Raw genomic sequence first — 44,053 nt, forward strand, 5'->3', positions numbered from 1 at the left:
ACGCCCGACTGGCACGTCTCGACCTACCGCGGCCAGAACGCGAACATGCATACGACGGAAGCGTTGCTGGCCGCCTATGAGGCGACGGGGCATCTCGTCTACCTCGATCGCGCCGAGCGGGTCGCGACGAACATCACCCAGCGCCAGGCTCAGCTGTCGCACGGGCTGGTCTGGGAGCACTTCCACGCCGATTGGTCCGTCGACTGGCATTACAACGAGGAAGACAGCTCGAACATCTTTCGGCCGTGGGGTTTTCAGCCGGGGCATCAGACCGAATGGGCCAAGCTGCTGTTGATTCTCGAGCGGCATCGCCCGCTGCCTTGGCTCGTGCCGCGTGCGGTCGAACTGTTCGATGCCGCGCTGACGCACGCCTGGGACGACGAACACGGCGGCCTGTGCTACGGCTTCGGGCCCGACGGCAAGATCTGCGATCACGACAAGTACTTCTGGGTGCAGGCCGAAACGCTCGCGGCGGCAGCGCTGCTCGGGCACCGTACGGGCAGCGAACGCTTCTGGGACTGGTACGACGAAATCTGGAGCTATAGCTGGACGCACTTCGTCGATCACCGCCACGGCGCGTGGTATCGCATCCTCACGTGCGACAACCGCAAGTACAGCGACGAAAAGAGCCCGGCCGGCAAGACCGACTATCACACGATGGGCGCGTGTTACGAAGTGCTGAACGCACTCGTCGAGACGAACGGCGACGCCTCGGCGCAGGGATTGGGCACGCTGGCTCCCGCCGGTCTCAACGGCCATGGCGGGGCTCAGGGCAACACCTTCAATGGAAACGGAAGCGGCGGCGATTTCGCCAGCCGGGCTTGAACATACGAACTACGCACATGCCAAACGCAATGAGCACCACCACCGCCGGGGCGGGCGAACACACCGCGATGCCCTCTGCCTTTCCGCTGTTCGTCAGCGCAGGCGATATCCTGACCGACCTCGTTCGCATGGACGGCTCACACTGGATATCGCATCCGGGCGGCGCAGGCTGGAACGTCGCGCGCGCGGTAGCGCGCCTGGGCGTGCCGAGCGCTTTCGCCGGTTCGATCGGCGTCGACTGTTTTTCCGACGAACTGTATCGCGCGAGCGAGCGGGCCGGCCTCGATTTGCGCTTCTTGCAGCGCGTCGAGCGGGCGCCGCTGCTCGCGATCGTTCACGAAACACATCCGCCCGCGTACTTTTTCATAGGCGAGGGCAGCGCCGATCTGGCATTCGATCCCGAATCGCTGCCGGAAGGGTGGGCCGGCGCCGCACGCTGGGCGCACTTCGGCGGCATCAGCCTCGCCCGCGCGCCGCTCTCGGCCACTCTGGCGACACTCGCGGCCGATCTGCGGGCGCAAGGCGTCAAAATCAGCTTCGATCCGAATTACCGCAACGTGATGCAGCACGGCTATCGTCCGATGCTGGAGACGATGGCCTCGCTCGCGGATCTGATCAAAGTGTCGGACGAGGATTTGCGGTGCCTGTTCGGCACGGACGAAGATACCGCGCTCGACCAGTTGCGCGCCATGAATCGGGAAGCCACGTTGCTCGTGACGCGCGGCTCGGGTCCCGCCACGTTGATCACGCCGGGGGAAACGATCGCGGCGATGCCCCCGCGGGTGGAGGTGGTCGATACCGTAGGCGCGGGCGATGCGTCGATCGGCGGCCTGCTGTTCAGCCTCATGCAGCGGCCGGAGCGTCCCTGGCGCGATCATCTGACGTTTGCGCTGGCCGCGGGTGCGGCGGCATGCCGGCACGCGGGTGCCCATTCGCCCACGCTCGACGAGGTCGTCGCACTACTGCAATAACGGGCACGCATCCCGACGGCAGGCCCGTGCCGTGCAAGCAAACGGCACGGGACCACAGCTCACCGGTACGCTCGCCAAGCGCGTGCTACGATGAATTCATGCGGCCGGACTTCCGCACAGGAGCGCCGATCATGGAAGACGTCATCTACACGAAAGGGATCTACACGGCTAAGCCAGGCGTGAAAACGCTGGAGGACGGCCGGTTTCAAGGTGTCGTCCAACTGGCGCGCGACGACGCGACCGAGCCAGAGACGACGGTGTACGAAGTCAAAGGTGCCAGTGCCACCGTCTCGGAAGCGCTGGAGGAAGCGAAGGCGCTCGCTCATCAGATTCTCGGCGAAATCGAGTTTTAGCTCGGGGGCGCCCGTCGACGCCCTGTCCATTGGAACAACATTCGCCGAGGCGCGGCGGGATGGAGGTTCAAGATGGCTGAAGAACAATTCACCTACGGCGTTTATTCGATCCACGTGCGCCCCATCGAACTCGAAGGCTCGCGCTGGGATGCCGAGTACGAGATCCGGCAGCAAGACAAACCCGTGCAGCGTTGGCTCACCGTAGGCGGCGACGCGGGCTACGCGAGCGCCGCGCGTGCGATCGAATCGGCGCATCATCAAGCGGTGGCCGACATCGAGCGCGGCGCCGGCGTCCCCAAACCGAGGGCGTTCCCGTAGTCGCACGGCCGGGTCGTGCATGCTACGCTGCGCCCGTTCCTGACGACACGACGCGCTGGCGCGATGGCAACTGAAACGCACACCGGGCCCTACTCGCCCACCGATACGCCCGAAGCACCGGCCTCGCCGCCGAACGGCGCGGCGCGCCCCGTGCCGCGCTCGCCGCATCGGCGGCCCGCGGCGCGGGGCCATGCGTCCAGCCGCAAGGGCGGCCGCATTCTGCGCACGGGCACGGGCACTGTCGTCACCCACGGGATGCCCGACCGCGCACGGCTCGATCTGTACCACCGCGCGCTGACCGTGCGCTGGCCGGTGTTCTTCGGTTCGATGGGCGCTTTCTTTGTGCTATTGAACGCGTTTTTCGCGGCGCTTTATTCGTTGGGCCATGCGCCGATCGCCAATCAATCGCCGGACGGCTTTCTCGGGGCATTCTTTTTCAGCGTGGAAACGCTCGCGACGGTCGGCTATGGCGATATGCATCCGCAGACCGTTTACGCGCACGCGATCGCCACGCTCGAGATCTTCACGGGCATGTCGAGCATCGCATTGGCGACGGGCCTCATCTTCGTGCGCTTTTCGCGCCCCCGTGCGCGGATCATCTTTTCTCGCTACGTTGTCGTGCGCCCGCTCGATGGCGTACCCACGCTCATGCTGCGCGCCGCGAACGCACGGCAAAACTACATTGTCGAAGCGAAGGCGAAGCTACGGCTGATGCGGCACGAGATCAAGCCGGAGGGCTACTCGCTGTGGCGAATCGAGGATCTGAAGCTCGTCCGCGAGCAGCATCCGATCTTCCTGCTCGGCTGGAACCTCATGCACGTGATCGACGAATCGAGCCCGCTCTACGGCGAAACCGCGGAAAGTCTCGCGGCATCCGAGGCATCGCTGATGCTGATGATCGAGGGGGCCGACGAAACGACGACACAGACAATGTCCGGCCGCCACAATTGGGAATTCGACGACATTCGCTGGCAGCATGCATTCGCCGATCTGCTGCATGACGACGAGGACGGCGTCACGCACTTCGATTATGCGAAGTTCCACGAGGTGCGGCCGCTTAGCGAGTCCGAGCGCGGTTAGCTTTCCCCGCGCGCCTTGCGCACGAGATCGGGCAATCCGTCGTGAGGTCCCAGCTCGCGTTTGGGCCAATCGAGCCAGCGATCGGGCCGTGTCGCTTCATGGGCTTCGTTGCGCGGATAGCGGATGCGATTCTCGTCCTTCGGCGTCTCCCCCACCACGATCAGGCGAACTTCGCTTTCGGTATTGTTGATGAAGGTGTGGCAGATGCCGGTGCCGGCTGGAAAGCCGACGGCGTCGCCCGGAGAGAGCCGGTGCAGATGCCCGTCGATCCAGGCGTCGGGCGTGCCTTCGAGCACATAGACGAATTCTTCCTCGGCACTCTCGGCATGGGGATACGAGGTGCGGCGCCCGGGCAGCAGACGCACGTGATGGATACCGATCCGGGTTAAGCCGAGTGTGGCGCCGAGCGGCGCGCCGATCGCCATCAGCTCGGTATCGCCGTTGTAATGCGAGTTGTCCTCGCCTTCGAGCTCAGTCCAGTGGCGGATGAAGGTTGGGCGTTGCATCGTGTCCCTCCTAAACAGACAGCGAAAAATTCTTCTCCGTTTTCGATCCATGCGCGCGTAACCGTTCCGACACGGCACCAACCGAAGTATAGATAGCAAAAATCCTCCCGGGTCGCCGCTGAAAAATAGAGGCTTCGCGGCCGCGCCTTCGATCCTTCGGCCGCCCAACGTCGGCGGATCCCCGCCGATACGACAAAACACCAAGCTTGCCGCGAGCCCGAACCGAGCCGTTCGCCCGCGCTGCCGGCTTTGCCTGGGGAGAGACACACCATGACCGCCCGCCTGCCGATCGATGGCACGCCCGCTCTATCCGAGTACAAACTCACCGACAACCTCTCGGCCAAGCGCGGTCGCATCTTCCTCACCGGCACGCAGGCACTCGTGCGCATCATGCTCGCCCAGCGCGAACTCGATCGCGCCCAAGGCATGAATACCGCCGGCTTCGTCAGCGGCTATCGCGGCTCGCCGCTCGGCATGGTCGATCAGCAAATGTGGAAAGCCAAAAAGCTGCTCGATGCGGCCGATGTGCGCTTTCTGCCCGCCATCAACGAAGAACTCGGCGGCACCGCCGTGCTCGGCACGCAACGCGTCGAAGCCGATCCCGAACGCACCGTCGATGGCGTCTTCGCCATGTGGTACGGGAAAGGGCCCGGCGTCGATCGCGCCGCCGACGCCCTCAAACACGGCAACGCGTACGGCTCCTCCCCGCACGGCGGCGTACTCGTCGTGGCCGGCGACGATCACGGCTGCGTCTCGTCGTCGATGCCCCATCAAAGCGACTTCGCGATGATGGCCTGGCACATGCCGATCGTGAATCCTTCGCATATCGGCGACATGCTCGAGTTCGGCGCCTACGGCTTCGCACTCTCGCGCTTCTCGGGCACATGGGTCGGCTTCAAGGCGATTTCGGAAACGGTCGAATCGGGTTCCACCGTGGACCTCGACGCGCTGACGATGCAATGGCCCGCACCGGCCGATTTCACGCCGCCCGCAGGGGGGCTCCATAACCGCTGGCCCGATCTGCCGAGCCTGACGATCGAAGCGCGGCTCACGGCCAAGCTCGACGCCGTGCGTGTGTTCGCCCGCAAAAACAGCATCGATAAATGGATCGCCGCGAGCCCGCGCGCCGACGTCGGCATCGTCACCTGCGGCAAGGCCCACCTCGATCTGATGGAAGCGCTGCGCCGGCTCGATCTCACGGTCGCCGATCTCGATGCGGCCGGCGTGCGCATCTACAAAGTCGGCCTCTCCTTCCCGCTGGAAATGACCCGCCTCGAGACGTTCGTCGACGGTCTCAAGGAAGTGCTCGTCATCGAAGAGAAGGGGCCCGTGATCGAGCAGCAGATCAAGGATCATCTCTTCAACCGCGCGCCGCAGGAACGGCCCGTCGTCGTCGGCAAGCATGATGCGCAAGGGCAGCCGCTGCTGTCGGCGCTAGGCGAGTTGCGTCCCTCGCGCGTGCTGCCCGTGTTCGCCGATTGGCTCGCACGCCACAAGCCCGCGCTCGACCGGCGCGATCGCGTCGTCGATCTCGTCGCGCCGCAAATCCTTTCGAACGCGGCAGACAGCGTGCGCCGTACGCCCTATTTCTGCTCGGGCTGCCCGCACAATACGTCGACGAAAGTGCCCGAAGGCTCGATCGCCCACGCCGGCATCGGCTGTCACTTCATGGCCTCGTGGATGGACCGCGGCACGACCGGGCTCATTCAAATGGGCGGCGAAGGCGTCGATTGGGCCTCGCACTCGATGTTCACGAAAACACGGCACGTGTTCCAGAACCTCGGCGACGGCACCTACTTCCACTCCGGCATCCTGGCGATCCGCCAAGCCGTCGCCGCGAAAACAAACATCACGTACAAGATTCTGTACAACGATGCCGTGGCCATGACGGGCGGCCAACCGGTAGACGGTAGCATCTCGGTCCCGCAGATCGCCCGGCAAGTCGAAGCCGAAGGCGTCTCGCGCTTTGTCGTCGTCTCCGATGAACCCGAGAAATACGACGGTCATCACGGCCTGTTTCCGGCGGGCACGACGTTCCACCACCGAAGCGAACTCGATGCCGTGCAGCGCGAATTGCGCGAAATCGCGGGCGTGACGGTCCTCATCTACGATCAAACGTGCGCCGCCGAAAAGCGCCGCCGCCGCAAGAAAGGCGAGTTTCCCGATCCGGACAAGCGTCTTTTCATCAACGAAGCCGTGTGCGAAGGCTGCGGCGATTGCGGCGTGCAATCGAACTGCCTCTCGGTCGAACCCGTCGAAACGCCGCTCGGCCGCAAGCGCCGCATCGATCAATCGTCGTGCAACAAAGATTTCTCGTGCGTGAACGGCTTTTGCCCGAGCTTCATCACGGTCGAAGGCGGCAAGCTGAAAAAAGCGGCCGGCGCGGCGTTCGACGAAGCCTCGCTCGCGCGCAGTGTCGATGCCTTGCCGATGCCGCAAACGGGCCTCGATGCGGCACCTTACGACATCCTCGTGACCGGCGTGGGCGGTACGGGCGTGGTGACGGTCGGCGCGTTGATCAGCATGGCCGCGCACCTCGAAGGCAAGAGCGCATCGGTGCTCGATTTCATGGGCTTCGCTCAGAAGGGCGGCTCGGTGCTCTCGTTCGTGCGCTTCGCGGCGCGCGACGAATGGCTCAATCAGGTCCGCATCGATACGCAGCAGGCCGATGTGCTGCTCGCCTGCGACATGGTCGTCGGTGCAAGCGCCGATGCCCTGCAGACGGTGCGTCATGGCCGCACGCGCATCGTCGTCAACACGCATCCGATCCCCAACGCCTCGTTCGTCGGTAATCCGGACGCCTCGCTGCACGCCGATGCCCTCGTCGAGAAGATGCGGCACGCGGCCGGCGCCGAACGCATGTCGAGCTGCGACGCGCAAGCACTCGCGGCCAAGTTCCTCGGCGATACGATCGGCGCGAACATTCTCATGCTCGGCTTCGCCTGGCAGCTCGGCCTCGTGCCCGTCTCGCACGCCGCGCTCATGCGTGCGATCGAGCTGAACAACGTCGCCGTGCCGATGAACAAGCTCGCGTTCGCGGTGGGCCGTCTGGCAGCCGGTTCGCCCGATGCGCTCGAGACGCTGTGGGCCGAACGCCATGCCTCCCGTACGACGCCGGCAACGGGCGAGCAGCCCGAGACGTTTGCCGATCTCGATACGCTGGTGGCCGATCGCGAAGCGCGTCTCGCCTCCTATGGTGGGCCGCGCTATGTCGAGCGCTACCGCGCGCTCGTCGCGGCCGCGCGCGACGCCGAACGCCGAGTGCCCGCAGCGGGCATCGCAAGCGCGGTGGCCACGACGTTCTATCGGCTGCTCGCGGTGAAGGACGAATACGAGGTGGCGCGCCTGCATACCGACGGCGCCTTGCGCGCAGCGTTGGAAGCCCAGTTCGAAGGCACGGCCGGCAAAGACTTCCACGTGAAGTTCAACCTGGCGCCGCCGTCGCTCGCGAAGGCCAAGGCAGGCGAAGTGCCGGGCAAAAAGACCTTCGGTCAGTGGATGTGGCCGATGCTCGGGCTGCTGGCGAAGTGGCGCGGCTTGCGCGGTACGGCACTCGATCCGTTCGGCCGCACCGTCGAGCGCCGGATGGAGCGCGCGCTAGCTGACGATTACGAGACGACGATGCGTCGCGCCTTCGCCGCACTCGATGCCGTCAACGCCGACGATATCGTCACGCTCGCTGCGCTGCACGCCAAAGTGCGCGGCTACGGGCATGTGAAGCTGCGTAATCTGGCGAGCGTCAAACGCGCCGAACGGGAACTGGCCGCGCGCCTCGCCCTGGAAGCGGCGACGAGCGCGGCCGTTCAACAAGCACTCGACGAGATGAAGGGCGCCGGTTCGTTGCGCGGCATTCCCGTCGTGGTGGCGAAGTAATCCTGCGCCTCCTGAAGAAGCGGCAGGGGGCGGGCATGCGCTGGTCACGGTGTGCCCGTCCCGCCGTACACCGCCGTACACGACTTCTACTTCGGCGACACCCAGCGGCCGTCCGAGTCCAGCAGGCGATAGGCCTTGAACTTCTCGCCTTCTGCGATCACCGCCATATAGACAGCATGACTGCGATCGCCTTTCTCATTGAACGCGATGTCGCCCGTCGCTCCCTTGAAGTTCGATAGCTTGTGCAAGGCCGCGACGATGTCGGCCGGCTTCATCGATTTCGCGTCGGCGATCGCCTGCGCCGTCACCGAGACGGCGTCGTACTCGTAGATCGAATACGGTCCCGGTGTCGAGGCCCCGTATGCTTTCTTGTAATCGGCGACGAACCGGCGCGCCTTCGGGCTCGACAAGAACTGAGGCAACGGCGCGGTGGTGCAGATCATCCCTTTGGCGGCCGAGCCGGCCGTTCGCAGCAAGGTAGGATCGGTCGTCCCGTCGCCGCCCATCAGGGTTTTGACAGGCAGCTTCAATTGCCGGACGTCCCTCGCGAGCAAGGCGGCCTCGGGGTAATAGCCCGTGTAGTAGACGACGTCCGGCTTCAGATCGCCGACGTTTTTGGCGACATCGGCATAGTCCATCTGCCCGGGCGTCACGGCGTCGTTGTACACGACATCGATACCTTGCTTCTTCAGCGCATCGACGGTGTTGTCCGCCAGCCCCTTCGAATACGTCGTGTTGTCGTTGATCACAGCCACCGATTTCGCGTGCAACACCTCCTTCATGAACTTCGCCGCGAACGGTCCCTGCTCGTCATCGCGCCCGATCGTGCGAAACGCATCGCCCCAGCCCTTCTCCGTGAGCTCGGGATTCGTCGAGGCATCCATGACGTAGGCGAGACCGGCACCATGAAAGACACGTAGCTCCGGCAGCGCCGCACTCGAACAGTAGCCGCCCGCCACGGCCACGACGCCTTCGTTGACAAGCGTCTGAGCGGCACTGGCCGCGGCATCGGCATCGCACTTGTCGTCCTCGGGCACGAGTTCGATCTTCTTGCCGAGCACGCCGCCTTTCGCGTTGATGTCGTTCGCGGCAAGTTGCGCGCCGTTCAGAATATCCTTGCCGGCCGTCGCGTAGCTGCCCGAAAGCGGCACGGGCACGCCGATCTTGATTGTCTCTTGCGCGTAGGCGGCGTTGGGGACGATCGCCATCGATAAAGCGAGGGTGCCGGGGCCAATGAGCGCAGCTTGCCGCAGACGATCGAATACGCGCAATGCGCGTGATGCGCGAGGACGCCGAACCATCATGTCTCTGCTCCTTGTGCTTGTTATCGGTGGGAGCGCGTCTCGGCCTGTGGGTGCAGCGAGCGTCGAATGGCGGTCGCGGCGCGCGTTCAACGAGTAGCAATGCGCGCGCCGCGAGCGCTCGAACGGGTGATACGCCGGTCGCGCCTATTCAGATGATAGGCGCCGAGGCGAACAGATCAAGCCGGCGCGTCGGGACGACGGCCGCGTGACCTCAAAATTTCAAACGCCATCGTCATCGCCGTCGGGCTGCCAATCAATGTCGCCGCACAGTACGCATAGGCGTTCATCGATTCGCACCGCCATCGACAGCGTGACGCAAGGCAGCGCTTCGTTGATCGACAGGTAAGGCTTCGTCGCATGGATCCGATCGGGTGCGTCGATGGCCGCGTTGAAATACGGGCGGCGCATCCAATTCGCTCCCTGGGCGTCGGCCACCGGCGCGAAGCGTGCCTCCTGGCCCGCGCGATCCGCGCGTAACACGACATTGCGGCCCGCCTGCCGGCCGTGTTCGTCGAGCAGGAAGCACCGCGCCGCATGATCGAGCGCGAGAAAATTCCAGCACACCTCCTCGATCGGCTCGCCTTGCGCCAGGCGCTCGCCTGCGCGGCCGAAGGCCTGCACATACGGGGCGAGCCGGCCGGCACGCATGCGCTCGCGCGCTTCGATGCGCGTGCGGTGCCGTTCGGCCAGCGCCGCGATGCGATCGCCCGCGTAGACGCTGTCGGCCACCGAGGGGTTGGGACGCCCGAAGTAGAAACCTTGAACGAAGTCCACGTCGCAAGAGAAGGCCAGCTGTGCCTCGTGCTCGGTCTCGACGCCCTCCACGAGCACGAGTTTGCCCGCTTCGTGCAGCATCGAGACGAAGCCCGGCAGGATCGCCGCCGCCTGGGTGCGGTGCGCCGCCTGCGACAGCATCATCCGATCGACTTTCACGATATCGGGATCGAGCTGCCAGATCCGCTCGAGATTCGAATCGCCGGCGCCGAAATCGTCGAGCGCGATCAGAAAACCTTGCTCGCGAAAGCGCCCCGCCTCCTCCGCCAGCTTGTCGAAATCTTCCGCACGGACGGCTTGCAGCTCGATCACGATGCGCCGCGGCGAGAGCTCCAGGCGATCCAGATGCGCCCGAAACGCGGCGGCATGGTACGAATCGGCCAGCGCACCGGCGTGGATGTTGAGAAACAGCCACTCGCGCTCGACCCGCAGCGCTTTGAAATTTTCCAGATGCAGGGACTGCGCGAGACGATCGACGTAATGCATCTCGCCGTGGCGCGCGGCATCGCCGAACACATCGAGCGGCGGCACGGGGCGATCGAAGATGTCATGCGCGCGCAGCAGGCCTTCATAGCCCACGGCCCGCATATGCGACAAACTGAAAACCGGCTGAAACACGCTCGTCAGCGTGAAGTCGCGATGGCGCAGCACATGACGCTGCGCGCTCGGCGTCGCATCCGGTTCGAGCGCTGGCGCCCGGGCGGCGTGCTCGCGAACAGGCGTCACCATGTCGGCCTCCCGGCATGGCCAGCGCGAACATCCCGATCATCGCGCCCCGAGCTTCGGCGGCGCGTGCTGTTTTGAAAGCGAAAGGCGAAAAACGTCATCGATGGGCTCCCTCGATTCTTCTTAATGTAGTAAGAGCCGTGATGAAAGCAAGCTTTATGCGCAGCGCCCGCCTCGGGTGTCAAGGCGGGGCGCGCAGGATGCCCCGGCCAAGCGCTGTGCCGCGGGAGGGCAAACGCGCCGCCTGAGTCTGCGGCGGCTGCATGATGTTGCGCGGTGCTCGACCTAGCCCTTCGCACCAATGCGGTGCAAGCCGGCTCGCTCGACGCACGCCACTCGATCAGAGTACGGGACCGCGTGCCGCTTCGCGCCGCAGGAGCGCGTAGAGCAGGATTGCGCCGAACGTGGCGGTGCCGATGCCGCCGAGGGCAAAGCCACCGACCTGCAACGAGAAGTTGCCGGCGCCAATCACGAGGGTGACCGCCGCAACGATGAGATTGCGGTTATCGGAGAAGTCCACCTGATTGACGACCCAAATGCGGGCGCCCGTCACGGCGATCAAGCCGAATACGACGATCGAGACGCCGCCGAGCACCGGCCCGGGGATCGTTTCGATCAGCGCGCCGAACTTGGGCGAGAAACCGAGGATGATCGCGATGATCGCGGCCACGACGAAAACGATCGTCGAATAGATCTTCGTCACGGCCATCACACCGATGTTCTCGGCGTAGGTCGTCACCCCCGTGCCGCCGGCGAAGCCCGAAACGATCGTCGCCAGCCCGTCGCCGACAAAGGCGCGACCGATATAGCGATCGAGGTTTTGCCCCGTCATGGCGCTCACGGCCTTGATGTGGCCGAGGTTTTCCGCGACGAGAATCACCGAGACGGGCGCGAGCAGCAGCATCGCATGCGGATCGAACACGGGTGCCGAGAAGTGCGGCATGCCGAACCAGGCGGCATGGGCCACGATCGAAAAATCGATCGGCTTGCCGAGACCGAGGCCGTTCGTCAAGACGGCATAGATCGCATAAGCGATCACAAGGCCGATCAGAATGAGCAGACGCTGCACCATGCCGCGCGTGAACACGGCGACGATGCCGACGCTGAGCACGGTCACGATCGCCATCCACGAATCGAACGTCGATCCGCTGACGCTTTTGACGGCGATCGGCGCCAGATTGAGACCGATGACGGCGACGATCGAGCCCGTGACGGCCGGGGGCATCAGCGCCTCGATCCACTTGGTGCCGACGGCGCCGACGATCAAACCGATGATGGCGTACACGACGCCGCAGGCAATGATGCCTCCGAGCGCTACCGGTACGTTGGGGTTGGGACCATGCCCGGCATAGGCCGTCACGGCAATGACGAGGCCGATGAACGAGAAGCTCGAGCCGAGGTAGCTTGGGACGCGTCCGCCCACGAGGACGAAGAACAGCAATGTGCCGATGCCGGACATGAAGATGCACAGATTCGGATCGAAGCCCATGAGCAGCGGGGCGAGCACGGTCGAGCCGAACATTGCGACGACGTGCTGCACGCCCATGGCAACTGTCTGCGGCCAGGGCAAACGCTCGTCGGGCGCGACGACGCGCCCCTCGGCGGCGCGCGGCGCGAGACGCCAGCGCGGAAAATAGGATTCGGCCATGCTTATTGGGCTCCTTGTCGCGTACGTGGGGGGCGCCGCCTCGGTCGGGCGGCGCGTTGGAATTACGCGCGAGTTTAAGGATGGCAATAAGTGGTGACAAGCACCCGGGGGCCTAAGCAGCGCACCGGCCGCTTGGCCGTCTTCATCGCATTCACGAAATCGTCGAAGACGGCGCGAAGATTCGCGTGCCGCGTCCGCAGAAACAGGAGCCCGATGCCATGCCCCGTTCGGCACATCGGGCGACAGCAGGTGCCGAGATGGACGACTGCGACGGCCGAGCGCAACGGCCCCGCCTGCTCGGACGGGATCGAGATCAATCCCTATTCCGCACAGGATCGACCGCTTATGCCCACCGCTTCCCCCCGTTCGCAGCGAATGATCCGATAGCTGCCTACCGGATGAACATCGACGAACCGCCTGAAGATATTGATCGGCTCGCACCGCACCCCGCAGGTGAATGCATCGAAGAACGCCCGCCCTTGTTCCGGATACGTATGCAGCGAAACATGCGACTCTGCGAGCAACAGCAAGACCGTCACGCCCGTCGGCTCGAACGCATGGCGAATCGTGCCGAGGACAGTCGTTCCTTCGGCGGTCGCCGCTTCGGTCAGGGCTCGCGCAAGCGCGTCGCCGTCGTTGAGGAGGGCCGCGCTCGTATCGGCGATATCGACGAGGACGTGACGCCCGAAGGCGAGATGAGCGGCCTCAGCCATAGCGCACCGACGAGCGCGCGGCCCCGACGTGCGCGACCGCCACCACCATGACGCCGATGAAGGAAATGCCGACCGCAACCGGTGCCACAAGACTGACCGCACCGGCGAACGCCCCCGACATCGCCTCGCTCGTATTGGCAAGCGTGGAAAAAAGACTGAAATTCTTGCCGACGTTCGCTTCCGTGGATAGGCGTTGGATGTTCGTCGGCAAAACAACGTCGACGAACGCCCCGATCCCGCCCAGCATCAGGCAGCCCACCAGCGTCACCGGCACGCTGACCGCGCAGAGCGGCAATAGCGCCAGCGCGAAGCCGTACCAGCGCCAACAGGTCATCAGGCTCCCTGTGCTGAAATCGCGTGAGAGGCTGCCGCACAGCAGTGCGCCGAGCACCGCACCCAGCGCGAGAAAGCTCATCGCATAACCGATTACGCTGTCCGCGAAGCCTTCGCTTTTGAGCATCGTCGGAATCAGCACCCGCAGCGCAGCGCCGACGAACAGGATACATAGCGCCGAATAGCCAATGCTCACGAATAAATCGCGCCTGACGAACGCCATTTTCAAGTTCGCACCGAAGTCGCGGTACAGCCCGCGCAGTGTCACCGAGTCCTCGATGCTTCCATGCCGCAACGGCTCGCGCGGCGCAGGTGCCGCGATCGCCCTTCGGATACACAGCGCCGATACCAGATACGTCGCGGCGTCGATCGCGAGGACATAGCCGGCGTCGCTCACGAGATAAAGCAACGTGCCGCCGAGCGCCGGGCCGATGAGGCCACCCAGTTCCGCCGCCATTTGCGTCGCGCCATTGGCCGCAGGCAAATGCTCCGCGCGCACGAGGGTGGGGATCGTGCCTTGAAACGCCGGCTGAAAAATCGTGCGAAATGCCGTCATCGACATGCCGACGAGCGCCAGCGCCGCCACCCCCGTCCAACCGCTCGACAGCAACAGACAGAACACAACGGTGATCGCCATACGCGCGAGGTCGGCCCCGATCATCAGCGATCGGCGCGGCCAGCGATCGGACAGCGCGCCGCCCAGCGGCCCGAGCACCACGTAGGGAATGAAGCGAAGGAAATAGATCGCCCCCGAGAGCACTACGTTGGCGTGGGTGACGTGCAGTACGGTGATGATGAAGACAAACTCATGCACGCCATCGCCGATTTGCGATAACACATTGCCCGTCAATAACACGGAAAGACGGCGCTCCTGACGCAACATCGCTAGCATCCCGCCCCCTCAGGCCGCTGCCACGGGCAGGATCGGAAACAACAGCTCGCGCTTCGAGAATCGGCGCCCCGGGTCTTTCAGCTTGTCGATGACCATACCGTTCATCAGCAATTGATCGGCATGCGGCATCAGGTAGTACATGACATTGACGTACCAGTACCAACCGAGCTTGGTCAGCGAAAGCGAGACGTCGTCCTGCACGACGAGGGCCTCTTGCTTCAAGCGTTCGAGCTTGTCCAGCACCTCGGGATGGACGGCCTCCCATCGCACGAGCCGGGTATCGATCCGGCCGTGATAAGGCAAGCGCAACACGATCGGCCGCGCGTAGTCCAGCGCACGGTCGTGCATGCTGATCTCACCGGGAATGCGGCCTTGCGCGATGGCCTCGCGATACACCTTCTTGCTGTGCGTTTGCGTCATCACATGTCCCATCGTCGAGCTGATCGCGTTAACGCCGAAGCCCATCAAATCATGATCGTGATAGCCGTAGACATGCTCGTGGTACGTGAACGAGTAGGCGTCGCTGACGACAGCATCGCTCGGAGCCGTACGGTAGTACCCATGCCCGTTGTGCGGCATGAACCCGGCATGACGCATCGTTTGATCGACGAGGACGTTCATGCCGAACTTGCGCATCGCCGTGGTCGGGACCGCGCCGGTCTGTGCCAGCTTCGCATGCAGGCCGACTTGGGTGACGATGTTGTCGATCGGGTAGATATCGACGTTCGACGTCCCGAGCTCGACGGCCGCCTGCAAATCCGCCATCAACTCCTCTTCGTCCTGCCCGCTCATCCCGTACAAGATATCGAAGGTCTGATACGGGAAGTGCTGCTTCAGTAACGCGGCCGCATCGTGGATCTGGTCCAGCGAAGCCGTCAGATCGAACAGATCGCGCCATTTCTGCGAGAAGGTTTGCAGTCCAAACCGCGGATGCGTTATCCCGATTTCGCGCATCGCGTGCGCGCGCTCGGGTGTCAGGCTTTTCACCTCGACTTCAAACGAGAATTCGCGCAGGCGTGAAAGATCGAACGTCGTGCGGATCGTTTCGCCGATTTGCCGGATTTGCTCGGGATCAAGCAGGCTCGGCGTACCGCCGCCGAAAAAGATCGCCGAAACCGGCACTTGCTTCAAGTCGATGAGATCTGCCTTGAGACGAATTTCCGCCAGCAGGGTCGCGACGTAGTCGTCGATGACGGCGCGGCTCGAATAGCGTCCGCGCGTAAACGGACAGAAGTTGCAGATCGTGTCGCAAAACGGGATGTGAAAGTACAACGCGCGCGATCGAATGTGCGGCGTTGCTTCGTTCCACACTTGCTGCACCGTGGCTTGAGCGCGTTCCTTGCCCTGGCTTGGAAAGAAGAAGTTGTAGATCGGAAACTGACGATCGAATTTGACGAGCGACTTGCCTGGCAGCAGCTGCATGCGGTTCTCCTGGTCGAAGGGGGAATGCCCCCTTCTTTTTTCTATTCCCTGACCTGCGGCTTACCAACCGCCCATCTTGACGGGCATCAGCGGCGTTGCAGGTGCTTCGAAATAGCTCGAGATGTCTTCCATTTGGAACTCCTAAATTAATGAGACGCAGGAAACCTCCTGCGGGATGTCGGCACGAGCGCCAACATTTCGGTGAGGCGGCGGTGTGCCGGCACCTCGAATGCGATGGAACGCCGCCGTACAACGAAAGCGAAAGCGCAACGCATCACTTTCGTTCGGGCGATGTTTATCTTGTTCAGGCTAATTTAACAAAGAGGGACAGCTCGGCGAACCCGTCGAGCCTGATAGCTTGCGAGGGCGCGGAAATAGCGGGTGATAGTGAGGGGTGCTGATGCAGGAGAATTATTGAGATAGCGTGCGTTCGTAGGCCGTGCCCGGAAAGCCCTTTCTTTTTCATGCGCGTAGCGGCCGCCCCACGTGCGGAGCCCGCCCTCCACGCCAAGCCACGGCCGACCGGCAGCCCGCGCGTACGTCCGGCGCACCGGGACGGCATCGTGCGGGCGCCCGCGTTTCCCGTGCGTTTGCCGGGCGTTTACCGGTTGATGTGCTTCTTCTGCCAGGCCTGCATAAATTCGATTTCCTTCCGCTGGCTCGCGATGATGCTCGCAGCCAGGCGCTTGAGCTGCGGATCCTTACCGTACTTCGCTTCGACTTCGGCCATGTCGACCGCGCCTTGATGATGAGGAATCATGTGCGCCACGAAATCCTCATCGGCATGGCCCGTATAGGCTGCGCCTTGCATCGTGTTCATCATGCGTTCGTCGGCCGCCTTGAAGGCCGCCGTCGAATCGCCGGCCGCACCTTGACTGCCCGCCGGCGCCGATTGCGCTTGTGCGCGGCTACTCGGGTTGGTCGTGGAGGCCGCATCCTGGGCGTAGGCGGACGACGCCGCCGTAGCGAGTATCAACGTGGCAGTAAAAAGAACTGAAGAACCGATTTTGCTCGTGCGATGCATGCTGTGCCCCTCCTCGGTGACGGACCATGATCCACGCCCAGCAAATTGGATGCCGATCCGCCGGGCGCCTCAAAGCGAGGGAAGCCAGCCGGCGGCCGCCCCGGCAATCCCGGCGGCGCACACGGCCGCCGCGCACAGGCAAACGCACCACCGATAGCCCCCCCTCAGGCGCTGGGCTTTCGGCAGGGCCACGATTGCCAGCACGATCAACGGGCCGACGACGAACGGCAGCAGCAGCGCGTTGACAACCTGCGCTGCGACGTTCACGGAAACGAGATCGGGCTGGATCCAGACGACGCAGGCACACACCGCGACGGCCGCCGCGTAGACACCGTAAAACCAAGGCGCGCGCGCGGGCGGCGCTTCGAGCGAGCCTCGATGGCCGGACACTTCGCTCAAACCCCACGCGAGCGCGAGCGAGCAGACGATGGCGGCCACGAGCGACGCCCCGAGCACACCCACGCTGAAAATCAGCCGGCCTGCCCCCTCGCCTGCGATGCCGAAGAATGCGAACGCGATTTCGCCGACCGTTTGCAATCCCAACGAGCCGCCTCGCGAAGACAACGTCGCGGCCGCGGCGACGAGTACGGCGCCGGTCAGCGCCTGCGTGAGCACTGCACCGATGGCCGTTTCGACGCGTGCGGAACGATAGTCGGATAACGATTTGCGCTCGTCGGCGATCGCGGCCTGCTGATAGAAGATCATCCACGGATTGAACGTCGCGCCGATCAAGGCGGCCGCGAGATAAACGAATTGGGACTGCCGCCAAGGCAGATCGCCCAATTGTCGCGCCAGTATCGGCCAATCGGGACGCGCATGCCAGGCGATGACAAAGAAGGCCAATTCGAAGAGCCCGATCAGCATGATCACGCGATCGACGCGCTTATGCGATCCGGTCAATACGACGGCGAGCAGCAGCACGGCTGCAAGCAAGAGCGAGGCGACCCGCGGCACACCATACATTTCGCCGATGCCGGCGATGCCCGTGAATTCCGTCACGAGCGAACTCATGACGGCCACCATGAGTGCAGCGGCCGCGATCGCCGCCCATCCCCGGCCGAACCGCTCCCGCACGAGCGCGCCGTACCCGCGGCCGCTCGCGATGCCGAGCCGCACACACAGGGCCTGAATCATATAGAGGGGCACGGCTAGCGCGAGCAGCAGCGGCAAGAGCCGAATGCCCCATTGCGCACCGCTTTGCGCGGCGGCGACGACATTACCCGCATCGCAGTCGGCCAACATGACGAGCAGGCCCGGGCCCCATCCCGCGAGTGCGCGGAAAGCTTTGCCTAGACGGGGGACGAGGGGCAGCGGTTGCGACATGGCGATCCGTTCGCGCTTGCGTGGTCACGAGCAGGTAGGCCGACTGAGGCGCGGCGCTCGCGGGCAAAGCGAGCACTCTATCATTCGAGCGTCGAGCCCGGCTGAGCGGGCGCCGACACGATGGACCTTTGCGCTATCGTCGATCGGCGCGAGAATGGGCGCGCGCGGCACTCCCCTGTCCCTGACAACAAGACGATGGAAAAAAACCGACTGGAAGCATTCAGCGACGGCGTCATGGCCGTCATCATCACGATCATGGTGCTTGAACTGAAGGTGCCCCACGGCGAAAGTCTGGGTGCCCTGCTGCAGCTATGGCCGATCGCGATGAGCTACATCCTCAGCTTCATCTATGTCGGCATCTATTGGAACAATCATCACCACATGCTGCAGGCCACACGGCGCGTGAACGGCGCGATTCTCTGGTGGAATCTGCATCTGCTGTTTTGGTTGTCGCTGCTGCCGTTCAGCACAGGGTGGATGGGCGAGAATCACTTCGCGCGTTGGCCGACGGTGCTCTATGGCATCAATTTGCTCGCCTGCGCGCTCGCATGGACAGTCCTGGAGACGGGGCTCGTGCGTCATCACGGCCCCGACAGCCTCCTCGCGCGGGCGATCGGCAAGGGGATGAAGAGCAAGACCTCGCCGATCTTATATCTGCTCGGCATCGCCGCCGCGTGGGCGGACTATCCGAGCATCGGTCTGGCTTTTTTCGCGGGGACGGCGTTGCTCTGGCTGATCCCCGACCGCCGTGTCGAACGCCTCGTCGAGGCGCGCGACACCAACGAACAGGACTGAACACCGGCCGCCGGCTGAAGAGGCTCGCTTACCGGTCGTCCCCGATACCCGGCAGCGCGCTCGTGCCTTCGGCCCGCACGGCATGCAGCCACTCGGGCTTCAGATCGAGCAGACGCAGGATCGTCGGCGCCACCTGCTTCGTCTGAACCGGAGCCGCGATCGTGCGCGCATGCTCCATCCCGGGCAGCGACACGAGCAGGCCGAGGTGGCTGTCGTCGGGCGCGTTGCCGCCATGCTCCGCGTCCTTCTTCGTGCTGGAGGTGTAGATCACGCCCGGGTTCGGCTGCACGATGATGTCGGGCGTGCGGCCCAACGCCGGATCGCCGAAGTCGCGGGCCAGGCGCGAACCGTAGAGGATATACGCTTGCGGACCGTCGGCGCAGATGCCCGGCGCGTTACAGCCGAGATTGGCCTTCAGCGTCGCGACCACCTGCGACAGTTGCGATTGATCGCGCAGCCAGACCAGCCCGACGTCGTCGGTCTGCACCATGCCCGTGCCGGCGAGGCCCGTGCCGTCGTTCAGGTTGCCCGAGCTCGTGTTGTTCTGGCCGAAGTTGCCGCTCGAATCGAGATAGTTGTTCGTCTCGAGCAGCTTCGTCAGCGTATCGCCGTTCTTCACAAGCTTCGTGTGATCGGTCGGCGAATTGCCGTGCTTCGCGGTGACGATGATTGCCGTGCTCTGATACAGGTTGCGCTGCTTGAGCTCGTTCACCATACGGCCGATCGAGGCGTCGGCATAGGCGATCGCATTCGATACCTGCGGGCCCGGCGTGAAGTCGGCGTCGAGATAGCCGCCGCCCTTGGCGAAGGGCGCCTTCTCGGCCACGCTGAGCGTCTGGAAGTCGGCGCCGAACACCGTCGGCACCGGAGCGCTCGTCGTGCCCGTGGAATTCTTGCCGTCGATCTCGTTGAGGATCGCCTGCACGTGCAGGTCGTCGAACTTCTCGGTATGCGTGTAGACGTCCGTGTAATCGGTGTTCGTCGCCGGATCGATCGAATTGATTTCCGTGCGCGTGAGATCGTCGACGCCCTTTCCGGACGGACCATTCACCCAGTCATAGCCCCAGGCATGCTTGTCGGCCCATGCGGTGCGCGCACCGGGCATGTGCGCCTTGATCACTTCGAACAGCGTATTCGTCTTGATGTAGTCATGCGGATAGACGCTCTTGCAAACGCCACCCACCAACGCATGGGGAATCGCCTGCGGGTTGAATGCGCCGCCGCCGTTCAAATGAGTCAATGCACCACCGTTTTCGGCATCGATACCCGTCGTTTCATCAAAGACGACATTCCAGCCTTGCTTGCCCGTGCAGTTCGTATCCGACGGCGCGTAGAGGGTGCGGTCATAAGAGACGTCGTAGAACAGACCGGCTGTCTTCGGCGAGCCGCCCGTCAACAGCGCCGCGAGACCCGGGAACGAATCGGAAAGGCCGGGCGTGTGCGCGTTCGTATAGGTCACGCCGGACTTGGCGAGCACCGCCAGATTCGGGCAGCTATTGGCACCGATGCAGCGCGCGAGATCTTGCTCGTGCAAACCATCGACGCTGATCAGCAGCACATGCCGGATGTCCTTGCCATCATGGTCATGGCCGTGGCCATGATCGTGGCCTTGCGCCTGCGCCGCACCGGGCACGCCGGCCATCGCGATCACGGCGCTTGCCACCGCCGCCCCTGGAAACGACCACCGCCTGCGAATATCCATGGCTTCCACCTCGTTGTTGTCGGACCGAAAACAGAAAAGGGAAAAACAGCACTGCGAAGGGTCGACTGTCGGCGGGGAATGCGAAGCGGTGATGAAAGTCAGCTTTCAGCCGGCTGTCTGTCTCGTACGATCAATGCGAAGCGGGGCGGTTCGCCCCGTGCGCGTATTGAGTATTGAGGTGGACGCTGGAATTGGACGCTGTTCGGGACGCTGTTCGGCGAATCTTGCCGACGGCACGTCAACCATTGCATTCGGGCTTCGTTAACTGGGAGAAGCGTTCCGCTTCACGCCACTTCAGGAGGGATGGTCATGTTGAACAAATTTGTTTTCGCTGCGATCGCGGGCATGTTTGCAGTGGGCATGGCGCACGCCCAAGCTTCGGCGTCCACGGCCGCCAGCTCCGCATCGCCGATGGGCGGCTGTGAAGCCAAAGCGGTCGGCAAGAACGGCAAGCCGCTGGCCGGCGCCGCCAAATCGTCGTTCATGAAGAAATGTCAGGCCGATGCGATGAAATCGGCCAAGGGTGCATGCGAATCCAAGGCCGTCGGCTCCAACGGCAAGCCTCTGGCTGGCGCGGCCAAGGCTTCGTTCGTGAAAAAGTGCGAGGCCGACGCAGCGAAGTAACGCGTTGAAGTCACGCAGCGAACCGGAGCAGTTCGGTTCGCTGCAGCGGCTTGCGCTGCGGGCGCACGGGAGCGAACCCGGTCGAGCTCGAACGAGCCCGCACCCGTGCGTTGCCTTCTATTCGAAGGGCTAGCCGACGCTCGGCTCGCCTTCGCCCGGCCGCTTGCCCGGCTTGTCGGCCGGCGACTGCCGACGCGATTTGTCGTCGCGCTCCGGCATGCGGCTGCGCGTATTGTCGCTATGATGGGCCGGCTTCGGCTGTTCGGCCATTCGTTGCGAATCGTCGGTGCTGCGGTTCATGTTCGCCCCCCACGGTCGTTGCATTGACCCACCTTTGCCGCAAGAAATGGGCCGGCTTGAACGACTGCCCGTGCCTCTTTGCCCCTCCTCACTTCTCGCCCGGCTGCCGCGGCTGCGCTTGTGGAAGCGTCATCCAACCCTCGTTTTCCCGCATCGCGAAAAATGTAACGAGCCCTTAGCTTTCGCCGAGCGCCGCCGACAACCAGATTGATGGCGCATTCCACGCACGAAGCGCGTTGGGATGCCGGTCGGATTTCATATTGAGGGCACGCATGTCCAGCCACGACATCATGCACGATGAGCGCACGCAGCTCACGAGCAAGAACAAGTTCGAACTTCTCCTGTTCCGCCTGGGCACCGCACGGCCGGGCACCGTGCCGGGGCTGTACGGCATCAACGTTTTCAAGGTTCGCGAGATCATCACGAACCGTGAAATCACGCCGATCGCCGGGGCGCCCGAAGCGGTGACAGGCGCGATCGATATTCGCGGCCAGATCATTCCGGTGATCGACCTGTGCCGCCTGACTGGCAATACGCCGTCGCGCGAGCCGAATATCCTGTTGATCACGGAGTTCGCGCGCACAACGCAAGCGTTCGCGGTCGAAGACGTCGACGACATCGTCCGCCTCGAGTGGAGCCAGGTGCACCCGGCCGAATGCGCGGGCGGCACGGGCTATATCACGAGCATTGCACGCTTCAACGGCGAATCGGGCGAGCTGCGTTTGGCTCAGGTGCTCGATGTCGAGCAAGTCATGCGCGACGTATTCCCCGAGCAGCATCGCGACGTGAACAAGGCGGAATTGAGCACCAGCGTGAACTACGCGGCTGGCGGCGGGAAGATTCTGGCGGCGGACGATTCAGCGTTCGCTCGCACGTTGCTCGATCAGGCGCTCACCGCTATCGGCGCACCGCATGTGATCGCCACTACGGGCGAGGAAGCATGGCAAATGCTGCTGCGCTACGCGGACGAGGCGGAAAAGGAGAAAGTGCCGGCCCGCGACAAGATCTCGCTCGTCATCACCGATCTGGAAATGCCCGAGATGGATGGGTTCATGCTCACGCGCCGGATCAAAGCGGACGAACGGCTGAAGCATATTCCGGTGATCATTCACTCGTCTCTGACGGGCTCCGCCAATGAGGCGCATGTCCGCAACGCGGGCGCGAATGGGTATGTGGCGAAGTTCGCGCCGAAGGAACTGTGCGACGCGATCAACGAGGCGCTGGCGTCTTAAGGACGTGCCGCTGTGGCGGTCGCGGTTGTTCCCTCGAGGAGATCGCGCCGCACGCACTTGCGGACTTCGCGGTGCGCACGCAAACGCCCCGAGCAGCGCGCGTCCGCGAGCGGCGATTAAAACGCCCGCCAGTCCTCGCCGGCCGTTTCGACGGCAGGCTGAGCGGCAGCCGCCGGTGCTTCAAGCGCCGGTTCGATAGCTTTCGACTTCTTGGGCTGGAGTGCCTGCCGCTTCAGCGGCGTCGCGGGTTTGACCGGAATGCGGGGCGCGGGGCGAGCAGATACCTTCGCCGGCGCGAACGCAGCAGCGTTCGTCGCGATGCGGAATGTGGACACCGCACGCCCGAGTTCCTTGCCCTGGTCTTCCAGCGACTGGGCGGACGCGGCGGCTTCCTCGACGAGCGCCGCGTTCTGCTGCGTCACCTGGTCCATCTGCGTGATAGCTTGATTGACCTGCTCGATACCTCGACTCTGTTCGTCCGACGCCGCGGCGATTTCGCCCATGATGTCCGTGACACGGCTGATCGCGACGGTCACTTCCGACATGGTTCGCCCAGCCTCCTCGACTTCCGTCATGCCGCCGCGAATTTTGTCGATCGATGCGCCGATGAGCTCCTTGATTTCCTTGGCCGCAGCCGACGAGCGTTGCGCGAGACTGCGCACTTCGCTGGCGACGACCGCGAAGCCCCGGCCCTGCTCTCCGGCGCGAGCGGCTTCGACGGCTGCGTTCAGCGCGAGAATGTTCGTCTGGAACGCGATGCCTTCGATGATGCCGGTGATCTCTCCGATTTTGCTCGAACTTTCATTGATGTCGCCCATCGTTGCGACCACGCGGCCGACCGCGTCGTTGCCTTTGTCTGCGACTTCCGACGCGTTGGAAGCAAGGCCGCTCGCCTGACGGGCGTTGTCGGCGTTCTGCTTCACTGTCGCCGTCAGCTCTTCCATGCTCGATGCCGTCTCCTCCAGCGAGGCGGCCTGCTGCTCCGTGCGCGAGGATAGATCGGCGTTGCCGGCGCGCACTTCGCCCGCGGCCACATTGATCGAATCGGTCGATGTCTTGATGAGAGAGATAACCGAGGCGAGCTTGCCTTGCATGCCGGAGAACGCGCGCATCAAGGCGCCGACTTCATCGGTCGCGTCGGAGTCGATCGAGCGCGTCAGGTCGCCGGCAGCGATCGCTTCGGCGTGTGCCACGGCCTCACGCAGCGGCAAGGCGACGAGCCGCGAGATCCACGTCGCAAAAATGAACGCGAGCGCGACCGCCAGCAAGGTGCCGCCGACCAGCACAACCTTGGTCTGCATCTGCAGCGAGTCGACCTCGGCCGCGCGCACCGAAAGCAACGACGACTCGTTGCCGGCGATCTCCGCCAGCGTCGCGCGCATTGCATCCATTTGTGCCTTGCCCGTATCGGCCTTGAATGAATCGATGAACTGATCCATCGTCATGCTGGCCGACACCACCGATTTGCGCTTCGTGAGCAATGCGTCGGCGAAGCTCGATGCCCATTGCGACTCCTGAGCTTCCAGCTTGCGCAGGCGTTCTTGTTGCTGCGGGTTGTCGCTCGTGAGATTGCGAATCGTCTCGAGGTGCTTTTTGAATGACTCGGTGCCGGTGCGGTACGGCTCGAGCATCGCCTCCTCACCGACGATCGCATAGCCGCGAAGGCCGGTTTCCATATTGACCAAGCTCTCGGTCAACGAGCGCGTCTCGTCGATCACCTGATACGTGTGGACGTTCCAGCTGTTGGCCTTCGTCACCGAAGAAAAAAACGAATAGAACGTGACACCCAGAATCACGAGGACGGCGATCACGATGCCGAACGTCGTGTAGAGCTTCCGGGCAATGGAAAGGTTTGCGACTTTCATTCGATCTCCGAAACACGGGTTGCTTTCAGTCTGTCATGCGTGGGGGGACGCATGTGCTGACGTAGCCGTATTACGGCGAACAATCGTCGTACTTTAGTCTCTGCGTGAGCTTTTCTTGTGGCCTGATAGCACATTCAGGAAATTCCGAGGGAAGGGACCTTTCTCACGGGGCTTCCCTTCCATGAAGGCAGCGGCTTTTTCTTCGTTATCTCGCTTTCGCAATGCCGTGCATATCGAAAGCGGAGCGCCAGTCGCAAAAGAAAGGGGCGCTGGAAAACGCTCCAGCGCCCCTCTGACATTCGTTCTGGTTACACCTTGCCGGATAAAGCTCAGCGGCAGATAAGCGCCCCCGTAACCTGAATAAAAACGATGCTCCGTAACCGAAATTAATGCCCCTCAGCACCGCATCACACGATGCCGCCCTCCCTCACTCGACCGTCACCGATTTCGCCAAATTCCGCGGCTTATCCACATCGGTCCCGCGCGCGCACGCCGTGTGATAAGCGAGCATCTGCAGCGGCACCACATGCAGAATCGGCGAGAGCATGCCGTAATGCTCGGGCATCCGAATCACGTGCATGCCTTCTTCGTTAACGATCTTCGTATCCGAATCGGCGAACACATAAAGCTGACCGCCTCGCGCGCGCACTTCTTGCATATTCGACTTCAGCTTTTCAAGCAGCGCATCGTTCGGCGCCACCGTTACGACAGGCATCGCTTCCGTCACAAGTGCGAGCGGCCCATGCTTCAATTCGCCGGCCGGATAAGCCTCGGCATGGATGTACGAGATTTCCTTGAGCTTGAGCGCGCCTTCGAGTGCGATCGGATAATGCAGTCCGCGCCCGAGGAACAACGCGTTCTCCTTGCGCGAAAACTCCTCCGACCAAGCGATGATCTGCGGCTCGAGCGCAAGCACGCTATTGAGCGCGGCCGGCAAGTGGCGCAGGTGCTTCACGTAATCCGCTTCCGTGGCCGCATCGACATGCCCGCGCACCTTGCCGAGCGTCACCGCCAACGTAAAGAGCCCGACGAGCTGCGTCGTGAACGCTTTCGTCGATGCCACACCGATCTCACGCCCCGCGTGCGTCAGGAATTGCATCTGCGTCAAACGCACCATCGCGCTTGTGCTGACATTGCACACCGCCAGCGTATGCCGATGCCCCAGCTCCTGCGCATGCTTGAGCGCAGCCAACGTATCGGCGGTCTCGCCCGATTGCGAGATCACCACAACAAGCGCCCTCGGATTCGGCACCGACTCGCGATAGCGATACTCGCTCGCAATCTCAACTTGCGTCGGGATCTTCGCGATCGATTCGAGCCAATACTTAGCCGTCAAGCCGGAGTAATAGCTTGTCCCGCAGGCAAGAATCAGAATGCTGTCGATTTCGTCGAACGCAGCGCGCGCCCCATCGCCGAACAGGTTCGGCTCAAACGAATCGGTTGCCGGGATCGTGTCGGAGATCGCGCGCGGCTGCTCGAAGATTTCCTTCTGCATGAAGTGCCGATACGGCCCCAACTCGACTGCGCCACCGTACGCCTGCACGGTGCGGATTTCACGCTCGGCAAGCTGGCCGTCGCGATCGGTAATCCGCACACCCTCGCACGTCAGCTCGCAGACATCGCCTTCTTCGAGGAACATGAACTGCTCCGTGCTGCCCGCCAGCGCCAGGGCATCCGACGCCAGGAAATTCTCGCCCTCTCCCACGCCGACAACGAGCGGCGAACCCTGCCGTGCGCCCACCACCGTATGCGGTTCGTCCTTGTGCACGACGGCGATCGCATAAGCACCGTGCAATTGCTTCACGGCCGCGCAAACCGCGTCGTACAAGCTGCCGCGGTACAGGCTGTGAACCAGGTGCGCGATGACTTCGGTGTCTGTCTGCGAAACGAATTCGTAGCCCTTGCCACGCAGCATTTCGCGCAACGATTCGAAGTTCTCGATGATGCCGTTGTGCACGAGCGCGACCGCATCGCACGAGAAGATCGGGTGTGCGTTATCGGTGACGGGTGCACCGTGCGTGGCCCAGCGCGTGTGCGCGATACCCGTCACGCCTTCGAGGTGCCCTTCCTGCACTTGCGCGTCGAGATCGGCCACGCGCGCGACGCTGCGCGCACGGCGCGGCGCGCCGTTCGTGAGCACGGCCACCCCGCACGAATCGTAGCCGCGGTACTCGAGGCGGCGTAGTCCTTCGACGAGGACGGGAACGATATTACGCTGCGCTACCGCGCCGACGATGCCACACATGGGGAGTTTTCCTTTCGCAAGTCCTGCTTCGTTCTTCAATTGTGCGGCGCACTCGCCTCCGCGTCCGTGCGGCAGCGAGCGCGGCGCCATCGCCGCGCCACTCGATGCTTCTCAACGCTTGTTCTTCACCGGGCGGACGTAGCCGTCGCGCGTCACTTGCGTTTTTTCGTTGAGCACGAGCGCCCCTTCAGGCACGTCCTTCCATACCGTCGTACCCGCCGCGATCGTCACGCCGCGGCCGACGCGCACCGGCGCCACCAGCTGCGTGTCCGAGCCGACGAACACGTCGTCCTCGATCACCGTGCGATGCTTGTTCGCGCCGTCGTAGTTGCAGGTGATGGTGCCCGCCCCCACATTCACGCGCGCGCCGATGTCAGCATCGCCGATATAGGTGAGATGGTTCGCCTTCGCACCCTCGCCCAGCGTCGCATTCTTCACTTCGACAAAATTGCCGACGTGCGATTGCTCGCCCAGCACCGCACCGGGCCGCAGCCGCGCATACGGCCCGAGCACGGCATTCGCCCCCACCTGCGCCCCTTCGATATGCGTGAACGCATCGATGCGCGTTCCGGCGCCGATCGTCGCATCGCGCAGCACGCAGTTCGGGCCGATCGTGACGCCATCCGCCAAGGTCACGTTGCCTTCGAACACGCAATTGACGTCGATCGACACGTCCCGCCCGCACGTAAGCGCGCCGCGCACGTCCAAGCGAGCGGGATCGATGATCGTCACGCCCGCGGTGAGCAGCGCGTCGGCGAGGTTGCGCTGATGAATCCGCTCGAGTTCGGCCAACTGGGCCTTGCTGTTCACGCCGAGCGTTTCCCATTCGTCGTCGGGCTGCGTCGTCACGACGTCGAAGCCTGCTTCGATCGCATGTTCGACGACGTCGGTCAGGTAGTACTCGCCTTGCGCGTTGTCGTTGCGCAGCGCGCCCAGCCACATCGCCAATTGAGCGGTAGGCGTCACAACGATGCCCGTGTTGATTTCGGCGATGCGCAACTCGTCCGGCGATGCGTCCTTCTGTTCGACGATGCGCGTCACATAGCCGCCCGCGTCGCGCACGATTCGGCCGTAGCCGGTCGGATTGTCAAGCGTCACCGTGAGAATGCCGTAGCGGCCTTCGACAGCGGCATCGGCCAGGCGCTTGAGCGTCGACGGTCTCGTGAGCGGGACGTCGCCGTAGAGCACGAGCGTGGGATGGGCGGGATCGAGCAAGGGCAGCGCCTGTTGCACCGCGTGCCCCGTTCCGAGCTGTTCCGCCTGAAGCGCAAAGGCGACGTCCGGCGCCGCCACGGCTTCGCGGACGGCATCGGCACCATGTCCGACCACAACGACGATCCGCGCGGGATCGAGCGCGCGCGCCGTATCGATGACGTGCGAGAGCAGCGGCCGGCCAGCCAGCCGGTGGAGCACCTTGGGCAGCGCGGAGCGCATCCGCTTGCCGGTGCCTGCAGCCAATATGACGATGTTCATGGCATCGGCGAAAAATAGGGATACAAAGGCCGCGATTTTATCATGCGGCCGACCGCCGAAAGGCCCCGGGACAAGGCGCCCAGTCCCTCGCCCGGCCGGCCGGTTTTCATGCCCGCACAGCGTTACAGATCGTCAAACTGAACGAACGAAATCGTCTGCCCGTTGCGCGACTCGCCGTCCTCGCCTGTCTCTGAACTCGTGCACGGCTCGTCGTCGAACGCGATGTCGCCGAGCGGATCGGCTTGCCCCGTCGCACGCAACCCCGCGAATGGAAACAGCTTGGGATCCATCAGATGCGACGGCACGACGTTCGACAATGCGTTGAACATGTTCTCGACACGTCCCGGGAAACGCTTGTCCCAATCGCGAATCAGCGCCTTCATTTCCGCACGTTTCAGGTTCGGCTGGCTACCGCACAGGTTGCACGGAATGATCGGGAACGCACGCAATTGCGCGTATTTCTCGAGATCCACTTCCTTCACGTAGGCCAGCGGCCGGATCACGATGTTCTTGCCGTCGTCCGATTGCAGCTTCGGCGGCATGCCCTTGAGCTTGCCGCCGTAGAACAGGTTCAACAGCATCGTCTGCAGGATGTCGTCGCGGTGGTGGCCCAGCGCAATCTTCGTGGCGCCGAGTTCGCCGGCGACGCGATAGAGAATGCCCCGCCGCAGCCGCGAGCAAAGCGAGCACGTCGTTTTGCCCTCGGGCACGAGACGCTTGACGATGCTGTAGGTGTCCTGATTCTCGATGTGAAACGGCACGCCCACCTGTTTGAGGTAGTCGGGCAATACGTGTTCGGGAAAACCGGGTTGCTTTTGGTCGAGGTTGACGGCGACGATATCGAAATCGATCGGCGCGCGTTCGCGCAATCGCAACAGGATGTCGAGCATCGCATAGCTGTCCTTGCCGCCCGACATGCAGACCATGACCTTGTCGCCTTCTTCGATCATGTTGAAATCGCCGATCGCCTGACCGACGAGCCGAGCCAGCCGCTTGAACAGCTTGTTGTTCTCGTACGCTTCCTTCTGCTCGCGGCGCGTGAGTGCCGGGCGCTCGCCCGCTTCGCCGGGCACCTCGCCCTGCAGCGCCTGCACCGGTGCGATGGACGGATCGGAGCCGGTGGCCGCACCATCGGGCGCGATTTTCTCGGGCGCGTTCATACCGTTTCCTCTTTGATGCGAAACACTTCGACGCCCACGGCGTCGCAATCCGGGTAGACGTCCGGCTTCTCCGTCGATACCGATACACCGCGCACGCGCGGATGTTCGAGCATCATGGCGGCGATGTCGTCGCACAGCGTCTCTTGCAGGTGGATGTGCCCCTTGCCGACGCGGCGCGCGATCGTCGCCCGCATGAAGTCGTAATCGACCACCTCATCGAGCTTGTCCTCGAGCGGCGTCGTTTGCGCCAGCGGCACGAACAGTTCGACGTTGATGACGACGCGCTGCTCCCCACGCTTTTCGAAGTCGTGTACGCCGATGTTGATATAGACCTCGTAATTGCGCAGGAACAGCCTGCGGCAGTCGGCGAGCCGGGGATGCAAGAGAGCGGCAACCATGTTCGTTCCAAATCAAAATATGCGCAAAATATGCGCTGCCTCAGCGCGGAGGGCCCTTTTTGTCCCTGGGCCTGGGCCGGGCCGACGTGCGCGCAGCGAGCGCGGCGTGCGTCAGCGCGTCAAAAACATCACGTCGCGCGGCAGCGGCACCAGGTGCTGTCCGCCGTCGACGACCAGCGTCGTGCCCGTCACCCCGCTCGCTTCGGCCAAATAGCAGGCCGCCGCAACGACATCGTCGGGGGTCGATGCTCGGCCGAGCGGCGTCACCCGGTGCGCCTGCGCGAACTCGTCGGGCGTTTGATCGGCCGACTGCAGCGTCAGCCCCGGAGCAATGCCTACGACGCGCACCTTGGGTGCCAGCGCCTGCGCGAGCGTCACTGTGGCCGTTTGCAGTGCCGCCTTTGACAACGTGTACGACAGGTAGTCCGGATTCAGGTTATACAGCTTCTGATCGAGCACGTTGATGACGACGCCACGCAAGCTTTCGTCCTCGTTCGCCGCATCGGGCGTGGCCTCGTACAGCGTGCGTGCCAGCACGAGCGGCGCCCCGACATTCACCGCCATGTGCGCAAGCAGCGTCTCGTAGCCGGCATCGCCCGCCGTATCTTCGACGAAGCGCGATGCGTTGTTGACGATGCACGCGGGCCGCCCCAGCGCCTGCGTGCACGCCGTCACGAGGCCCGCGACGTCGCGCTCGACCGCCAGATCGGCGGCCAGCGCCACAGCGCGGCGGCCCAGTGCGCGAATCTGCGCGACGACCGTATCGGCCTCGGCGCGCGACGCTCCGTAATGGACGGCGACATCCCACCCTTTGGCCGCGAAGCCGAGCGCGAGTGCGCGCCCGATGCGCCGCGCCGCGCCCGTCACGAGCACGACGCGTGGAGGCGCCGCTTGAGGGGCGCCAGCGTCAGGGCGAGGATCGGCGGGAACGGTCATTTACAATGCGGGAATGAATCGAAATGCTCACGAACCCGCTAGTTTACCCGGTCCGGCCGCCGATGCGCTCGGCGCCAGTGCCAAACTCGCCGCGCACATCCGCGAGGCGATTGCAGCCGGCGGCGGCTGGCTGCCGTTCGACCGCTATATGGAGCTTGCGCTCTATACGCCCGGGCTCGGCTATTACAGCGGCGGCGCACGGAAATTCGGCCGGCGTGCCGACGACGGCAGCGATTTCATCACGGCGCCCGAACTCTCGCCGCTGTTTGCGCGCACGCTCGCGCGCGCGCTGGCCCAGGCGCTCGACGCAAGCGGCACACGGCAGGTGATGGAATTCGGCGCCGGCACGGGCCGGCTCGCGGCCGGCATCCTGGCGGCATTCGAGGCGTTCGGTACGCCGCTCGATCGCTACACGATCGTCGATTTGTCCGGCGAGTTGCGCGAGCGTCAGCGTGAGACGATCGAAACGCTCGGCGGTACGCTGGCTTCGCGCGTTCGCTGGCTCGATGCGCTGCCCGAGCAATTCGAGGGCGTGATCATCGGCAACGAGGTGCTCGATGCCATGCCGGTCCAGCTCTATGCACGCACAGGCGGTATCTGGCACGCGCGCGGGGTGGGTCTCGATGAAACCGGCGCATTGCGTTTCGAAGCCCGGGGCCTCGATGCGCCTTCCGTGTCGCTATCGAAAGAGGATGCCGCGTTGCTTGCGCAGTTGGACGCGGAGGTCGATTCCGATGTCGGCTACGTCGCCGAAACGCACTCGGCCGGGGCGGCGTTTACGAGCACCGTCTGCTCGATGCTGGCGCGTGGCGCGGCGATTTTTATCGATTACGGCTTCCCGCGCGGCGAGTACTACCATCCGCAGCGTACGGAGGGCACGCTGATGTGCCACTACCGGCATCATGCGCACGGCGATCCTTTCCTGAATCCAGGGTTGCAAGACATCACGGCCCACGTCGAATTCACGCGCATCGCGGAAGCCGGTGTCGAAACGGGGGCGGATCTGCTCGGCTATACGTCGCAGGCGCGCTTTTTGATGAACGCCGGCATAACGGACGTTTTATCGGAAATCGATCCGGCGGATACGACGCACTTTCTTCCTGCGGCCAACGCTGTGCAGAAGCTGCTGTCGGAGGCGGAAATGGGCGAACTGTTCAAAGTGATCGCGTTCTCGCGCGGCATCGACGGGACGCTCGATGCTTTTGCGCGCGGGGATCGGACGCATACGCTGTAATCGTATTCGCTTTACGCTTGCGCAAGACTCATCGCTTCAGCGAGATCAAAGCGCCTGTCAGGACGCTCGCTCGACCATGAACGGCGAGCGGCCCGCGGTATGCCCGATGCGCCCGATGCGCCCGATGTGCCCGATGTGCCCGATGTGCCCGATGTGCCCGATGCTCCCGATACGCGAGATACGCCCGATAGGCTTACTCGCTTCCAGCGCCAATCGCCTCCGCTACCGCCTTCGCCCGCGCCCGATGCACGGCATCCTTGATTTTCGCGGGATCGTCCTTGAACGCCTGCGCCACCGCGCCCGCATCCACACCGCGCGCCGCCACCAGCGCCACGCGCAACCGTTCCGCCTGCGGATATTCACGCGCCTCGAACCCGAGCCGCCCACGCGCATCCGCTTCGCAAGCCTGTAACGCTTCGGCGAAGCGAGCCGGCTTGCGCAGCGCATCGCACCGCTCGAACAACCGAACGAGCGCCGGCGCCCCCATCTCCATCACGCGATGAATGTTGCCGTGCTCGCGCGCGACGAGCACGGCCAGATCTCGGCACTCGTTCGGCACCCGCAAGCGCTCGCACATCGGCCGCAGCAAATCGACGCTGCGCGTTTCGTGCCCGATGTGGCGAGGCAAGATGTCCTCGGGGGTGGTCGCCTTGCCGAGATCGTGCGTCAACGCGGCGAAGCGCACCGTCAACGCATAGCGGCGCGCCGCCGTGTAATCGACGACCATCATGACGTGCACGCCGGTATCGACTTCGGGATGGTAATCGGCGCGTTGCGGCACGCCGAACAGCGCGTCGATTTCAGGCAGCACGCGCACCAACGCGCCGCATTCGCGCAACGCAGCGAACATCCGCGACGGCTTGGCTTCCATCAATCCACGCGAAATTTCCTGCCAGACGCGCTCCGGCACGAGCGCGTCCACCTCGCCCGCATCCGTCATCGTCCGCATCAGGGCCAACGTCTCGCGCGCAACCTCGAAATCGTGAAAGCGCGCGGCGAAGCGTGCCACTCGCAAGATGCGCACGGGATCTTCGACGAAGGCTTGGCCCACGTGCCTGAAGCAACGCGCTTGCAAATCGGCCTGTCCACCGAACGGATCGATAACGGGCCCGATCAGGTCGCCGTCGGGCCGCACTTCGCGGGCCATCGCGTTGATCGTCAGATCGCGCCGGGCCAAATCCTCTTCGAGCGTGACGTCGGGCGCGTAGTAGAACTGAAACCCGTGATAACCGGCCGCCGTTTTACGTTCCGTGCGCGCAAGCGCGTACTCCTCCTGCGTCTCCGGATGCAGGAACACTGGAAAATCCTTGCCGACCGGACGATAGCCCTGCGCCACCATCTGCTCGGGGGTGGCGCCCACGACGACGTAATCGCGGTCGGATACCGGTACGCCGAGCAACGCATCGCGGATCGCACCGCCCACTGCGTAGATCTTCATGCGTCGTCGTCGAGCTCGGCAAGCCGGTGCGTTTCACGCCGTGCATCGTCGAACCACTCACGCACGGCAGGCACCGCGCTCACGTGCTTCATATAAGCCCGCGCCGCCTCAGACAGCGGCGGTGCATATGTGATGAACCGGGACACGACGGGCGCATACATCGCATCGGCGGCGCAAAACGTCGCGCCGAACAAGAACGGGCCGCCGTAGCGCGTCAGGCATTCACTCCAGATGGCGTCGATGCGCGCGATGTCGGCGAGCGTGCCCGGTGTCGCGCCCTTGCCGGCCCGCTGGGCACGAACGTTCATCGACATGTTCGTACGCAGCTCGGCGAAACCGGCATGCATCTCACTCGAGATCGCGCGGGCATGCGCACGCGCAGCGGGATCGCTCGGCCATACGTGATGCTGCGGGAAGCGTTCGGCAAGCGTCTCCAGAATCGCGAGCGTTTCCCAAATCGATTGACCGTCGTCGGTGACGAGGCACGGCACTTTGCCCGAAGGCGAGTGCTCGAGGATGCGCGCGGTCGTGTCCGGCTCCCTGAGCGGCACGATCACTTCCTCGAACGCGATGCCCATTTGTTTCAACATGACCCATGGCCGCATCGACCACGAGGAGTAGTTCTTGTCACCGATGATGAGTTTCATGCGCCACCGTGCGAAGCGTGGATTGGTCGGAACATCGTGGAGAACGGCAATAGTGCCACGAGCAGGCGATCGATGCTTGGCTACGTCACGCTACGGGCCGCCGCTTCAGCGCCCCGCCGTGGCGCGAAATACGCTGAAGCGCGAACGCAGCGACGCGTCGTTCAGATACGTGGGTGCGATCGCTTCGATCGCAACGGGTTCGAGGTCCAACTCAGGCGCCAGCGGGCCGCTCAGAACCGCATCGCGCGACATCGAATCGAGATTGTCGCGCGTGATGAGCGGTTCGCCCGGCAGCGTCTCGAACGTCAACGCCTGCATATAGGCGAGCGCGTCCGGCAGCCGCACGATGCGCGGGTGGCGGCCGATCATCTCGCCACACATGCGCACCAGCGCTTCAAGCGTATAGACAGCGGGGCCGCCAAGCTCGTAAGTGCGTCCATGCGCGGCATCGAGATCGAGCGTGCCGGCGATCGCCTTGGCCACATCGCCCACATAGACAGGCTGAAACCTCGCGTCAGGCTTGGCGAGCGGCAGCACGGGGAACAGGCGCGCGAGCGCCGCGAACGTATTGAGAAAGCGGTCTTCCGGGCCGAAGACCACCGACGGGCGAATGATGGTGGTGGCAAGCTGAGCGGCCGCCAGAACGGCTTTTTCGCCGTCGGCCTTCGAGCGCAGGTACATGCTCGGGCCGTTCGAATCGGCGTTGATGGCGCTCAATTGAACGAGCCGATGAACCCCTTTGCCTTCACAGGCCGCCGCGATCCTTGCCGGCAGTTCGACGTGCAGCCTGGCGAACTCCGGCCCGTACGGATCGCCGCGCCGGCCGTGGAGCGTGCCCACGAGATTGACGACGGCATCGACGCCTTCGATGAATCGCGCCAGCTCGACCGAATCGAACAGGTCGAGCTCGATCACATCGAGCGGCAGCATGGTGAGGTGCGCGGCATGACTGCGCCGGCGCGTGCCGACGCGCACGCTTTTGCCCGCCGCGACGAGCACGTTGGCCAGATGACTGCCAATGAAGCCGGAACCGCCGATCAATGCAATGGATGGGTGCCGCATTTTCGACTCCCTGCGGGCCGCCGCTACAGCGCTGCCCGCATACGCGCGCATCGTGGGCGCCACCCGGCGCCCACGGCCTGCCTCATTGCGCTTGAGGCAGGATGACGCCGAGCCGCTCCTTCAGCGATTGCGGGCGGCCTTCGAACAGCGCCGCGTAGTAGACCGTATTCGACAGCACGTTCTTGACGTAATCGCGAGTCTCGTTGAACGGGATCGTTTCTGCAAAAATCGCGCCTTCGACGGGACGCTGCAACGCCGCTTGCCATTGGCGCGGGCGGCCGGGCCCCGCGTTGTAGCCGGCCGTGGCGAGCACCGCCGAACCGTCGAATTGATTGTAGATCATCGACAAATACGTCGTACCGAGCAAAATGTTCGTATCCATGTCGTTCATTTGCCCAGGGGACAGCGGCCCGATCCCGATCTTGCGCGCGACCATCTTTGCGGTGCCGGGCATCAGTTGCATCAAGCCGCCCGCGCCCACCTCCGATTGCGCGTTGATAATGAAGCGCGACTCCTGCCGAATAAGCCCATACGCCCATTCGACGTCAAGGCCCGTCGACTTCGCATCCCGTTCCACGATGTCGCGGAACGGCGACAGGTAGCGCAGCGAGAAATCGTGCTCGGCTTGCGTCCGGTCGGCCGTATTGACCGTACGATCGTACAGTTCGATACGGCGCGCGTATTCGGCCACCGCCAGCAGTTGACGATCGGTCATGCCGCGCAGCGGCCAGTTCCACTCGCGGTTACCCTCGAGCCGCAAATTCAGCGCGTAGAAGCGGCGTGCCAGCTCGAAGCCCGGCGTCCGGCCCGCGGCTTCGACTTCGGCATCGGTCACGTCCGTCTTTGGCGGCACGGTGATCTTGCGGCCCAACGCCTCCGTGGCGAGCTGACCGTAAAAATCGAAGCCCGAGGCGATCCGCTCGAACTCGTGCGTCGCGAGCGCTTTATCTTCGGGGGCGCTGCTCTTCTCGAGCGCGCGCGCATGCCAATAGATCCAGGCCGGCTGCTTGCGCAGCGCGCCCGGCATCTGCTCGATCGACCAGCGCACCATCGTCCAATCGCCCGCGAGCAGCGCACTGCGCGTGCGCCACATATAGGCCGGATAGGACAGCGGGGCATTCGAGGACAGCCGGTACCAATCCACCGCCCCCGGCACTTCGCGGACAGCGCCCTGGTAGCCGATCGTGCCCCAGCCGATCGCGCGTTCGGCAAGCGACAGCGACGGTGCGATCGCCGCGAACGTGGCCGCGGCCGTGACGACGTCGTTGCGCGCCATCGTCGTCACCGCAAGCAGCGCCAGCGCGTGCGAAGCCGAATCGGGCCCGATCGCGCGCGCGAGGACGAGCGGCGGGGCGCTCGTCGCTTGATCGATGAGCGTCTGGTCGGGGCGCTGCGGCCCGAGCGCGTCGAACAGCCGGCTGCCGACGCTCGTCGCGTTTTGCTCGTAAGCGAGGCGGATCTGCTGCCAGACGTCGTCGTCGCCGAACTGATGATTCATGGCCAGCGCGGTGATCAGATCGACACAGCCGTCGCCGTAGTACTTCGGCTCGACAAGCAACGCGCGCGCCGCTTCCGCGACGTTCTCGCCATGCGCGGCACGCGATTCGAGCGCGTAGCACTTCACCTGCGTGTCGTCGTTCAGCACAAAGCGGGGATACTGCGCGTCGAAATTGCGCCAGTCGTGGCGTGCGCCGAGGACAACCAGGTAATCGTTGCGCAGGCGATCCGCGATCGCTTCGCCGTCGTGACGCTGCAAGAACGACAGCACCGGCTGATCGGGTGCGTCGAGACGCGCGTGACCGCCGCTGTCGAACAGCTGCGGCCTCAGTTGAAAGTATTCGAGATACGACGGTGCGGGATAGTTCGGAATCATCGCCGCGAGCTGCACCGCGCGCGCCGGATCGTTGCCGAGCGCTGCCTGGCGCAAGCGCACGAAAATCTGGTCGTCCGTGGGCGCAGCGGTGGGGCGCGCGTGACGCCCGGCGGAGGCCGTACCGCAGGCGACGAGCGCAACGGCGGCGAGCGCGAGAGCGGCCGCGCGATATACTCGGACAAAGCGTTTTGACATCGTGGTTCGAGGAGCGAAATTCGGAGAGAAAATTGAGCGAAAGCATAGCACGCAACCCCTCTTCGGAATCGAAAGCCGAGCTGCGAAAACGCTTGCTGCAAGCGCGTGGCGACGTGCAATTACAGAGCCGCGCCGATGCCGCCCTCGCCGTCCATTTGCGCGAGGTTCTGACGCGCTACAGGCCCCACACCGTGGGGTTTTATTGGCCGCTTGCAGGCGAGTTCGATGCGCGCGCAATCATCGGCGAATGGCTGGCGCACGATACGCGGCGGCAAGCCGCACTGCCGATCGTCGCCATGAAGGGCCATGCGCTGAGATTTCACGCCTGGACGCCGGACACACCCATGCGCATCGGCCACCATCGCATCCCGGAGCCGGAGCAAACACCGGCAATCGTGCCGGATCTGCTGCTCGTGCCCTGCGTAGGATTCGACGACGACGGCTATCGGCTCGGCTATGGCGGCGGCTATTACGATCGCACGCTGGCGGGCTGGCCGGGCATGGCCAGACCGGTGACCGTCGGAATTGCTTACGAAGCCTGCCGTGCGGTATTGCCGCGCGAGGCGCACGACGTTCCGCTCGACGCGATCGTCACCGATACCGGGCTATTCGCGAGCCCGCGTGGAATCGAAGCGCCATAGCCGGCGCCAGCCAGCGCCGCGGCGGTGCAACGCCAGCGCTGAAGGAATCGGCACTCAATAGGAAAAGGGCTGACGGGCTGACGGCTTGACGCGCCAAAAGCAGATTCAGAGTGACGTAGCCGCGCGGGCCGCCGTATCGTACAAGCCGGACGCGTTACGCATAAGCTGAGCGGCCTCGCCGATCTGCTCGTTGGCGAGCCCGCTTTCCTTGAGCGCCGCGATGAGACAGCTTTCTCTGACTTCGCGATACTTGTTGCATAACTCGCGCCCCGCCTGGGTGGCCGAGAAAAAGACTTCCTTGCCGGTCTTTTCGCTTTTTACATACCCTCTACTCACGAGCTTCTTCAACGCGTAGGTGGCGACGTGGGTGTCCTCGATATTGAGCACGAAACAAATGTCGGCGAGCTTCTTTTTGCGTTCGCGGTGACCGACGTGATGGAGCAGCGAGACTTCGATGGCCGTCATGTCCTTGGCCCCGGCCGCCGACATGCATCGGACCATCCAGCGGTTGAAGGCATTGCTCGCCATGATCAGACCGTATTCGAATTCCGAGAGCTCGACGCTTGTCTCTGAGACGAGGTGTTCCGAAGAAACGATCTTGGTGGGATGACGCGACATGGCGGGGACCAGGCAGACTAAAGATGAAAGAATGAGTCCGCGCAGTGTACGCCGCCCATCGGGTGTCCAGCACTAGCAGAAACGCTTATGGGTAAAATGTCGATAATTTATCGATAATACCTCCTGACAGAACCCCTACACCGAGCGGATTTCCGCGCCGGCCAAGGTTGCAGATGACAGAACCTCGAATCTATCCGTTCGGCGACAGCGCACTTGTCTGCGAGGCACCCGCGCCCGCGACGCTCGAATGCCAGCAGCGCATCTGGGCGCTCGCCCAGGTGGTGCGCCAATGGGCCCATGTCGTCGAGGTCGTGCCGGGCATGAACAATCTGACGATCGTCTTCGATCCCATGTCGGCGGATCTGGAATCGCGCGCCGCCGAGCTCTCGCTTGCATGGGCCAAGGCCGTGGGCGTGCGCTCATCCACCCGCCAGGTGGACATTCCCGTGCGCTATGGCGGAGAAGACGGCCCCGATCTGCAGATCGTGGCAGACCATACGGGGCTGACGGTCGAGGAAGTCGTTCGGCGTCACTCGGGCGCCGAGTACATCGTCTTTTTTGTCGGTTTCCAGCCGGGGTTCGCCTATCTGGGCAGTCTCGACGCATCGCTCCATACGCCGCGGCGTGCGATCCCTCGCCTGGAAGTGCCGGCCGGTTCGGTCGGCATCGGTGGCGCGCAAACGGGCATCTACCCGGCCGCCTCACCCGGCGGCTGGCAGTTGATCGGGCGCACGCCCTCGGTGCTGTTCGATCCGATGCGCGATCCGCCCACCTTGCTGCAACCCGGCGATTGTGTCCGCTTTACCGTCCTGGAGATCGTTCGATGATCGACGTACTGCGCGCCGGCGTGCTGTCCTCGGTGCAGGACCTTGGCCGCGCCGGATACCGGCACCTCGGCGTTGCTCAAGCCGGAGCACTCGATACGCTTGCGCTCGACGTCGGCAACCGGCTCGTCGGCAACACGCCGCAGGCGGCCGCGATCGAGGTGACCGTCGGTCCCGTCGCACTGCGATTCGCCCGGGCGACGCGCATCGCCATCACAGGCGCGCAATTCGGCGCGACGTTGGACGGGGAGCCCGTGCATACCTGGTGGAGCCTGCCGGTTCGGGCGGGTCAGGAATTGGTCCTGCAGGGGCCGGCGCGGGGCATGCGCGGCTATGTCTGCGTGCGCGGCGGGATCGACGTCGTCCCCGTGCTCGGCTCGCGCAGTACCGATCTCGCGGCCCGCTTCGGCGGGCTCGGCGGCCGCAAGCTGCGTGACGGCGACCGGCTGCCGATCGGGCACTGCGAGCCGGCGCAAGCGAAGGCGACGGCGGACGACGCGCCCGCCTTCGGCGTCAAGGCGCCGCAGTGGTGCCGATTCGCGCAGGCGGCGCACGAACCGCAGCGGCGCGGCAAGCATGCTGCCGGGGCCGAACGCGGCGAAGTGATCCGCGTGCTGCGAGGCCCCGAATACGACTTGTTCAGCGAGGCGGCACGCTCGGCGTTGTGGTCGGACGAATGGCGCGTCACGCCGAACAGCAATCGGATGGGCTACCGGCTCGAGGGGACGGCGCTCGAACGCGAGCAAGCCAGCGAGCTGCTTTCCCACGCGGTGTTGCCCGGCACGATCCAGGTGCCCGGCAACGGCCAACCGATCGTCCTGATGAGCGATGCGCAGACGACGGGCGGCTATCCGCGGATCGGCGTCGTCATCGCCGCCGATTTATGGAAACTCGCGCAGGTGCGGCTGGGCACGGCGGTGCGCTTCGTGCGGACGACCCGCGAGGAAGCGCGCCATGCGCTCATCGAGGAACGCGCGTATCTGCGGCAGATCGATGCCGCGATCGCCATGCATGAAGAGCGGATGCAACGTCAGTCGCGCGCCGCTTGAAGGTCTTGTAACGAGGTAGTCATGAATATCGATTTGAACGCCGATCTCGGCGAAGGCGGAGACGCCGATGAAGCGCTGCTCGGTCTCGTCAGCTCGGCGAACATCGCCTGCGGCTGGCATGCCGGTGGCGCCAACGCGATGCGCGATTGCGTGCGGCTTGCCGTGCAGCGCGGCGTGGCGATCGGTGCTCATCCCAGCTTTCACGATCCGGCCAACTTCGGGCGCAAGGAAATGCATCTGCCGCCCGATGACATCTATGCCGGCATTCTTTATCAGCTTGGCGCGCTGTCGGCCATCGCCCAGGCGGAAGGCGTCCGTGTCGCGCACTTGAAGCCGCACGGGGCGCTCTATAACCAGGCCGCGCGCGATCCCGCGATCGCCGAGGCGATTATCTCGGCCGTGCATGACTTCGATCCGTCGGTGGCCGTGTTCGGCTTGGCCAATAGCCGTTTCATCTCGATGGCGCGTGAAGCGGGGCTCGTTGCCGTTGAAGAGGGGTTCGCCGATCGCGGCTACCGTGCCGACGGATCGCTGGTACCGCGCAACGAACCGGGCGCGCTGATCGAAGACGACGATGAAATGCTCGCGCACGTGCTCTCGATGGTGCGCGAGAAGCGAGTGCGCGCGGTAACGGGCGGCTGGGTGCCGCTCGATGTCCGCACGCTGTGCCTGCACGGAGATGGACCGCATGCGCTCGCGTTCGCGCAGAAGCTGCGCAGCACGCTCGTAGCGAACGGGGTGGATGTGCAGGCTGCGTCGGGGCTGCGGCATTGATGGAGTCGGACGTGGGCGAGGAGGCGGCTCTCAGCGCCGCTCGAACTGCCGACAAGAACACCGTCATCAAGGTGCAAGCGCCGACCGGTGTACTGCAGGTGATTAAGGACCCGACGCCACCGTTCGATGAAGCTCTGACAGATCACGCGCCTGCTCTTTAATGTCATGACATTTGATCATACGGGTGCCGCTGCATTCTTCGTTTAAAGGCGACCATGCCGATCGCAATCGTCCCGGCTGCACCGACAGCGGCAGCCATCGTCAGTGTCTGGGAGTAGCCCATCGCACCACCCACGAGACTGCCGCCGAGATAAATAAACGGATGAACCCCGCTCGTAACGAATGTGTCGACCGCGACGACTTTGCCGATGTCCTTTTCAGGCGAAAGCGTCTGCATCGCTGTCGCCCAACCGGTCAGCCAAGAGGCTTCAACAACTCCCACGAACATCGCACCCAACACTGCCATCCAGCCGAATGCGCCCATGCCGAGTAGAGCCATTGCGCTGCAAAGAAAAAGTCCACACACGACCGCGAGCGCGGCCAGACGCCGATGCCCCGCCGCCAATACGGTCACAACGGATCCTACGCATGCGCCAAGTCCCGAAGCGGCCAAGCAGATGCCCCACATCGTGTCGCTGAACCGATCGCTCACCGCGTAGGGGGCCACCACAAGAAAAACTGGAAAACATAGAACATTGACGACAAATGTTGCGAAAAACCCGAGCAGCAATTCGCGATTACCGACAATGACCGCAATTCCGTCGAAAGTTTCGCATAGTGAGAACTGCTCATCAGCCGCGAACTTGCCTTTGTTGGGCACAAGGCCGGTGAAAATCGCGGCCGCGAAGAACGTCACGCCATCAATCAGCACGCCCCACACCGGGTCCCATACAATGATCAATACGCCAAGTGTCGCGGGAAAGACCACGGCGACGAAGTTGTCGAGAAAGTTCATTGCCCCATTGCCAGCGACCCATGCTTCCTTCGGCAGCAAATTGGCGAGCAACACCTGCGTGCATGGGCGCGAGATGCCGATGCCGATACCGAACACCAGATAAGCGAGCACCAAAGACCACGGCGGAGCGCCGGACACTATAAGCGCGGCGACTGCGATCTGCACCGCGCCTCGCGCGATATCCGTGGCTATCAACATGTGTTTGGGCGTCCCTCGATCCGCGACTACGCCGCCGACGATCGCGCCAATCACAGTGCCGACGCCCACTGCTGCCATTAGGAATCCAAAAACACCGGCGGTCAGCCCCGCATGAATAACAGCGAGAGGCAGGGCCGCGAGACAGACAGCATCGCCGGCCATCGATAATCCCTGACCCGTCAGCAACATCCGAAACGAAGAGACGCACAAGGCGTCGCGATATGGCGACATTCGCTGAGCAAAGGACGTGTCGCGTCTGAATGCGGACAACCATGCAAGCCGCCTCAACGTTCGCCTGCACCGCGTCCCGATACACATTCGGCGAGACACGACCGGTGAATCTCTCCCGCGCGCACCGCCGTCGTATGGTGCGCGGCTACTTTCCGTGCCGCGCTTTGTGTCATGTCCAACCAGCGCGGATCTCCGTCGGCGAACAAGCGTTGCACGGATGCGGCATCCTCCACTACGTGAAAGATGTCCGTTCCCCGATAATGCTCGCCCTCGTTGAACCCCAATGCAGCGAGTTGAGCACCGAGCGACGGGCGATCCGCGAGTACCAAGCACCCCGCCGCCATCGCCTCGAACACCTTTGCCACCAGGTAGTGGAAGATGGAACCGCACGCGAGCATCGCGGGATGCCGGCGCAACAATGACGCGTATCGCTCCCGACCCACGGCCGCCAATGCCTTGGCGTCGGCCTGCATTCCGTTCGCCCGATCCCCCGGATAACCGGGATATCCCGGGTGATCCACGACATGACAAACATCCGGCGACAGCTTCGCCGCGCAGAACTGGCGAAACGGATAGGGCCACGTGCGAGATCCCGAAAGCAAGATCCGGTCGGTACGGGGAGCGAATATCGGCGTGAAATAGGAAGCGGCCGCATGCGGCATCCACCGCACGTTCTTCGTTGTTTCCGGAAACCACTCCGCCACTTTCTGCGGATAGGCGGCGAGGATCGTTTCCGCCCAATCGAACGCGCGTTGTCGCTGCGCTCGGCGATGGGCGCTAAAACAATGAACGTCGTCGCAATATACGATGCGTCTGACGGTATCGGGCAGCGCGTCGAACGAGGCGGCGTGCCGCTCCAGAAGCTCGTAGCATTCCCATAGCAACGCCACACGCGCTCGGCGAACGGACGCCAGGAGTTCGTCGTCGTCGATGGCGCCGGCCACGATCAATTTCCAACCTAGCGCCGCCAGGTGTTGATGAATTTCATGAAATTCGCGGGAGATGTAGGTATTCCAACCCGGAGGCACGCAGAGAACGAGATCGCCCGTCGCGGCTACGCCATTTGATTCCATCGCGTTTATCCAGAATTGGTTCGAACATAGGGAAAGGCGACGGCCGCATTCAGTAAACGCACTGCCGCGATCACCGATCAGGGAGAAGACCCGGCAAAAATCGCATCGACTGAGGACCTTAAGCGATTTCCGGACCTCGTTCGAACAGATGCGAAAATTTCGGACGGATGGAAGGTCAGTCGCGGCGCGGTCCGCTTGTCAGTGCGATCAACGGCCCTCGAGCCGCCGAATGGGAACGGTCGATGCGCGCTCCCCGTACCCTCAACCCGCCTCAACCGCAAACCCCCGCTGCCGCAACAGCGCGAGCACGCCCTTCGGCCCGCCAAAATGCAACGCACCGATCGCCACGAAAATCGGCCGATTCGGTCCCGCGAGCGCCGTCATCCGCACGACAAACCGCCGGTTACGTTCGTAGACGATGCGGTT

General features: G+C 63.8%; 39 protein-coding genes. 14 read left to right on the forward strand and 25 right to left on the reverse strand.

What is annotated here, in order from left to right:
- From ACTHL0_RS00110 to ACTHL0_RS00130, 5 genes are all read left to right on the forward strand, one after another.
- Nucleotides 1-825 (forward strand): AGE family epimerase/isomerase (locus ACTHL0_RS00110; RefSeq protein ID WP_440564507.1); only part of this gene is annotated, 825 nt, incomplete at its 5' end.
- Nucleotides 826-893: 68 nt separating this feature from the next.
- Nucleotides 894-1,796 (forward strand): carbohydrate kinase family protein, encoded by a 903-nt coding sequence (locus ACTHL0_RS00115; protein ID WP_440564546.1) that lies wholly within the window; start codon nucleotides 894-896, stop codon nucleotides 1,794-1,796.
- A gap of 131 nt (nucleotides 1,797-1,927) precedes the next feature.
- Nucleotides 1,928-2,149, forward strand: coding sequence for a hypothetical protein (locus ACTHL0_RS00120; RefSeq protein WP_440564508.1), 222 nt, complete (start codon nucleotides 1,928-1,930; stop codon nucleotides 2,147-2,149).
- Nucleotides 2,150-2,221: 72 nt separating this feature from the next.
- Nucleotides 2,222-2,467: a hypothetical protein gene (locus tag ACTHL0_RS00125; protein ID WP_440564509.1), complete on the forward strand. Its 246-nt coding sequence runs from the start codon at nucleotides 2,222-2,224 to the stop codon at nucleotides 2,465-2,467.
- A 63-nt stretch (nucleotides 2,468-2,530) separates the two neighbouring features.
- Nucleotides 2,531-3,547: an ion channel gene (locus ACTHL0_RS00130; RefSeq protein ID WP_440564510.1), complete on the forward strand. Its 1,017-nt coding sequence runs from the start codon at nucleotides 2,531-2,533 to the stop codon at nucleotides 3,545-3,547.
- Here ACTHL0_RS00130 and ACTHL0_RS00135 read toward each other — a convergent pair.
- A complete protein-coding gene (locus ACTHL0_RS00135; protein WP_440564511.1) occupies nucleotides 3,544-4,053 on the reverse strand; it encodes a cupin domain-containing protein in 510 nt (169 codons plus the stop codon). The two genes, ACTHL0_RS00130 and ACTHL0_RS00135, sit on opposite strands and share 4 nt — an antisense overlap.
- A 270-nt stretch (nucleotides 4,054-4,323) precedes the next feature.
- Between ACTHL0_RS00135 and ACTHL0_RS00140 the strand changes: the two genes are divergently transcribed.
- Nucleotides 4,324-7,926, forward strand: a complete 3,603-nt coding sequence (locus ACTHL0_RS00140) for an indolepyruvate ferredoxin oxidoreductase family protein (protein WP_440564513.1) — start codon at nucleotides 4,324-4,326, stop codon at nucleotides 7,924-7,926.
- A gap of 86 nt (nucleotides 7,927-8,012) precedes the next feature.
- Here ACTHL0_RS00140 and ACTHL0_RS00145 read toward each other — a convergent pair whose 3' ends face one another.
- From ACTHL0_RS00145 to ACTHL0_RS00180, 8 genes are all read right to left on the reverse strand, one after another.
- The gene (locus ACTHL0_RS00145; protein WP_440564514.1) at nucleotides 8,013-9,230 is read right to left on the reverse strand and encodes a branched-chain amino acid ABC transporter substrate-binding protein; all 1,218 of its coding nucleotides are present in this window, start codon (nucleotides 9,228-9,230) and stop codon (nucleotides 8,013-8,015) included.
- Between the two features lie 219 nt (nucleotides 9,231-9,449).
- A complete protein-coding gene (locus ACTHL0_RS00150) occupies nucleotides 9,450-10,733 on the reverse strand; it encodes an EAL domain-containing protein (RefSeq protein ID WP_440564515.1) in 1,284 nt (427 codons plus the stop codon).
- A gap of 337 nt (nucleotides 10,734-11,070) precedes the next feature.
- Nucleotides 11,071-12,378 carry a solute carrier family 23 protein gene (locus ACTHL0_RS00155; protein ID WP_440564516.1) on the reverse strand — a complete coding sequence of 436 codons (1,308 nt, stop codon included), beginning with the start codon at nucleotides 12,376-12,378 and terminating at the stop codon, nucleotides 11,071-11,073.
- 320 nt (nucleotides 12,379-12,698) lie between these two features.
- Complete coding sequence (gene speD / locus ACTHL0_RS00160; protein ID WP_440564517.1) at nucleotides 12,699-13,091, reverse strand: adenosylmethionine decarboxylase; 393 nt, start codon at nucleotides 13,089-13,091, stop codon at nucleotides 12,699-12,701.
- On the reverse strand, nucleotides 13,084-14,307 hold the full coding sequence (locus ACTHL0_RS00165; protein ID WP_440564518.1) for an MFS transporter: 1,224 nt from the start codon (nucleotides 14,305-14,307) through the stop codon (nucleotides 13,084-13,086). Before ACTHL0_RS00165 ends, speD begins: the two co-directional genes overlap by 8 nt.
- Nucleotides 14,308-14,325: 18 nt before the next feature.
- Nucleotides 14,326-15,738, reverse strand: coding sequence for a coproporphyrinogen-III oxidase family protein (locus ACTHL0_RS00170; RefSeq protein ID WP_440564520.1), 1,413 nt, complete (start codon nucleotides 15,736-15,738; stop codon nucleotides 14,326-14,328).
- Between the two features lie 601 nt (nucleotides 15,739-16,339).
- A complete protein-coding gene (gene copM, locus ACTHL0_RS00175; protein WP_440564521.1) occupies nucleotides 16,340-16,762 on the reverse strand; it encodes a CopM family metallochaperone in 423 nt (140 codons plus the stop codon).
- Nucleotides 16,763-16,831: 69 nt separating this feature from the next.
- Nucleotides 16,832-18,085, reverse strand: a complete 1,254-nt coding sequence (locus ACTHL0_RS00180; RefSeq protein WP_440564522.1) for an NRAMP family divalent metal transporter — start codon at nucleotides 18,083-18,085, stop codon at nucleotides 16,832-16,834.
- A 195-nt stretch (nucleotides 18,086-18,280) separates the two neighbouring features.
- On the opposite strand from ACTHL0_RS00180, the gene ACTHL0_RS00185 reads away from it, so the two are divergent.
- Nucleotides 18,281-18,880: a TMEM175 family protein gene (locus ACTHL0_RS00185; protein ID WP_440564523.1), complete on the forward strand. Its 600-nt coding sequence runs from the start codon at nucleotides 18,281-18,283 to the stop codon at nucleotides 18,878-18,880.
- 28 nt (nucleotides 18,881-18,908) lie between these two features.
- On the opposite strand, the gene ACTHL0_RS00190 is transcribed toward ACTHL0_RS00185, so the two are convergent.
- Nucleotides 18,909-20,582 (reverse strand): alkaline phosphatase family protein, encoded by a 1,674-nt coding sequence (locus ACTHL0_RS00190; protein WP_440564525.1) that lies wholly within the window; start codon nucleotides 20,580-20,582, stop codon nucleotides 18,909-18,911.
- Nucleotides 20,583-20,891: 309 nt separating this feature from the next.
- Between ACTHL0_RS00190 and ACTHL0_RS00195 the strand changes: the two genes are divergently transcribed.
- Nucleotides 20,892-21,206 (forward strand): hypothetical protein, encoded by a 315-nt coding sequence (locus tag ACTHL0_RS00195; RefSeq protein WP_440564527.1) that lies wholly within the window; start codon nucleotides 20,892-20,894, stop codon nucleotides 21,204-21,206.
- Nucleotides 21,207-21,335: 129 nt separating this feature from the next.
- Here ACTHL0_RS00195 and ACTHL0_RS00200 read toward each other — a convergent pair whose 3' ends face one another.
- Complete coding sequence (locus tag ACTHL0_RS00200) at nucleotides 21,336-21,530, reverse strand: hypothetical protein (RefSeq protein ID WP_440564549.1); 195 nt, start codon at nucleotides 21,528-21,530, stop codon at nucleotides 21,336-21,338.
- A gap of 248 nt (nucleotides 21,531-21,778) precedes the next feature.
- On the opposite strand from ACTHL0_RS00200, the gene ACTHL0_RS00205 reads away from it, so the two are divergent.
- Entirely contained in the window at nucleotides 21,779-22,738 is a 960-nt protein-coding gene (locus tag ACTHL0_RS00205; RefSeq protein WP_440564528.1) for a chemotaxis protein CheV, read from the forward strand.
- A gap of 116 nt (nucleotides 22,739-22,854) precedes the next feature.
- On the opposite strand, the gene ACTHL0_RS00210 is transcribed toward ACTHL0_RS00205, so the two are convergent.
- The 6 genes from ACTHL0_RS00210 to ACTHL0_RS00235 form a co-directional block, all read right to left on the reverse strand.
- Complete coding sequence (locus ACTHL0_RS00210; protein WP_440564529.1) at nucleotides 22,855-24,603, reverse strand: methyl-accepting chemotaxis protein; 1,749 nt, start codon at nucleotides 24,601-24,603, stop codon at nucleotides 22,855-22,857.
- Between the two features lie 427 nt (nucleotides 24,604-25,030).
- Nucleotides 25,031-26,848 (reverse strand): glutamine--fructose-6-phosphate transaminase (isomerizing), encoded by a 1,818-nt coding sequence (glmS, locus tag ACTHL0_RS00215; protein ID WP_440564530.1) that lies wholly within the window; start codon nucleotides 26,846-26,848, stop codon nucleotides 25,031-25,033.
- Nucleotides 26,849-26,959: 111 nt separating this feature from the next.
- A complete protein-coding gene (gene glmU, locus ACTHL0_RS00220; protein ID WP_440564531.1) occupies nucleotides 26,960-28,321 on the reverse strand; it encodes a bifunctional UDP-N-acetylglucosamine diphosphorylase/glucosamine-1-phosphate N-acetyltransferase GlmU in 1,362 nt (453 codons plus the stop codon).
- A gap of 122 nt (nucleotides 28,322-28,443) precedes the next feature.
- Nucleotides 28,444-29,481, reverse strand: a complete 1,038-nt coding sequence (gene ttcA, locus ACTHL0_RS00225) for a tRNA 2-thiocytidine(32) synthetase TtcA (RefSeq protein WP_440564532.1) — start codon at nucleotides 29,479-29,481, stop codon at nucleotides 28,444-28,446.
- The gene (locus ACTHL0_RS00230) at nucleotides 29,478-29,879 is read right to left on the reverse strand and encodes a dihydroneopterin aldolase (RefSeq protein WP_440564533.1); all 402 of its coding nucleotides are present in this window, start codon (nucleotides 29,877-29,879) and stop codon (nucleotides 29,478-29,480) included. Before ACTHL0_RS00230 ends, ttcA begins: the two co-directional genes overlap by 4 nt.
- Nucleotides 29,880-29,990: 111 nt before the next feature.
- Nucleotides 29,991-30,815 (reverse strand): SDR family oxidoreductase, encoded by an 825-nt coding sequence (locus ACTHL0_RS00235; RefSeq protein ID WP_440564534.1) that lies wholly within the window; start codon nucleotides 30,813-30,815, stop codon nucleotides 29,991-29,993.
- Between the two features lie 13 nt (nucleotides 30,816-30,828).
- On the opposite strand from ACTHL0_RS00235, the gene ACTHL0_RS00240 reads away from it, so the two are divergent.
- A complete protein-coding gene (locus tag ACTHL0_RS00240; protein ID WP_440564535.1) occupies nucleotides 30,829-32,049 on the forward strand; it encodes a class I SAM-dependent methyltransferase in 1,221 nt (406 codons plus the stop codon).
- A 193-nt stretch (nucleotides 32,050-32,242) separates the two neighbouring features.
- On the opposite strand, the gene ACTHL0_RS00245 is transcribed toward ACTHL0_RS00240, so the two are convergent.
- The 4 genes from ACTHL0_RS00245 to ACTHL0_RS00260 all read right to left on the reverse strand — a co-directional run bounded on the left by ACTHL0_RS00245 (nucleotide 32,243) and on the right by ACTHL0_RS00260 (nucleotide 37,264).
- A complete protein-coding gene (locus tag ACTHL0_RS00245; RefSeq protein WP_440564536.1) occupies nucleotides 32,243-33,487 on the reverse strand; it encodes a multifunctional CCA addition/repair protein in 1,245 nt (414 codons plus the stop codon).
- Nucleotides 33,484-34,134 carry a glutathione S-transferase family protein gene (locus ACTHL0_RS00250; RefSeq protein WP_440564537.1) on the reverse strand — a complete coding sequence of 217 codons (651 nt, stop codon included), beginning with the start codon at nucleotides 34,132-34,134 and terminating at the stop codon, nucleotides 33,484-33,486. The genes ACTHL0_RS00245 and ACTHL0_RS00250 overlap by 4 nt, the downstream gene beginning before the upstream one ends.
- 105 nt (nucleotides 34,135-34,239) lie before the next feature.
- On the reverse strand, nucleotides 34,240-35,196 hold the full coding sequence (locus ACTHL0_RS00255) for a complex I NDUFA9 subunit family protein (RefSeq protein ID WP_440564538.1): 957 nt from the start codon (nucleotides 35,194-35,196) through the stop codon (nucleotides 34,240-34,242).
- Between the two features lie 82 nt (nucleotides 35,197-35,278).
- On the reverse strand, nucleotides 35,279-37,264 hold the full coding sequence (locus ACTHL0_RS00260) for a transglycosylase SLT domain-containing protein (RefSeq protein ID WP_440564539.1): 1,986 nt from the start codon (nucleotides 37,262-37,264) through the stop codon (nucleotides 35,279-35,281).
- A gap of 32 nt (nucleotides 37,265-37,296) precedes the next feature.
- Between ACTHL0_RS00260 and ACTHL0_RS00265 the strand changes: the two genes are divergently transcribed.
- Complete coding sequence (locus tag ACTHL0_RS00265) at nucleotides 37,297-37,905, forward strand: 5-formyltetrahydrofolate cyclo-ligase (RefSeq protein ID WP_440564540.1); 609 nt, start codon at nucleotides 37,297-37,299, stop codon at nucleotides 37,903-37,905.
- A gap of 105 nt (nucleotides 37,906-38,010) precedes the next feature.
- Here the strand turns inward: ACTHL0_RS00265 and ACTHL0_RS00270 are convergent, their stop codons facing one another.
- Nucleotides 38,011-38,523 (reverse strand): winged helix DNA-binding protein, encoded by a 513-nt coding sequence (locus ACTHL0_RS00270; RefSeq protein WP_440564541.1) that lies wholly within the window; start codon nucleotides 38,521-38,523, stop codon nucleotides 38,011-38,013.
- Between the two features lie 173 nt (nucleotides 38,524-38,696).
- Between ACTHL0_RS00270 and pxpB the strand changes: the two genes are divergently transcribed.
- The 3 genes from pxpB to pxpA are packed head-to-tail and all read left to right on the forward strand — an operon-like array spanning nucleotide 38,697 to nucleotide 41,170.
- Nucleotides 38,697-39,350: a 5-oxoprolinase subunit PxpB gene (gene pxpB, locus ACTHL0_RS00275; protein WP_440564542.1), complete on the forward strand. Its 654-nt coding sequence runs from the start codon at nucleotides 38,697-38,699 to the stop codon at nucleotides 39,348-39,350.
- Nucleotides 39,347-40,396 (forward strand): biotin-dependent carboxyltransferase family protein, encoded by a 1,050-nt coding sequence (locus ACTHL0_RS00280; RefSeq protein ID WP_440564543.1) that lies wholly within the window; start codon nucleotides 39,347-39,349, stop codon nucleotides 40,394-40,396. Before pxpB ends, ACTHL0_RS00280 begins: the two co-directional genes overlap by 4 nt.
- 21 nt (nucleotides 40,397-40,417) lie before the next feature.
- Complete coding sequence (pxpA, locus tag ACTHL0_RS00285) at nucleotides 40,418-41,170, forward strand: 5-oxoprolinase subunit PxpA (protein ID WP_440564544.1); 753 nt, start codon at nucleotides 40,418-40,420, stop codon at nucleotides 41,168-41,170.
- A gap of 163 nt (nucleotides 41,171-41,333) precedes the next feature.
- Here pxpA and ACTHL0_RS00290 read toward each other — a convergent pair whose 3' ends face one another.
- From ACTHL0_RS00290 to ACTHL0_RS00300, 3 genes are all read right to left on the reverse strand, one after another.
- On the reverse strand, nucleotides 41,334-42,554 hold the full coding sequence (locus ACTHL0_RS00290) for an MFS transporter (protein ID WP_440564547.1): 1,221 nt from the start codon (nucleotides 42,552-42,554) through the stop codon (nucleotides 41,334-41,336).
- A 53-nt stretch (nucleotides 42,555-42,607) separates the two neighbouring features.
- Nucleotides 42,608-43,627, reverse strand: coding sequence for a glycosyltransferase (locus ACTHL0_RS00295; protein WP_440564545.1), 1,020 nt, complete (start codon nucleotides 43,625-43,627; stop codon nucleotides 42,608-42,610).
- A 261-nt stretch (nucleotides 43,628-43,888) separates the two neighbouring features.
- A partial coding sequence (locus tag ACTHL0_RS00300) for a TraB/GumN family protein (RefSeq protein ID WP_440564548.1) occupies nucleotides 43,889-44,053 on the reverse strand: 165 nt, incomplete at its 5' end.

This window comes from Trinickia sp. (assembly GCF_051961175.1).
Taxonomy (GTDB): Bacteria; Pseudomonadota; Gammaproteobacteria; order Burkholderiales; family Burkholderiaceae; genus Trinickia.

Bases quoted from the DNA above. Each gene is read 5' to 3' on its own strand.
- ACTHL0_RS00250 (WP_440564537.1), bottom strand. From the start codon at position 34,134: ATGAAACTCATCATCGGTGACAAGAACTACTCCTCGTGGTCGATGCGG.
- ACTHL0_RS00120 (WP_440564508.1), top strand. From the start codon at position 1,928: ATGGAAGACGTCATCTACACGAAAGGGATCTACACGGCTAAGCCAGGC.
- pxpB (WP_440564542.1), top strand. From the start codon at position 38,697: ATGACAGAACCTCGAATCTATCCGTTCGGCGACAGCGCACTTGTCTGC.
- ACTHL0_RS00155 (WP_440564516.1), bottom strand. From the start codon at position 12,378: ATGGCCGAATCCTATTTTCCGCGCTGGCGTCTCGCGCCGCGCGCCGCC.
- ACTHL0_RS00115 (WP_440564546.1), top strand. From the start codon at position 894: ATGCCCTCTGCCTTTCCGCTGTTCGTCAGCGCAGGCGATATCCTGACC.
- ACTHL0_RS00200 (WP_440564549.1), bottom strand. From the start codon at position 21,530: ATGCAACGACCGTGGGGGGCGAACATGAACCGCAGCACCGACGATTCG.
- ttcA (WP_440564532.1), bottom strand. From the start codon at position 29,481: ATGAACGCGCCCGAGAAAATCGCGCCCGATGGTGCGGCCACCGGCTCC.
- glmS (WP_440564530.1), bottom strand. From the start codon at position 26,848: ATGTGTGGCATCGTCGGCGCGGTAGCGCAGCGTAATATCGTTCCCGTC.
- ACTHL0_RS00240 (WP_440564535.1), top strand. From the start codon at position 30,829: ATGAATCGAAATGCTCACGAACCCGCTAGTTTACCCGGTCCGGCCGCC.
- ACTHL0_RS00145 (WP_440564514.1), bottom strand. From the start codon at position 9,230: ATGATGGTTCGGCGTCCTCGCGCATCACGCGCATTGCGCGTATTCGAT.
- ACTHL0_RS00180 (WP_440564522.1), bottom strand. From the start codon at position 18,085: ATGTCGCAACCGCTGCCCCTCGTCCCCCGTCTAGGCAAAGCTTTCCGC.
- glmU (WP_440564531.1), bottom strand. From the start codon at position 28,321: ATGAACATCGTCATATTGGCTGCAGGCACCGGCAAGCGGATGCGCTCC.
- ACTHL0_RS00185 (WP_440564523.1), top strand. From the start codon at position 18,281: ATGGAAAAAAACCGACTGGAAGCATTCAGCGACGGCGTCATGGCCGTC.
- ACTHL0_RS00165 (WP_440564518.1), bottom strand. From the start codon at position 14,307: ATGTTGCGTCAGGAGCGCCGTCTTTCCGTGTTATTGACGGGCAATGTG.
- ACTHL0_RS00190 (WP_440564525.1), bottom strand. From the start codon at position 20,582: ATGGATATTCGCAGGCGGTGGTCGTTTCCAGGGGCGGCGGTGGCAAGC.
- ACTHL0_RS00295 (WP_440564545.1), bottom strand. From the start codon at position 43,627: ATGGAATCAAATGGCGTAGCCGCGACGGGCGATCTCGTTCTCTGCGTG.
- ACTHL0_RS00230 (WP_440564533.1), bottom strand. From the start codon at position 29,879: ATGGTTGCCGCTCTCTTGCATCCCCGGCTCGCCGACTGCCGCAGGCTG.
- ACTHL0_RS00205 (WP_440564528.1), top strand. From the start codon at position 21,779: ATGTCCAGCCACGACATCATGCACGATGAGCGCACGCAGCTCACGAGC.
- ACTHL0_RS00170 (WP_440564520.1), bottom strand. From the start codon at position 15,738: ATGCAGCTGCTGCCAGGCAAGTCGCTCGTCAAATTCGATCGTCAGTTT.
- speD (WP_440564517.1), bottom strand. From the start codon at position 13,091: ATGGCTGAGGCCGCTCATCTCGCCTTCGGGCGTCACGTCCTCGTCGAT.
- ACTHL0_RS00255 (WP_440564538.1), bottom strand. From the start codon at position 35,196: ATGCGGCACCCATCCATTGCATTGATCGGCGGTTCCGGCTTCATTGGC.
- ACTHL0_RS00140 (WP_440564513.1), top strand. From the start codon at position 4,324: ATGACCGCCCGCCTGCCGATCGATGGCACGCCCGCTCTATCCGAGTAC.
- ACTHL0_RS00260 (WP_440564539.1), bottom strand. From the start codon at position 37,264: ATGTCAAAACGCTTTGTCCGAGTATATCGCGCGGCCGCTCTCGCGCTC.
- ACTHL0_RS00130 (WP_440564510.1), top strand. From the start codon at position 2,531: ATGGCAACTGAAACGCACACCGGGCCCTACTCGCCCACCGATACGCCC.
- ACTHL0_RS00235 (WP_440564534.1), bottom strand. From the start codon at position 30,815: ATGACCGTTCCCGCCGATCCTCGCCCTGACGCTGGCGCCCCTCAAGCG.
- ACTHL0_RS00150 (WP_440564515.1), bottom strand. From the start codon at position 10,733: ATGGTGACGCCTGTTCGCGAGCACGCCGCCCGGGCGCCAGCGCTCGAA.
- pxpA (WP_440564544.1), top strand. From the start codon at position 40,418: ATGAATATCGATTTGAACGCCGATCTCGGCGAAGGCGGAGACGCCGAT.
- ACTHL0_RS00245 (WP_440564536.1), bottom strand. From the start codon at position 33,487: ATGAAGATCTACGCAGTGGGCGGTGCGATCCGCGATGCGTTGCTCGGC.
- copM (WP_440564521.1), bottom strand. From the start codon at position 16,762: ATGCATCGCACGAGCAAAATCGGTTCTTCAGTTCTTTTTACTGCCACG.
- ACTHL0_RS00135 (WP_440564511.1), bottom strand. From the start codon at position 4,053: ATGCAACGCCCAACCTTCATCCGCCACTGGACTGAGCTCGAAGGCGAG.
- ACTHL0_RS00210 (WP_440564529.1), bottom strand. From the start codon at position 24,603: ATGAAAGTCGCAAACCTTTCCATTGCCCGGAAGCTCTACACGACGTTC.
- ACTHL0_RS00290 (WP_440564547.1), bottom strand. From the start codon at position 42,554: ATGTCGCCATATCGCGACGCCTTGTGCGTCTCTTCGTTTCGGATGTTG.
- ACTHL0_RS00280 (WP_440564543.1), top strand. From the start codon at position 39,347: ATGATCGACGTACTGCGCGCCGGCGTGCTGTCCTCGGTGCAGGACCTT.
- ACTHL0_RS00270 (WP_440564541.1), bottom strand. From the start codon at position 38,523: ATGTCGCGTCATCCCACCAAGATCGTTTCTTCGGAACACCTCGTCTCA.
- ACTHL0_RS00125 (WP_440564509.1), top strand. From the start codon at position 2,222: ATGGCTGAAGAACAATTCACCTACGGCGTTTATTCGATCCACGTGCGC.
- ACTHL0_RS00195 (WP_440564527.1), top strand. From the start codon at position 20,892: ATGTTGAACAAATTTGTTTTCGCTGCGATCGCGGGCATGTTTGCAGTG.